This is a genomic window from Akkermansia sp. GGCC_0220 (genome assembly GCF_017566105.1).
Classification (GTDB): domain Bacteria; phylum Verrucomicrobiota; class Verrucomicrobiia; order Verrucomicrobiales; family Akkermansiaceae; genus Akkermansia; species Akkermansia massiliensis.
This window is the reverse complement of record NZ_JABFCI010000002.1, coordinates 172,758-229,892: the sequence shown is the minus strand read 5'-3', so window position 1 is coordinate 229,892 and position 57,135 is coordinate 172,758. Positions and strand designations below refer to the sequence as shown.

The window sequence follows — 57,135 nt, the reverse complement described above, 5'->3', positions numbered from 1 at the left end:
CGCCATCTTGTTGACGTCCCAGAAGTCCGCTTTCAGGGCTCCCTTCATGACTTCCGCCACGCCGGACTGCTTGGAGATTACGGCAGGGATGTTGAATTGGGCGGCTTCCAGAGCCGACAGGCCGAAGGGCTCCGATACGGAGGGCATGCAGTAGATGTCCGTGATGGAGAGGAGGTCATTCACCTTGTCCTTGTTCAGGAAGCCGGTGAAGTGGAATTTGTCGCCCACGCCCTTGAAGGCTCCGGATTCAATCAACTGGCGGAGTTTTTCCCCGGTACCGGCCATGACGAAGCGCACGTCGTCCGTCTGCTCCAGAACCTTGGCGGCAATTTGCAGGAAGAAGCCCGGACCTTTCTGGGCCGTCAGGCGTCCCAGGAAGAGCACGAGCTTTTCCGGAAATTTTTTCTTTCCCTTGAAAACCTTGACGGGGTCCGCCCCGTTGTGGATGGGGAAGATTTTATGGGGGTCTATGGCGTAGTGCCCGCTGGCGATGGTGCCCGTGTATTTGCTGACCGGAATGACGGCGTCCGCCTGTTCCATGCCGAATTTTTCAATATCGTAAATCCATCCGCGGGCGTCCGCTCCGGCGCGGTCAAACTGGGAGGCGTGCAGGTGCACCACCAGGGGCTTGCCCGTGGCTTTTTTCACCTCCACGCCGGCCAGGTAAGTCATCCAGTCATGGGCGTGGATAATGTCGAAGTCCTGCTGCATGGCGACTTTTACCGCGATTTTGGAGAACTGGATGACTTTCAGGGCCAGGTCCCCGGCATAGAGGTCCTCCTTGTTTTTGAATAGCTGGAGGTCCGCTTCATGCGTCTTGGAGAAGGTGATGCGGCCTTCCTTGGTGAACTGCACCACGCCGGATTCCCCCTCCACGGTGGTGTAGGGGTCCAGTTCAATGGGGGCGTGCTCCACCAGGGCGAAGCTGTCATAGGAATACTTCCGGTCCACTTGCTCCACTTCCCGATAGGAGACGTTGTTGAGACCAGTGAGCTGGAACCCGTCAAAAAGAACGGAAGGATCGGCCTTGGGGACGATCACTCTTAAATCCACTTTTTTTGCCAGCGCCTTGGAAAGGCCCAGGCAGGCAATGCCCAGCCCCCCGTTAACCAGGGGTGGGAATTCCCATCCTAATGTAAGAACTCGGATTGTGCTCATTGGTTGATGTGGGTTGTCGGTGTCGGGAAGGATGCGGCCTCATGCCGTGTTGTGCACCAACGCAATAAAACCAGATTTTTCATGTTCGGTCTAGAGTAATATGAGTAATTTTGTCCTAATAATGAAAAGAAAAATGGTGGTTTAGTTCAATCTTGCGTTCGTCATGAAATTAATTTAATCTGAATCGAACGCTTTTGATTCTCTCTTCTGTTTGGCTTCAATGTGCACCTCTCCCAACATCCCTGAAAGACGAAAAACGCCCCCTCTCCGGGGGCGTCTCGTCAAATGGGAATACACCAATGCGGTTTCTAAAATAACTCTCAGCGTGTGCCTTGCGGACGATGGAATTGTCCGCGTGACGTATTTCACCGGACCGGTGCCGGAAGATGAGCCCAGCTATGCCGTCAGCCCCGGGTATTCCGCCCCCGGCGCGGAGGTCCGGGAGTATGACGAAGCCGGAGTGCATGTCATTGAAACGTCCCTGCTGCGGATTCGCATCCGTACGGAGGAGCAAAAGGTGGATTTTTACGATATTGTCACGGACGAACCCCTGCTGGCGGATGAAGGCGGCTTTGGCCGGGAGTCCAAGGACTGGACGGGGGACGCCCGCGTGTGGATACGGAAAAGGCTTCAGGACACGGAGCATTTTTTCGGGCTGGGGGACAAGCCCTGCGCCCTGAACCTGAGGGGCAAGTATTTCTCCATGTGGGGGGCGGACCATTATGATTTTCACGAGGAATCGGATCCTCTCTACAAGAGCGTTCCGTTTTTCCTCAGCCTGCGGGAAGGGAAGGCGTACGGCCTGCTGTTTGACAATACGTGCCGCTCGTACTTCGACTTCGGCGCCTCGGATGAAAAGGTGCTGGCTTTCGGGTCGTTCGGCGGCCTGATGAATTATTATTTCATTTACGACCGCAGCCCTCTGGACATCGTAGCCGCCTACACGCGCCTTACCGGCACGCCCGAACTGCCGCCGCTGTGGGCGCTGGGCTACCACCAGTCCAAATGGAGCTATTATCCGGACAAGGCCGTGTATAACCTGGTGGAGCGGTTCCGGGACCTGGGCATCCCGTGCGACGCCGTCCATCTGGACCACCATTACATGGAGCAGAAGGAGGGGTTTACGTGGGACAGGCACAATTTCCCCGATGCGGCGGGGATGGTCCGCTCTCTGGAGGAGGACGGCGTGAAGACGGTCCTGATCGTGAATCCCGGCGTGAAGATCAACCCCGCCAATCCTGTTTGGGCGGAGGGTTTGGAACGGAATTATTTCTGCCGGCGGTCGGAGGGCAATCTTTTATCGGAGGAAGTCTGGCCGGGACTCTGCAATTTTCCGGATTTCACGGCCCCGGCCGTCCGCAGCTGGTGGGCGGACCTGTTCAGGCATGATCTGGAAGAGGTGGGCGTGCGCGGCCTCTGGAACGACATGAACGAGCCTGTCGTCTTTCCGGACCGCACGTTCCCGATGGATACGCGGCATGAGTACGACGGCATGCCCTGTTCCCATGAAAAGGCCCATAACATTTACGGGCAGTGCATGGCGGAAGCCTCCTGGCTGGGCATGAAGCGCCACGCTCCGGACAGGCGCCCCTTCCTGCTGTCCCGGTCCGGTTTTGCCGGATTGCAGCGCTTTGCCGCCACCTGGACGGGGGACAACCGGTCCAGCTGGGAGCATTTGAAGCTGGCCAATTTCCAGTGCCAGCGGCTTGCCGCCTCGGGCATCTCCTTCGCGGGGGCGGATGCAGGGGGCTTCATGGGGCATCCCACGCCGGAGCTGTTTTGCCGCTGGATGCAGATGGCCGCGTTCCACGGGCTTTTCCGCAATCATTCCTCCGGGGAATTCGGAGGCCAGGAGCCCTGGGTGTTCGGACAGGAGGCCACCGCATATGTGAAAGCCGCCATTGAGGGCCGCTACCGCCTGCTTCCCTACATTTACACGCAGTTCCGCCGTTACGCGGAGACGGGGATGCCCGTGCTGCGCTCCCTGGCCCTTCAATGCTTCAGGAACAGGGACACCTACTGGCGGGGGGCGGAATATTTCTTCGGCGACCATCTGTACGTCATTCCCATCCATGAGCCGCAGGAAGGCGGCCGCTTCCTCTACATCCCGGAAGGCGTCTGGTATTCCTACCACACGGACAGCCTGATGGAGGATACCGGAAAGGACGTCTGGGTGAAATGCCCGCTTTCCTTCCTGCCCGTGTACGTGCGCGGCGGGGCGGTCATTCCCCATTGGCCGGTGCAGCAGCACGCAGGCGAACTGCCGCGGCCCCCGCTGACGCTGGACGTCTGGTGGGCGCCGGATGAGGAAGTGGCCTCCCACCTGTATGAGGATGCGGGGGACGGCTATGCGTACCGGAACGGGGAATGCGCCGTTCATGAGTTCCTTTACCGCGGCACCGGTTCCCATTCCCTGGAACTGGCGTGGAAGTGCGAAGGGGACCCCTGCGCGTTCCATGAGTCCGCGGAGGTTGTTCTGCACGGCCTGCCTGCCGGGATTGCCCTCAGCGCGCACATGGACGGCGTTCCCTGCCGCGGCGTGGCGAGGGATGGCCGGGTATGGAGAATCCCGGTAGAGGGCAAGTTTGAGACGCTTTCCGCCTGCTGGACGGAGGAATAAGGCTTTTTCCCCGGCACGGAGGAATAACAGGCGGGAATGTCAGGGAAGCAGGAAACTGCGCCTGACCGTATCCTGCTTTAATTTCAGCTCCCGCCATTCATGCGTCAGGGTGGAGGAGGCCACCACCCCGCCCCCGGTGCAGAGCGCGAGCCGCCGCCCCTGCCAGTACATGGACCGGATGCCCACCAGGCAGAAGAAGTCTCCGTCTTCCAGAAATCCGAACGGAGCGCCGAAATGGGACGGACAGCGGAGGCGCGAACGCCAGTCGTCCAACTGGGCGAGCGTCTTCTCCGTCCGGGGCTGGGATCCCAGGGCCGGAGTGGGGTGGAGCAGCCGTATCCAGTGGTCCGGCGGCAGCAGTTCGTCCGCTTCCAGGGTGAGGTAGGTGGCAAAGTGGATCAGGGTATCCAGGTTCAGCACGCTGCGGGCCGTTCTGGTGACGCTGCCGTAGGGGGACAGGCGGGAAAGGATGCTGCCGGCCACGATTTCATGTTCGCGGATTTCCTTGTCGTCATTGATGAAGACGCCCTCGTCTTCCGGCCGCGCCGTTCCGGCCAGGGCCATGGTCGTCAGGCGTTGTCCCTGCTGGTGGAACAGGGTTTCCGGGGTGGCTCCGCAGAAGCCTTCCTGCTCCGTCCACCAGGCATAGGGGTAATGAAGCGGGGAACCGTTGACGGCCCGCAGGATGAGTTCACGGGGAACGTGGGGAGGCTGCATCTCTCCAAACTGGGGCGTTGCCGGAACGCTTTTCACCAGATGTCCGGAGGCGATTTGTTCAATCATTTCCGCGAATACCTGGGCATACGCGTCCGGGGACGGTTCCGTCCACAGGATTTCCGGAGCGGGCGGCGTGGGGCTTTCCGGTTCCGGAATGGGATGCAGGGCGGACGGTATTTTCCACGGCTGCGGGTCATCCAGGCGGAACGTGTTGACATAGAAGGCGGGGCCGGAATCCGGGGGGGCGGCCGATTCCCGGAAGGGGCCGGTCCCGAGAAGAAGGCCGCGGGAAGGGTGTCTGATCAGGGCTCCGGAAGTCAGCGTGCTTATGTCCATGCGGGGGCCATGTTAAAATGCTGTGGCAGGGAATTCCAGCTATTTGAATGTTTGTGGAGCTTCTCCCGGGAGCGAAGGCCGGAGGCCTTCGTGCGTGAAACCTCTTCCGCAGCATAGCGCAGGGGATTTTTCCTTTTTCCATTTCCTGTCCGGAGTTTGTAAGGGGCCGGAGCCCCTTACTCCCGGGAATATGCCCCCGGAAAACAGAACCTCGCGTCATGTCACGTGCCTTCCCCTTTTGAATTGACGGGAAAAAGCACTCAAGTAAGCTCTAACGAGCTTCCGCCCCATATGCAGATGATGACCAGACCAGCGCCAGCCCTTTCTTCCTCCGCCGTTCCGGTGAAGACCATGCTGGCGGAGGTGCGGAAGCCTCTCGGCCCCGTATGGTGGAGCGTGTTTCTCGCCAGCGTGCTGCTGGCGGCGTGGGGCGTGGGGTGGAGTTCCTGGCGCATTGCCGCGGAGGGTGTGGGAGTGCTGGGGCTGAACAATAACGTGGTGTGGGGGCTGGACATCGTGCATTTTGTCTTCTGGATAGGCCTGGGACATGCGGGCACCCTGATTTCGGCCGTCCTGCTGCTGACCCGCCAGTCGTGGAGAAGCCCGATTGCCCGCGGGGCGGAACAGATGACCCTGTGCGCGGTGGTCTGCGCCGCCGTCTTTCCCGTGGTGCACGTGGGGCGTGTCTGGATGGCGTGGATGGCCTCCCCCCTGCCGGAGGTGAGCGGCATCTGGCCGGACATGGCCTCCCCCCTGATGTGGGACGTCATGGCCGTCAGCACGTATTTCCTGCTTTCCCTGTTGTACTGGTACATCGGGCTGGTGCCGGATTTCGCCCTGCTGCGGGATTGCTGCGCGGGGCATTTGAGGCGGCGGTACGGATGGCTGGCTCTGGGCTGGCAGGGGACGGGGCGCCAGTGGCGCGCCTATGAAAAGGCCAGCCTGCTTTTTGCGGCCATCCTGACTCCCCTGGTGGTATCCGTCCATTCCGTGGTGAGCTTTGACTTTTCCGTGACGCAGGTGCCGGGGTGGCACCAGAGCATTTTTCCGCCCTATTTCGTGGGGGGCGCCATTTTGAGCGGCATGGCGATGGTCCAGTTGATTCTTCTGGGGGTGCGCCGCCTGATGTCCGGCAGCGGCGTCCGGCAGGCCATTACGCCGGCCATTCTGGATTTGAGCTCCCGCTTCGTGCTGGCCCTGGCCCTGGTGATGGGGGCCATGTATCTGTGGGAGCACCTGGCCGTGGTGCTGAATGGAGGCTCTCCGGCGTTGTTCCCGGGCAGGAATCCCGTGAATGCCGTGTTCCTGGGCGCCATGGTCGCCGGGAACGTGCTGCTCCCCCAGGTGTTCTGGTTCCGCTCCCTGCGCACCAACCGGTGGGTGATTGCGGTCGTGGCCTTGGGCGTGCTTGCCGGCATGTGGATGGAACGCTTCTGGATCGTCGTGAATTCCCTGAAAGCCTCCCTGCTGGCCGCCAATATCGGGGATTATTCCCCCAGCCTGACGGACCTGGCCATGATGGCCGGGAGCGTGGGGCTGTTCACGGCGCTGTACATGGCGCTGGTGCGCGTGACTCCGTTTTTTTCCCTGTGCGACGTGCGGGAACAGCAATCCCTGAACAAGGAGGGCGGGGCATGAAGAAGCGCGTCACTTCCGGCTGGGTGCTTTCCTTTTCTTCGGAAGAGGCGCTCCTTCAGGCCGTCCGGACGCTGGTGAAGGAGGAGGGCGTCTTCTGGGAGGTCTGTGCGCCTTATCCCTGCGCCGCCGTCCGGCTTGCCAGCCGCCATGCCGGGAGGGCCGTAGGCGCAGGCGTGCGGCTGTGGGCCGCGGCTGGCGGAGTGTGCGGATTCCTGGGCGTGGCCCTGTGGCTTTACTGGACGCAGTTCTGTGCGGACCCTCTCATGACCCAGGGCAGGGTGCAGGGCTGGGACAACTGGCCCGCGTACGTTCCCCCCCTGTTTGAAGGGACCTTGCTCGGGGCCGGACTTCTGACTGCCGCCGGGTTCCTGAAAGGGGCCGTTCTCCCCCGGTGGAACGACTGGGCGTTCGAGTGTGATTTCTTCAGGACGGATGAACACGGGGACGGTTATTTCATTCTGCTGGAAGGCGGCCGTGAAGATCGTGCCGCCGCTCTTGCTGCGGCACTGCATCCGGACGCGAGCGAATACATCCATGAGGAAGGGGGCCGTTCATGAGAGGCGGCGTAACGGCGATAGCCGCCCTGGTTCTGCTGGGGGCGCTCTGGTTCATGGTGAGGGATGACGGGGGCAGGAATGCCGCGCCCCATTTGTTTGACAATATGAACGAGCGTCCGCTGGCGGACGCCCAGCAGGTGCGGGAGCCCTTCACTCCCGCAGGCCGGAAGGTCCGCCTGACGCCGCCCCATGCCGTCGCGCAATCCCTGGGAACGGGGGAGGCAGTCCGTGAACGGGGGAATGACCGGGATTCCTTTGCCGCGGAGGGCTCCTATTTTTCCTCCGGCCGCATGCAGGGGGGGGAGGAGGATATCATGCCCCTGGAATTGGGCGGGGTTTCCCGCAGCCGTGACGTGCTGGCGGAGGGGCGCACGCTGTATCTGGCGCATTGCACCGTCTGCCACGGTGCGGATGGAAACGGACGCGGCAGCATGGCCGCTTATGACACCTACCCCCAGATAGGCTCCTTCCGGGATGAAAAGTATGCGGCCTATTCTCCCGGAAAAATGTTCAGGAGCATTCGGCTGGGGCAGGGGAACATGCCCGCTTTCGGAAACATTCTCACGGCCCGGGAAATCTGGTGCCTGGTGGCGTTCGTCCGCCGGCTTCAGGCGCTCCCTGCGCCCCCGCAGGAAGAGCGACCCGTTACTAGACAGGGGGAACACCGTCCATGAACAGCAATATATCATCAACCGGAAGGGAACGCCGGGACAGGCCGGGATTCGGCTGGGCCGGACGTTCCGCCGCCCTTGCCCTGTGGATCATTTCCGTGCTGCTGTGGTGCGTGCTGATGCGCCAGTCTTTTAACGCCATGCCGTGGGATGAGATGACGGTGGCCGGAACCCGGCTGCATGAATGGAGAAAACCGTTTGCCGCCGCCGGAATGGCGGTGGGCGTCATCGGTACGGGCGTTTGCCTGGGGTGCCTGTTCTGGCTCTGCCTGTCTTCCCTGACGGGAGCCGGGTGGGGCATTACGCTGAGGCGGGTGCTGGCGGCGGCCTGCTGGGGCTTTTTACCCGGCGTTCTGGTGCTGGCGGGAACGGTCGGCTGCCTGACTACCGTCATCTTTCCGGAGGCGGCCCGCTACTGGGGCGTGGCGGATATTTCCTCTCCCGCCGTCCAGGCCTTCGGCGTGCTGGACCTGGCTGATCCCGCGTGGTGGAATCCGGCGTGGCTGTATGTGCGCATGGGAATCATCGTAGTGCTGGCCTGGAGCATGGCCCAGGTATGGGAGACGCTGGCGGCGGAAAAAAACGTCTGGCAGCCTTCCTTCCGCCGGGGGGGCGCCGCTTTCTGCATGATCGTGACGGTGATGATGCTGGGCGTGCTGGGGATTGACATGCTGGCAGGGACGGGAAGGGCCGTTCTTTCCATGTTCCCCGTGTACATGGCTGCGTATGCCCTGTTGGCGTCTCTGGCATTAGCGGTGCTGGCCGCGGCGTGCCTGAGGAAGCTGGACGGAGGGAAGGGATTGCCGTGGCCGCGCCTGGGCGGCATGCTGACGGCCATGGTGCTGGTGAAAGCATACATCACGTACTCCCAGTACATGATTACATGGTATGCCTCCCTTCCGGCTGAAATGTCTTTTTATGACGCCGCCTTCTCCTGGTCCGGGCTCCTGTCCGCGGCTCTGGCGCTCCAGCTTCTGGTGCCTTTCCTCGTTTTGCTCTTTCCCGCGTTGAGACGCCGCCCGTCTGCGCTGGGCGCGGTCTGCATCTGCATCCTGCTTGGCTCCCTGCTGGAAGCGTGCTGGATGTTCTGCCCCGGCCTTGGGCTGGAACCGGCTGCGTGGGGCACGTGGCTCCCCCTCGTCCTGCTCCTGGTGTCGATGGGCCTGATCTGCTGTTTTTCCTTCCTGGGGGCCTTGAGCGTCCGCAGGGTATTTCCCGAATCACGATGAATGTTCCCGCCGCCGTTTCTTCCCTGTTCCGCCGCCGTCCGGACGAGTGGCTGCCCCTGTTCTGGCTGGCGGCGGCCTGCGTGCTGGGGCTGGTGTGGTCCCTGGTCCATGCCTCCGGACTGGTGGCGGGTGTTCCGCTGCCGTGGCCGGCTGGGCGCCTCATGTTCTCCTTTTACGGTGCGCTGGTGTACGGCTGGGCCCTCCCCGTCCTGTTTTCTTTCATGGCGGAGAACGGATGCAGGCGGCTGAAACCCGCGGAATGGCTCTGGCACCTCTGCGTTGTGCTGGGGATGGCCACGATTATGGCGGGAGACGGAAGCGGCCTGCTCCTGATGCCCTTTGACTGGTGGGTTTGCCCGGTGTTTGCCATCCTTGCCGCCGGCAAGGCGTGCGCTGCGTGGTTCCGGCCGTTCCCGTGGCCCGTGCGACTGCTGTTCAGTTCCTCCGCAGGATGCACGGCGGCGGCCCTTCTGGCGCTGGGTTATACGCAGGCTTTGTCCATGAACGGCCTGCTGGACGCCTCCTCCCTGGAAGGCAGCCTGTCCTGCGGGCTGATGTTTGCCGCGCTGGGAGCGGCGGCGTTCCGCTTGAACATGGCCAAAGGCCGCGGTTTTGGAATACTAGCCGTCTGGATGGCCGCCGTGCTGGCGGCGGCTCCGGTGGTAGGCGGCCTGGGGGGGCTCCGGGGTTTTCCTGTGCCCTGGGCGCTGGCGGAGGCCGGGGCCGTCTGGTCGTGGTGCGCCGCGGTTCCCGCCGTGCTGATGGCGGTGTATCTTTGGATGAAATCCGGTCCGGAGACCGGGACGTGGCTGAAAGCCGCGGTTTCCCTGCTTGCCTTGCTGGCAGTGTGGGACGTGTTTGCCGGGGCGTGGCCGGAGCTGATGCAGTTTTCCCTGTCCGCGTGGCATGAGGCGGAATTGTGGATCCTGCTGGGAGCCGGAGCGCTGATGATGGCAGGAAGGAAGGGGCCCGTGCGGTTTCCTGCGGCATGGTGGCTGTTGGGCGCCGGCGTTTGCGGCGTGCTTCTGGCTTATGCCGTGGGCGTGGTTGCCGCGGTGGATGTTCAGGCTTTTCCGGAAGCCCGGCGCGCGGAACTGATGAGCGGCTGGGTGGGCCTGGCGGCCTGCGTCCATGCCGTTGCCATGGCCCTGTGCCTGGCGGGAAGCCTTTGCCTGTGGCGTCCGGCGGATGCCGGGAACCCGGAGATGGAAACTCCGGTTCCGCAGCGTCTTTTCTTCATTGCCGCCGTTGCGGCTGTTCTATTGCTGGCTACGGCGGCGGCTGTCCTGCTGCATGCTCCCGCGCCGGACTCACTGGAGGTCAGGCGGCCCGTCCAGGATGCGGCAGGAGCCAGGATTTATGCCGCTGAGGGGTGCGCCCTGTGCCACACCCAGATCATCCGGCGTTCCATGTCCGGGAAGGACTGGCAGACGGCAATCGACCGCGGCACGGACCCGGATTTCCCTTACCGGGTCAGCGAGCCGGAAGACATGGATGCCGAATTCAACGGGGAGGGCGCTCCGCAGGCGGGCGTGGCGGCGGTAGGGCCGGATTTGAGCAATGCGGCGGAATACGCCGCAGGCAGGCTGGAATATGAAGACGCGGTATCCGGCGGCACGCGCCGCGCCGCGCAGGTAAGGGAATGGCTGGCCCTTCATCTTTACAACCCGCGGGAACCGCAGTTTAAAAAGCCCTGGACCGTGTGCCCCTCCATGCCCGGCATGTTTGAAGAACGCCCGGTGGAGGGGAATGCCCCTTCCCTGGATGCCCTGCCTGTCCGGATGGAGCAGGGCCGGGAACTGGTGCCTTCCGGGCGCGGGGAACGGCTGTTGAACTATCTTGCTTCCCTCAGGAGAGTGGAACCCTCCCGGAAACGCGACCGGATTCATTCTTTTCCTGGCCTGTCCCACATTCATCCGGACTATGCCGTCCATCCTCCCACGGTGGACATGGAACGCCTGAAAAGAGCCCGTGCGGCCGCCGTCATGGAAAAAGGAAGGGGCGTGTACCTTTCCAAATGCGCCATTTGCCACGGCAACGACGGCATGGGGGACAAGGTGACCTATCCGCCCCTGGCCGGGTCCGAATGGCTGAAGGAAAAGCCTGATGCGGAAATCGTTAAAATCATCCTCCAGGGGCTGACCGGGCCGATCACGGTGAACGGGAAGGAATGGAATTCCACCATGCTGCCGCCCGGCGTGACGAATTCCCGTGACCTGGCGAACCTGCTCACGTTCCTTCGCCGCCAGTTCGGCGGAGTGGAAAAGGCGGCCTACACGCCGGAACAGATGGACGCCATCCGCCGGGAGCTGTAACGGCACATGTCATTACGGTTGCCGGCCGCTCTCCGCGCGGCATGTTTTTTCTGCACGGTTTCAAGCAATGCAGGAGGGCGGTTGCGGAAAAATTCCACGCTTTACGCTTCTTGAATACGCGGCGGAAACAGAGGCAAATGCCATTCCATGAATTTGGAAAATACGTCCGCCATTGCTTCGGACAAAAATGTGTTGTCGGGACAAATGCCAGCGTCGACAATCGCACGGACAATGTCGTGATAGGTTATCAATCTTCCACCAGGGATGACCGGGGCACCATTGCGGGCTCCATGTCCGTCGGCACCAATTCCGCCGGAGCCGCCCTGGGGATCATATCAAGGTAGGGAACTCCTGTGTTTCCGTAGGCTCCTGGTCCAATACGAACCATGGACATGGTTTCCGTCCTAGTGGAAGAACTTGCCGGAGGCTCCGCGGAACCTTCCCCCGCCGCTTTGCCTTCCCGGAAATCCCGGGAAGCGGCGCCTGAACGGACCGTTCCGCCGGAACCCTGCGAACTGACGGAAAAGGGGTGCGTCTGAATGAAAAGAGTTTCCGTGACGGACTGACGCCGTTTCCCAGGAAACATGACGGGGCTGCCGCACCATATCCAAGTGCGGCAGCCCTTTTATTTAAATAGTTCCGGCTTACAGGACGAGCATGTCCCGGTCGTCAAATTCATCGTTCGGTCCCCAGGCAACTTCCCAGTAATAGCCGTCCGGGTCCGCAAAATAGCCATGGAAGCCGCCCCAGAAAACATCCTGGGGTTCCTTGACGATCCTGGCTCCCGCGTTCCGCGCCAGTTCAATGACTTCAACTACCTCCTCCTTCGTTTTTGCATTATAGGCAAGCGTAATTCCTCCGAACCCGGCGCCGATGGGCGGAGGATTCTCTCCGTTGATGTCCTTTGCCAGCAAATCCAGCGGATACAGCTCCAGTTTGGTGCCGGGAGTGCTGAAAAAGACGACGTCCGGATGGTCGCCCGTCTCATCCGTTTTAAAACCGAGTCCGTCACGGTAAAATTGCAGCGCCTTCTTCATGTCCCTGACTCCAAGGCAGACGATGTTCATTCTGTTCATGTTCTTCTTCATGGGATGGTATTTGAAATGTTTGATGGAGATGGCCCGGATATCGGTTCCCCTGCAAAAAAAGGCTGCCCTCCGCACCGTGTACCGGGAAAAGGCAGCCGGATGAAAGTGGCGGGGGAAAAGGTCAGCTCAGGGCTTCCACCAGTTTGTCGCCATAGGCGGAGCAGGAAAGCTCCGTGGAGCCGGGAATCATTTCCGCGAGGTCAAATGTGACTGTTTTTGCGGCAATCACCCGGTCAATGGCCTGAATCAGCAGGTCTGCCGCTTCCGTCCAGCCCATGTAGCGCAGCATCATTTCCGCGGACAGGATGACGGAGCTGGGGTTGGCCTTGTCCAGTCCGGCCAGTTTGGGCCCGGTGCCGTGCGTGGCTTCAAAAATGGAATGGCCCGTCAGGTAATTGATGTTGCCGCCGGGCGCGATGCCGATGCCGCCTACCTGCGCCGCCAGGGCGTCGGAAATATAGTCCCCGTTCAGGTTCAGCGTGGCAACCACGTCGAAATTCTCTGGATGAAGCAGGATTTCCTGAAGGAAGGCGTCCGCAATGCAATCCTTGATCACGATTCCGTTGGGAAGCTTCAGCCAGGGGCCGTCTCCGATGGGCTGGGCGCCGTATTCCCGGCTCGCGACGTCGTACCCCCAGTCGCGGAAGCCGCCTTCCGTGAACTTCATGATATTGCCCTTGTGAACCAGCGTGACGCTCTTGCGGCCGTTCTCCACGGCGTAATCAATGGCGGCGCGCACCAGGCGCTCCGTGCCTTCACGGGAAACGGGCTTGATGCCGAAGCCGGAACTCTCCGGGAAACGCACCTTCTTCATGCGGTCCGGGAAGATGCGGCTCATGGTGTCGAAAAACAGTTTGGCGTCCTCGGATCCCTCCTTGAATTCGATGCCGGCGTAAATGTCTTCCGTATTCTCGCGGAAAACGACCATGTCCACCTTTTCCGGAGCCTTCACGGGAGTTTCAATGCCGTTGAAATAGCGCACGGGACGCAGGCAGACGAACAGGTCCAGATCCTGACGCAGCGTAACGTTCAGGCTGCGGATGCCGCCGCCCACGGGGGTGGTGAGGGGGCCCTTGATGCCGACCAGGTAGGTCCGGAAGGCTTCCACCGTCTCATTCGGGAGCCAGGTACCCAGGTTGTCAAAGGACTTCTGCCCGGCAAAAACTTCATACCAGGCAATGGAACGCTTGCCCTGGTAAGCTTTCTTCACGGCCGCGTCAATCACCCGGGAAGCCGCCGCCCAGATTTCAGGCCCGGTTCCGTCACCGATGATGAAGGGAATGATGGGCCTGTCCGGAACGCAAAGCCTGCCGTTCTGCATGGTGACGGCTGCGCCGTCCGTGGGAGGGGTGAATGTTAAATTGGCCATGACGTGCGTTCCTTTATAGGAGCCAGCCCGTTTTGGCAAGATAAAAGAACGGAATGGGGAAGTGCGCATCATGGAGCTCTTGATGGCCCCGGGCCTCTCGTACGGGCAGTATCAGAACCAGCGGTCCTTTCCGGGCGGTTCTTCCGGCTGTCCGGCTTCTTCCCGGAGGCGGCGCAGGAAATTTTCTTCCGCCTGGCGTATCAAGCCGCTCTCCATGATGTGCTTCCGGGCGCTTTCGTTCAACTGGTTGACGGCAATGGCGGCGTCTTCGGAAGTCAGCCTGTTCCAGATGCCGGCGTCATCCCTCACGATTCTGAGGGAGCCCTCCACCATCTCGCAGGAAACCAGCTTTCCGTGAAGCCCCTCCGCGGTAATGGGGCCTTTGTTCCCTGCGGGAATGATAACCCGGAGCGGCTCGGGTCCCTCCAGGTCAATGCCTCCGTGGGCGCGGTAGGCCGCTTTCAGGATCAGCGTCTTTTTACTCCACCACCACGTGGTGGAATACCGGTATTCATACTCGAACGTCCGTTCCACGGTCACCAGGTTGGCTACCTTCTCGTCCTTCTGCACGATCAGGGCCACGCCGCCGTGGTCGGAGGAAAACCCCTTGTTGATCAGGGTGAGGCCTACCTCCCTGCCTGCTTCAATCAACTTTTCCGCCACCTCCATCGGTTTTTCCACCGGGGCGGTGATGCAGGACCGCACGCCCCAGAACAGCATGGCCAGGGCCCCGATCAGGACGGCGCCTTTAACCAGAACGACGACAGCAGGGGAATGCAGGAAGGAGGATGGGGGGGTATCACTCATGAAACGTTGTACGGGACGGGAACTCAGGGTTCCGGGTCTTCATGGGAACCGTCCTTCTTGAGGGGAGGCATGAACAGGGCCAGGAATGTGAAGGCGATGACGGTCAGGTCGTCTATCTGGCCTACTCCGGGAATGAAATCCGGAATCAGGTCAATGGGGGAAAAGGCATAAAGAGCCGTCAGCACCAGGAGAACAAGCTTGCGTTTGGTGAAAAGGCGCGGTTCTCCTTCCCGGCTGCGGAAATAATTGATGGCCCTGGTCAGGAATTGCTGCCTGGACCCGTTGGGTGGAATGGGAAGCTTGTTTTTCATGGGGCTGCAAGGGTGAAGTTGCGGGAAATGGAAAAGGAACGCTCCGTTACGGGGAGAAAAGGCATGAATGCAGGCAGGAGAAGATGATACCGCCTATGATAACGAGCGCCACAATCATGGCCTCCCGGCTATTTGTCTGGGAAGCAACATAGAGCAGGGACCGCCTGTAATCGTCTTTGATGGGTGGCTTTTCTTTCATCAGGGAGCTTTTCTGAAATTATCTCATGCGCTTCCGGCTGCGTCCAGAGCAATTCCCGGATGCCGCTGGGAGTATGTGTCCTGCCGTTTAAAAGAGAGTGGAACGTTTACGGCAAATACGTTATATGGGAGAACCTTCTTTCCAGAATATCCCTTCATGACATTCAAACCGGCAGAGGGGAAAGAGAATCAGGCACCAAATAGATGCCGGAAGGAAGAAACGGTATGGCGTGCCGACAAGAGAACGCGGCAGGGAAAGGAAAGGGCTCCATGGGGAATTGCTTCCGTTTCTCCGAATCTTGTTGCACTCCCTTTTGCGATGTGCTGGAATCGTCTGATGAACAAGTGGTTTTTGTTTTCTCTGTGCATGTTGTTCGGTGCAGTGCTTTCGCCTTTGCTGGCAGGTGAAGCCGAGAGTTCTCCCCCTGATAGCGGCAGGGAGCAGGTTGATTCTTCCGTCTGGATCAATGATGAATCACCCCATTTGGCTCCCGTTTATTTTACAGGAGTCATGCACAAGCGGAGCAGGTGGGAAATCGATATTATTTCCCTCAACAGTCATGAACTGCCGGAACCGATGACCGTGGCTTTGGAAAAGAAGCCTGCGGGGTTCACGTCTTCTGCAGGAGGCACGCCCTGCTGCGGGATTATTCCCCTCCTGATCCCCTCCGGAGCGGAAGAAGAACCCCGGCGGTGGCGTGATGCGGGAGCTTCTCCCTCTCTGGTGAAGGAAAACACCCCCCAGGCTCTTTCCCTTTTGCAGGAATCAGTTTTACAAAGCTACCAGCATCAAATTATTAAATCCATAAAAATGACCATCGGCATCCTTGAACGGATGACGGATGAAAAACAGGCGCTGGCGCTGGAAAAGAGCTGGGCTTATGAAATTATGGATTATACTTTCTGGATATTGCTGGAGGGAAGCGTTCCCTTCGATGCAAGAATGGCTTATGTCCAACGTAATCCGGACGTCCTGAAGCAATCGCAGAAGGAGTCGGACGCCTATTGTGAAAGGGTTCGCATTCTCCGGAGCAAGCCGTGGAGCGGCAAATTGCGCCTGTTGCAGGATAAAAATGAGAATCTTCCGGCGGGGGTTCCCAGTTGCCTTAACCCTTAATTATTTTGTTCATGAACCATGGAAACATTGAATTCAGGAAAGTAAGCGGCTTTAAGCGGGGAACATTGTTTGAATTACTGGCGGACTCCTATTCCTTTGACGAGAGGTGGGAGGATTGCTGCGCTTCCGACTGGAAGGAGTTTGATCATTTTTTCTTTGATAACCCGCAGATTGCGGACCAATACGGTTTTATAACTGTCTTGAATGGCAAAGCCGTCGGGCTGGCGTCGTGGGACCCGAGGAAGATGCCCGAATACGTGGAGATAGGGCACAACTGCATTATCTCCTCCCGCAAGGGCCATGGGTATGGCAGGATGCAGCTCCGGGAGGCGCTTCAAAGAATCGTGAAAAGGGGAGCGAAAAGAATCATCGTCACCACGAATGCCCGCTCGGTTCCCGCCCGGCGAATGTATGAAGGCGCAGGTTTTAAGATTTGCGGGAAAAGGAGGAATGAAAGCCGTACCGGGTTTTTCGGGGATTACATTGATTATGAAATGATGCTGTAAGGGAAAGAGCGCAGCACGAAAGGAGAGGGGAGATTTTTCCTTGCCGTTTCCCAAGCCTGTGCGGCGGCGTCAGGAAGCTGAGCGCAGGGTTCATGGAGAGTGGAAGAGGCTGCCTTTCCCGCTTGCCTGCGGTCATTTTCTCCCGGCCTGGGCGAACATGAAGGCGGCATTGACACGGCGGGGGGCAGGGGGTACTCTCCTGCGGCATATAATGATCAGTTTTACGAATATCAGCGGGGCCGAGGAGATTGGGGCCAATTGCTATTTGCTTGAAATGGACGGCACCCGGATCGTGCTTGACAGCGGGATGCACCCCAAGAGGGAGGGGATGGCGGCCATGCCGGATTTTGATTCCATGGAGCCCAATTCCGTGGAAGCCGTTTTTTTAAGCCATTCCCACCTGGACCACCTGGGAACGCTGCCCGTGCTTCAGGAGAAGCAGCCTGCGGCGGAGGTATTCATGACGCCCGCCGCAGCCGCCCTGTCTGAAGTGATGCTGCACAATTCCGTGAATGTGATGAGCGCCAAGAGGCTGGACCTGGGCATTGTGGAGTATCCCTTTTTCACCCATAACGACCTGGACAGGCTGAGCGACGCCTGGCATGCCAAGTCCTGCAACGAGGTGTTCCGCGTGGGCTTCCGCCAGAACGTGCTGGCCACGTTTTACGACGCCGGCCACATTCTGGGGTCCGCGGGCGTGATGCTGGAAGGAGAGAGCGGCCATACGGTGTTTTATACGGGGGACGTGCAGTTTGAGGACCAGAGCATGATTCCCGGAGCGGATTTCCCGGAATCCGGCGTGGATACGCTGATTATGGAGTGCACGCGCGGCGGCTTCCAGCGCAGCGCCCATTATTCCCGCCCGGAGGAGATGGTGCGGTTCGGGAAGGCGATTGCGGAGACGCTGGAACGCGGCGGCGCCGTGCTGATTCCGGTATTCGCCATCGGCAAGAGCCAGGAGATGCTGTTCAATATCCACCGTTTCAAGCAGCAGGGGGTGATCCCCGCCAATACGCCCGTGTACTTCGGCGGGTTGAGCGCGAAGGTTTCCCTGCTTTATGACCGTTTTGCCGGGCTGACCCGCAGGCACGACCATGAGTTCAAGCTGAAGGAGGAAATAAAGACCGTGCCCCTGCCGCGCAAGGGAAAAGCCCCGCTGGTGTGTTCCCCTGGGAATATTTACGTGGTTTCCAGCGGCATGATGACGGAGAACACGCTCTCCAACGTGATGGCGGAGCAGGTTCTTCCGCATGAGAAAAACGCCATTCTTTTTGTGGGGTATGCGGACCCGGATTCCCCCGCGGGCCGGCTGCGGGCCGCGCAGGAGGGGGATCTGGTGAAGATGCGGCCCAACGGGCAGCCCGTGCGCCGCAACTGTACGGTGGACTGTTTTGACTTTTCCGGGCACGCCACCCGTGACGCCCTGGTCAATTATGCCGTGAAGCTGAATCCCAGGCAGGTGGTTCTGGTGCACGGTGATCCGGATGCCGTGGAGTGGATGCATGATACGCTGTCCGCCAGAATGCCGGGTTCCACCATCATCGCTCCCGTTCCGGGCCAGCGTTATACGTTTGAGTCATGAGTTTTACCGGAGAGAGAAAAGGCCGCCTGATCGTCTTTGAAGGCATAGACGGCACGGGCAAGTCCACCCACATCGGCCAGTTGCGGAAGTATCTGGAGGGGAAGGGGCTGGAAGTGGTGCAGAGCTTTGAGCCCACGCGCGGGCCGTGGGGCCGGATGTTGCGGGATTCCGCCGTGACGGGGCGCCTTTCCGTAGAGGATGAGGTAGAGTTATTCCTGAAAGACAGGCGGGAGCATGTGGAGACGCTGATCGCCCCTGCGCTGGCGCGCGGCGCGTGGGTGTTGCTGGACCGCTATTACCTTTCCATGATGGCTTACCAGGGCGCGCGTGGGGTGGATACTTCCGTCATCCGCGCCGCCAATGAAGAGTTTGCCCCGGTGCCGGACGCCGTGGTCTGGCTGGATATTCCCGTTTCCGTGGCTCTGGAACGCATCGGGAGCCGCGGAGAACGCGATGCCTTTGAGACGGAAGCGGGCCTGACGGCCTGCCGCAACGTGTTCGCCTCCATCCATGAACCCTGGATGCTCCGCGTGGACGCGGACGCCGGGAAGGAGGAAGTGGCGGCAAGAGTGCGGAAGGCCCTTTCCGGGAATTTTCCCGAAGTGATTAGTGAATAGGCGTATTCCACTGGTCGGAGGCCGGGAATTTTCCCTTAATATTTAATCCCCGGTATTTGGTCGCTGCGCCGCAGGCGCATAAACCGTCGGGTCCGGGATTCCGGCTTCCCTGAAGGCTTCCCGGCGCTCCACGCAGGTGGAGCAGGCGCCGCAGTGGACGGGACCGCCCTTGTAGCAGGAGTAGGTGCGGGAGAAGTCCACGCCCAGTTCATGGCCCATGGCGGCGATGCCGCCCTTGGACGTGCGGATGAAGGGACGCAGGATGCCCAGCCCGGCATAGGTCCCCAGGCGGACGGCCTCCGTCATGGCGGCCATGAATTCCTCCCGGCAGTCCGGGTAAATGCTGTGGTCCCCGGAATGGGCGGCAATGACAAGCTGCTGCGCTCCGCAGCTTTCCGCCACCCCGGCCGCGATGGACAGGAAGATGCCGTTGCGGAAGGGGACGACGGTCTGCTTCATCAGCTCTTCGTCATAGGAGCCGTCCGGGATGTCGTCCGCGCCGGAGAGGAGGGCGGATTTCAAATGGGCGGAGATGGGGGAGATGTCAATCACGCGGTGCTCTATGCCCAGGCTGGCGGCCTGCCAGGCGGCGCATTCCAGCTCCCGTTCCGCGTGGTTGGAGGCGTAGTCAAAGCTGAGGGCCACCCGCACGCGGTGGTTCCGGTGCGCCCAGTGCAGGGCTACGCTGGAGTCCAGCCCCCCGCTGAGCAGTACGGCGGTTTCCGTCTTATCCATGGCGCGCGTCAGAGGGGGCGGTTTTCCGGGTTGTGCTCCGCCATGGCGGTCAGCTGGATGCCGCCGCGGGGGGAGAAACGGCCTTCTACTTTCAGCCACCGCGGGGAGATGGCGGCTGCCAGGTCATCCGTGATGCGGTTGACGATCTGTTCGTTGAAGGCCGGGTAGTTGCGGTAGGAGGCCAGGTAGTATTTGAGGGATTTGGTTTCCACGCACTTTTCATCCGGAACGTAGGTGATCGTCAGGTGGCAGGAGTCCGGCTGCCCGGTGACGGGGCAGAGGGAGGAGAATTCATGGGTGTCCAGCGTGATGGTGTAGGGACGCGTGCCGCGGTTGGGGAAGGATTCCAGCTTGGCGTCGTCAGGGCTGGTGAAGAAGGAGCTTTGTGAGCCGAGTAGAGTCAGAGGTTCGGACATGGATGGTTGATGTTGTGTTGTAGTGGAAATTCAGTTTTCCTGCGCGGCGGCGTCTTTTTCCTGAACGGGTTCCCTGCCGGGGAATTCTTTCACGTACAGGTCCTGCTGGGGGAAGGGGATGGAGATGCCGTGCTCGTTGAACGCATTATAGATGTGTTCCCGCACGGAGGAAAGGCTGGAGGCCTTCGTCATGACGGGAACCCAGACCCATACGCCCAGATTGACGGAGCTGTCCCCGAAGCTGTCCAGCACCACGCTGGTTTTTTTCACCTTGGAAAGGAAGGGCAGGGAGGACAGCGTTTCCAGAACGATTTGGCGCGCCCGCTCCACGTCCGTTCCGTAGGAGATGCCCACTTCCACCTTGGAGCATTCGAACTTGTGGTTGCGGGTCATGTTGCGGAAGTTCTTGTTGAAGAGCTGGGAGTTCTGGAAGGCGATGATGGAGCCGTCCAGCGTTTCAATCATGGTGGAGCGGTAGCCCAGGGAGGAGACGCGGCCCCGGTAGCCGTCGCATTCGATCATGTCCCCCTGCCGCAGGCGCCCCAGCATCAGGGACAGGCCGCTGATGATGTTTTCAATGGTGTCTTTCAGGGCGAAGCCGATGCCCATGCTCAAGCCGCCCATGACCATCAGCAGCCCGTTGTAGTTGGCGTTCATGATGATGAGGGCCGTGAAGACGAAGAGCCCCCACAGGAACAGGGAGGAAAGCGTCACGAAGGTGGGGATGATGCCCACTTCATAGTCTTCCCCATAGACTTCATGCAGGGTGTTTTTACCGATGAAGATCAGGTAGTTGAGCACAATGGCAATCAGGATGACCGTGATGACGTGGCTCCAGCTGAAGGTGAGCAGGTCCTTGATTTCCGTGGTGGCGAAGATTTTGTTGATGATGAGGTCCCCCATGTCGAAGGTGGCGGCGGGCCAGATGATGCTGAACAGGATGAGGAAGATGGTCAGGCAGGGGAGCACCAGCTTGGAGACGAAGGGGCGGAACCACAGGATCGCCTGCTTGTTCCGTTCCTTCCGGCGGTTTTCATAGTGGTGGAGCAGGTTCCACAGCCCCACCAGGAGCAGGATGCTGGTCATCAGCATGATCCACGTCATCAGCACCAGGAAGGCCATGAAGCTGAACCCGGCCCAGCACAGGCCGCTGCCCAGGATGGTGAGCACCAGGGAGACGGTGGCGAAGAAGCGGTCCAGACGGGGAAGCTTGTGCCGCTGCCGCACCCAGGTCAGCAGGGAGAAGAGGGAAACCAGCGTGAACAGGACGGGCATGGAAATGTCTACGATGATGTTGGGGGCCATGAACATGCGCAGCAGCATGAAGAAGCCGCCCAGGAGCAGGTAGGGCATGTAGATGCGGATGCCGGAGTTAATGGTGCCGTAGGGGAGGCGCGTCACCAGGGAGAACAGGATGGCGCTGACCAGCAGGAGGAATTCCGCGCCCAGGGAGGCCGCGCTTTTCAGCAGGTAGTCCGGCGTGCGCATGGAGGCGATGACGAGGACGATCGCTACGATGAGGATGGTGGTGACGTTGGTGAAGGCGTGGCGCTTGTTGTAGTGGCCCGTCTTTTCCAGCGTTTTCTTGAAGCCCAGGAAGACGATGAGGCGGGAAAGGCAGTAGGAGCACAGGACGATGCCCAGCAGGATGAGCCCGTAGTGCTTGAGCGTTTCCGGGTCCGACGGGAGCTGGAGCTTGCTGTCTGCGGACGTTTCCCAGGCCCCCATGCAAATTTCATACGTCTTGAGCGGCTTGAGGAAGATGTACCGGGCCGCGTTGGACGGCGTGTAGAATACCCGGTTGAAGAGGGAGGTGAACAGCTTGCCGCTTTCATGGTTCAGGGCGTCTATCTTGCCGCCCAGGCTGTTGAAGAGCTCCTTGAGGTAGCTGATCTGCTCCTTTTCCTTGAGCAGGGATTCTTCCAGGGTGCGGCAGGTGTACAGGGCCTCGTCCCTCTGCACCAGGGAGGGTTCCGACAGGTTGTCCGTGTTGACTTCCTCCAGGGATTCCGCCAGTTTTTTGATGCGCCCTATTTCCTTGTCCAGCCGTTCCTCCTGTCCCTGGAAGTCCGGCCTTTGGGCGTAATACGTCTTGACCAGGCTGCTGGCGGCCTTGCAGTAAAAGGCCAGCGTGAAGATTTTCTGATCGTCCAGGGCGTAAAGCACGGCGGACATTTCATACACCCTGGTGTCAAAGTAATTGTAGGTGGCGTCCGCCTCCTTCACCAGCGCCTCCCGGATGGCCATCCTTTTTTCCTCATTCTTTTTCAGGATGGTGATTTCATGGCACAGGGCCATGATGACGGTGTCCATTTCCGAGTGGTCAGGCTCCGCCTGGGGCTGCTCGGGGGCGAGTTCCTGCACCTGTTCCGGAACGGCGGCAGGCGCGCCCTCCTGCTGTGCCGCAGCATGGCCCGCGGCCAGCACACCTGCCAGGAGGAAGGCGGCGCAGCAGCGGAAAAACGTCCGGTAATCAGGGATGCTCATGAACGGTTCCAGTTCTAGGGGCTGGGGGCATTACGGTCAAGGTTATATTCCCCCGCTGCCTGAGACGGCTCTGCGGGGGAAGGCGCGCACTTTCCGGCGCATCATCCGGCCACTTTTTTCAGAAACCGGCATTCCCTGCCCGGCGGGTGGCCCTTATTGATTTCATGATTGATTTTTTAACGGAATATTGGGTAATATATAAATAATTCCATGAATTGTATGAAGGAGCCGGAAATTTTAACCATAGACGCCCACTGCCATTTGTTCAACCACGAGTTCCTTTCCTGGAGGCTGCTGGTGGATTTCATCCTTTCCCGCATGCGTCCCCGTGGACCGCGGGAGTGTCTGGAAGCCGCGGGGGGCATCAGCGGGTTGAAACAGATCATCCGTTTCTTCAAGACCGGATTGATGGATACGGAGAACATTTACGGCAAGCTGCTGGCGGAGGGCGGCTGCAATACCGTCGTGCCGCTGATGTTTGACCTGTATTACTGCATGAAGGGCGCCGGGCGTTCCGACGGGCCCGGACAGCGGAAGGCCTGCAAGAAGAAGGTGAAAAGGGCGGCAAGAAAGGAATGGGCCGTGCTCCGGAAGGAGCTTGATGAGCTGGCGGAACAGGCCGGGAGGGGGGACAGGAGGGAAATCGGGGAGATGAAGCAGGCGCTCCGCCGCCTGTCCAGGCGGACGGAACGGCTTCCCCTGGGGAAACGGGATGCGTTCCGGATGCAGGAAGAAGAACTGCTCAAACTGGCGGCGGCGCATCCCGGCCGCGTGCTTCCGTTTTACGTGGTGGACCCCCGCCGCCCCGGCAACTGGCTGCATGGTCCGGACGGGACGATAGACGTTTCCCCCATGACGGACAGGCTGGTTCCGGAATTGGGAGGGAAGGGCGGTTTTTACGGCTTCAAGCTGTATTGCCCCAACGGCTATTCCCCTACGGACCCGGCGCTGATGGCCCTGTATGAGTATTGCGAACGGCACGGGGTGCCGCTGACGGCCCATTGCTCCGGCGGCGGCTTTGCCAGTTTTTCCCCTTCCATCACGGTGCACGGGCATGTTTACCGGAATGGAGAGGTTGTTCCGCATGACGGCGTTCTGGAGTTCAGGCACTACCGCCTGACGGACAAGCTCCGGGTGAAGGAGAAGGCGGAACTCCTGAACCATCCCCGGCTGTGGGAAAAGGTGATGGAAGCTTTTCCGCGCCTCCGGCTGAACTTGGCCCACTTCGGCTGCCAGGACGAAGGCATGGAATGGACGGAGCTGATTTACGGCATGATGGAGAAGTTTCCCGGACTTCATACGGATTTGTCCTGCATCACGGAGACGGCGAAGCTCAGGGAGATGCGGGAGTACTTTCTCAAGGCCCCGGAACAGGTGCGCCGCAAATTCCTGTTCGGGAGCGATTTTTATCTGAACCTTCTTTTTCTGGACGGGATGAAGGAGTACATGGAGAACTTCCGGAATACGTTTACGGAGCAGGAAAGGCAGGAGCTGATGACGGCCAATCCCTCCGCATTCCTGGGATTGTCCTGACGGAAACGGGAAACGCTCCGGATATTCTCCGGAGCGTTTGAAAGGAAGACTGTGTTCCTGCGGGAATCAGTTCAGGGAGAAGGAACGGATTCTCTTCACGGATTCCTCCCGGCCCAGCAGGGAGAAGACGGAGGAGAGGTCCGGGCCGCCGCTCAGTCCGGTGAGGGCCACGCGGGCGGGGAACATGACGGCTCCCATTTTCACGCCGTTTTCCTTGGCAAAGGCTTTCAGCACGCCGATGAGTTCATGGCCGTCCCATTCCGGCTCCCGCTCCAGCCTGTCCGCCAGTTTGGAAAGCAGTTCCAGGGCTTCCGGCTGGACCTTGGCAACGGCTTCCGGGTCCATGCCCAGGTCAAAGAAGAAGCGGATTTTGTCCGGCACCTCCGCCAGCGTCTGCACCTTCGTCTGTACGGTGGCGATGGCGTCATCCAGAATGGGGGAGTCCGGCAGTCCGGCGTTCAGGCAGAAGGGCCGCGCCTGGGCCGTGAATTCTTCCGCAGGCAGGGCGATGATGTGCTGCTGGTTGACCCAGCGGCACTTGGTGATGTCAAATTTGGCGGCGGAGTGGTTGACGGCTTCCAGGGAGAAGCGCTCAATGAGCTCCTGCGGGGAGAAGATTTCCGTGTCGTCCTTGGGGGACCAGCCCAGCAGGGCCAGGAAGTTCATCACGCCTTCCGGCAGGAAGCCTTCTTCCGGATATGTGCCCAGGGCCGCGCCTACGTCGCGCTTGGACATCTTGGAGCCGTCCTGGTTCAGGATCAGCGGCATGTGGGCGAAGACCGGGGGAGTGACGCCGAAGGCCTCAAACAGCTGGATGTGCTTGGGCGTGTTCATGATGTGGTCTTCCCCGCGGATGACGTGGGTCATCTTCATTTCAATGTCGTCCACCACGTTGACGAAGTGGAAGATGTAGGAGCCGTCCGCCCGGCGGATGGCCATGTCCGGCGTGTTGGAGGCGTCCCGGTAGTCAATGGTGATGTCTCCGCAGATCAGGTCATGGAAGGTGACGGGCTTGGAGCGGTCAAAGCGGAAGCGCCAGGCGCCGTCGTCCTCGTACACGCGTCCGGCGTCCTGGAGCTTCTTGAAATAGGCGTCGTAAATATCGTTGCGCTGGCTTTGGAAGTAGGGACCGCAGTCGCCGCCCTTCATGGGGCCTTCATCCCAGTCCAGGCCCAGCCACTCCATGCCGGTGAAGATTGCGCGGGTGGCTTCCTCCGTGTTGCGGGCGTTGTCCGTATCCTCAATGCGGAGGATGAAGGTGCCGCCCGTCTTGCGGGCGAACAGCCAGTTGAACAGGGCGGTGCGTGCGCCGCCGATGTGGAGGTAGCCCGTGGGGGAAGGTGCGAATCTTGTTCTGACGTGACTCATGATGGGTAAGAGAGTAAGGGCCTGCCTGCCCGCGTCAAGCAGATACAGGGGGTGCGTGCCAAAAAAGGGCGGCGCTGCGGCGGGGTGGGGGACGGGCGTTTTTTACGGGTGTTGTCGGCCTTGCGGCTTGCCTGGAAGGGGTTTTTAGGGTTCATTTAACGCCGTGTTCTTTTTAAAGCACATATTCCGTCTGCGGGAGAAGTGGCAGATTGAGCGGGAGGACGAGGAAAAGCCCTTTCTGGAGCATCTGGACGACCTGCGCACCATGTTGCTGAGGATGGCCCTGTGCCTGACCGTCAGCACGATTCTGTGCGCCGGGTTCGCGTCCAATCTGATGGACATCCTGAGGCGCCCCGTCAACCAGGTGTGGGACATGTTTGAGGAATCCCACCTGCCCGCGGGAATAGGCCTGGAGGCATGGGGGAAGGCCAAGGAAATGGCTACGGCCATGACGAGCCTGGACGACTCCCAGAAGAAATTGCTTCTGCGGCAGGTTTCCCCGTCCCAGGGGGATTTGACGGAGGCCGCCCTGGTGCTCCGCGGCGCGCAGCCTCTGCCGGAGGACAGGAAGAAGATTTTTATCAGGGACGGCAGCCCCACCTCCTCCGTGCGGGAGCTGGCGGAGGCCCTGGATGCCAAGGAAGCCATTCTGACGGACGGCACCGGGCGGGGCGCCCTCAAGATGATGAGCGCGTTCCAGCCGGGGGAGGCGTTCATGCTGACCATCAAGCTTTCCCTGTATGCCGGGGTGGTGATCTCCTTCCCGCTGCTGCTGTACTTCCTGCTGCAATTCATTATTCCCGGACTGCTGGAGCATGAACGCAGGCTGCTGTACAAGTGCATGGCGATCGGCTTCGGGCTGTTCCTGGCGGGTACGCTGTTCTGCTACTTCATCGTGCTTCCCAGGGTGCTGACGTTCTTCTACACGTATTCCCTGGAATTCGGCATTTCCAATGAATGGCGCATCGGCTACTACCTGTCCTTCGCTACGCAGATGATCCTGATGTTCGGCCTGGCGTTTGAACTGCCCGTGGTGGTGATGCCTTTCGTCAAGCTGGGCGTGCTGACCTACGACATGATGAAGGCCACGCGCCGCTACGCCATTGTGGCGATCGCCATCCTGGCCGCGGTCATCACCCCCACGCCGGACGTGGCCACCATGATGCTGATGGCCGTTCCCATGTATGCGCTGTATGAAATATGCATCATCCTGGCCTGGATGCATGAGCGCAAGGAGGCCGCACGCGCACGGGAGGAAGTCGCCCGGTTTGAAGAAGACTTCAACAATGACAATTCTCCCTACAACCACTAAAAACACATCCAACTGACGCCATTATCATGAATCTCCTGGACATCATCATCCTGGGCATTGTGGAAGGCCTGACCGAGTACCTGCCGGTCAGCTCCACGGGGCACCTGCTCCTGACGGAATCCCTGCTGAACATGTCCCAGAGCAAGGAAGCTCTGGACGCCTTGGCCGTCTGCATCCAGGGCGGGGCCATCCTGGCGGTGCTGAGCCTGTATTTTCCCCGGGTGAAGGCCATGGCGCAGGGCGTGCGCGGCAATAATCCCGCCGGGCTGAAACTGCTGGTCAACCTCATTCTGGCCTTCCTCCCCGCCGCCGTGGTGGGCCTGTGCTGCGCCTCCCTGATCAAGGAATACCTGTTCAACACCTACACGGTGGCTTATTCCTGGATTGTGGGCGGCGGCGTGATTCTGGCGTACTGCGCCTGGCGCGCCAGGGAAGGCCGTTCCAATGAAGGGAACTCCGGAGCCTCCATTGAGAGCCTGACCCCGGCCAGGGCGCTGACGGTGGGCGCTCTCCAGTGCGTCGCCATGATTCCCGGCACCAGCCGGAGCCTGATGACCATGCTGGGCGGCATGTTCGTGGGGCTGAGCGTGGAGGCGGCCGTGGAATTCAGCTTCCTGCTGGGGCTGATTACCCTGGGCGCGGCCACCGTCCATGATGCGTACAAGGACGGGGCGCTGATGCTGGAATCCTTCGGGTGGGAAGCCCTGGCCGTGGGAACGGTTGTGAGCTGGCTGTCCGCATGGCTGGCTGTGAAGTGGATGGTTTCCTACCTGCAAAAGCACAGTTTTGCCGTATTCGGCTGGTACCGCATCGCCATAGGCATCGTGACCCTGGTGCTCCTGTCCATGGGGCTGATGCATTAAAAAACGTTCTCCGGCAGTTGAATGCCGGAGGCCGCCTCCCCTCCGGGCAGGCGGCCTTTTTTATTATTTTCCGCGGCAGGGAAAGGTTCTTTGAAAATGTAACCTGATTGTAACACACGGGATTGATTTTTCAGGCATCATGGGGACATGAACATCACGTGGTGCCTGATAGCCGTATGGGCGGGAATAGCCGGACTGGCGCATTCCCAGGAAATCCGCGACGAGCTGGGTGCCCGGAATATCATTCTGCCGCAGAGGCGCGTGATTCTTCCGGCGGACCGGACGGTCCGGCAGCCGGTCACGATGGAAAAGGTGAATGCCCGCATCCTGGTGAATGGACGCTCCGCCGTGACCACCCTGGAGCTGGATGTGCGGAATAACGGTTCTTCCCTCGCGGAGGCTGAGCTGCTGCTGCCCGTTCCGGAGGGCGTGGTGGTGAAAGGTTTTTATTATGGGGACGGAAAAGCGGAGTGGAAGGCCTCCCTGATGCCAGCGGACGAGGCGCGGCGCCTGTATGACCGCATTGTGGCGCGCAGAAAGGATCCGGCCCTGCTGGAATTTGCGGGGTTCGGGGCCATCCGGTCCAGCGTGTTTCCGGTTCCGCCCAGGTCTTCCGTAAAGCTGGGGATTGTTTACGAACAACTGCTGACCCTTGTGGAGGGGCGTCTGGATTACGTGCTCCCCAGAACGGAAGCTCTTTCCGGGGATGCTCCGTGGACGGTGAGGGTGGAGCTCGCTTCCGGAAAGGACGGTCCGGGCAACCTCTTCACTCCCTCCCATCAGATGGAGCGCCATCAGCTGGAGAATGGAACCGTGGTTCTGACCCTGGCGGAGGAAAGGATGAACCCGGGCCCTTTCCGCCTGTCATGGCTGGAGGCGCGCGGGAAGAAAGGGGAAGCTTCTTCCGGGCCGGAGGCCAGCGTTTACGCCTCTCCTGACGCCTCCGGCGGGAAAAACGGCTATTTTCTGGCGATGGTGGGCAAGGATGTCCGCCCCGGTGAACACTCCATTCTCCGGGAAGTCACGCTGGTGCTGGACAGGTCCGGGAGCATGCGCGGGAACAAGCTCGCCAGCGTGAAGGAGGCGGCCAAGCAGATCGTTTCCGGCCTGAATCCCGGAGAACGGTTCAATATCATCACTTATAATGAAGGCGTCAATTTATTTGAAGCGGCCCCGGTGGAAAAAAATGGCGCGTCGGAAAAAGCGGCCCATGCATGGCTGGATGCCGTCGTGGCGCGTGGGGGCACCAACATGCACGAGGCGCTGGCCGCCGCCTTGAGCCAGCCTTCCCACGAGGGGATGCTCCCCGTGGTGCTTTTCCTGACGGACGGCCTTCCCACGATCGGCCGCACTTCGGAAAAATCCATTGCGGCCCTGGCGGGGGAAGGAAACAGGGCGGAAAGGCGCATTTTCACCATCGGGGTGGGGGAGGACGTCAACGCCCCCCTGCTGAGGCGCATGGCGGAGATTTCCGGGGGGCTACCGTGCTACATCCTTTCCGGGGAGAATCTGGAGGTCAAGCTCTCGCAGGTATTCCGGCAGTTATACGGCCCCGTCTTCCGGAAGGTGCGCTATACCGTCTGCTCCCCGGACGGCAGGGAACAGCCGGGAAGGGTGCAGGATGCCATACCCTCCGGGGTTCTTCCGGACATTTATTCCGGCAATCCCGCCGTTCTGGCCGGGAGGTACATAGGTACGGAACCTTTCCTGATTAAGGGTACCTGCCTGGACCGGGATAACAGGGAGCAGGCTTTTGCCATTACCGTGGATCCGCAGCGCATCGCCAGCATGAAGGATGATTTTGTAGCCCGGCTGTGGGCCGCGCGCAAGATAGGCAGTCTGGAAACCGCTCTGATGGATATGGGCGGCAGCTCCTCCGGCACGGAAGCGCTGAGGTCCAATTCCAAAACGGCGGAATTGGTGGAGGAAATCATGCGGCTTTCACGGGACTTCGGGATCATGAGCTCGGCAGCCTCCTTTTTTGCCGATGACGGCAGTTCCGGCCCATGGCGGCGGGATCATGCCTCCATGGGGAGCAGGAGGAACCTGGAGGGGAAGGTGATGGAGGAATTGCGCGAAGGGCTGGGCGCCATTGCCCTGCAGGAAAATGCCGTAGCCAAGAAGCGGGAACTGACCCTCAACAAGTACAACATCCAGATGGACCGGGAGGGCCGTGCCGTGGCCTTTGACAATACGGCCCAGATTGCCCAGAACGGATATTTCAACAGGAACGGAGTCTGGATGGAAAGCACGGTTCTTGCCATGCCGGACGCGGGCCGCGCCGTGAAGACGGTCCAGGTGGGCACGCCGGAATATGCCGACGTGGCGAACAGGCTCATCCAGTCCAACCGCCAGGGGCTGTTGGCACTGGATGGCTCCGTCATGATTCTCCTGGATGGAGAAACCGTACTGATGCAAAACAGTTTTCCATAAACAAACAACTAGTAATCAACAATCATGAACCGTATCATCGCATGTACTGCATTAGGGTTGCTGGGCGCAGGATCATTCTGCGCCCAGGCCGAACCCACTCCCGTTCCAACGGACAGCAAGCCTGTTCCGGAAGGAAAGGCCAGATACTCCGTCACCCCGGGACCGGAGGGGGAAAAACAGGACGCTAAAACCGGAACCGTCCTGGTTACGGTGAAAAGCGTGGACGCGGAAAAATCCGCATCAGCCGTGACCACCACCGGAAACGGGGTTGTCCTGACGAAGGCCGTGAACGCCGGTCCGGAGAAAGCCATGGGAGCGCGGAATGCCGCCTATTCCGTCACTACGGTGAAAGGAACCGCTCCGGGGGAAATGGAAATCCGTGTGACGCCGCGTGCGGAGGGAGCTTCTTCCGGAATTTCAGCCGTTCCGCCGCAGGAAGGGGTGTTCATCACCAGGAAGGCGGCAAGCCTTCCCGGCGGTTCTGGGAAGGAAGGTATTTTCCGTATCAAGCCAAGCGCGGTTGAACCGGTCAGGGAAGCGGCCTATTCCATCAAAACGGAAGGGAGCGGCTCCGAAAAGCTGACCATAAGCGTGGCTCCCGGTCTGGAAAAAACTTCTTCCGGAGGGGCGGCCGTTCCTGCAAAAGGGGATGTGGTCGTTACCCGGGCTGTCGTGACGGGGAATGCCAAAGGGGTGAAAGACGCCGCCTATTCCGTCACTGTTGCGGACGGAACGGCTCCCGGAGAGGCGGAGATCAGCGTAACGCCGGAGCAGGAGGAGGCTTCCTCCGGAACTCCTGCGGCTCCCTTCCAGGGCGCCGCGGAAAAAGATGACCGCGCCGTCGTTCAGATTGCCCTGTTGCTGGATACCTCCAGCAGCATGAACGGCCTCATCGACCAGGCGCGCACTTATTTGTGGAAGATTGTCAATGACATGACGCTGGCGCGCCAGAACGGCAAATTGCCCGATATCCAGCTTGCCCTGTATGAGTATGGAAACGACGGGCTGTCCTCCAGGGACGCCTGGATACGCCAGGTGCTTCCGTTCACGGATGACCTGGACAAGGTCTCCGAGGAATTGTTCAAGCTGAAAACCTACGGCGGCACGGAATGCTGCGGAGCCGTCATTGACCGGGCCGTGAAGGAGTTAAAATGGAATACGGATGATCCCCATGCGCTGAAGCTGGTCTTCATCGCCGGCAATGAACCCTTCAACCAGGGCAGCGTGCCGTATGCGGAAGCGATTGCGCGCGGGCTGGAGAGGGACATTACCGTCAATACCATTCATTGCGGCAATGCCGGAGACTCGGATACGCGCCTGTGGAAGGACGGAGCTAAAAAGGGGGACGGCAGCTTTCTCAACATTGACCACAATGCGGCTCCCCCGGACCCGGAAACGCCCTTTGACGGAGAACTTGCCAAGTTGAGTTCCTCTCTGAATGCGACTTACCTGGCTTACGGTTCACCGGAAGTTCAGGCTGAAAGGCTGAGCAAGCAGGAACGCCAGGATACGCTGGCGCTGAAACTGTCGCCTGCGGCTGCCGTAGGGCGGGCCAGCGCCAAGGCGAACAAGGCGGCGTACTCCAATACTTCATGGGACCTGGTGGATTTTTATGACCGGAACGGAGTCCAGGCGCTGGGAGATTTGGGGACTGCCGGACAGCTCCCCAAGGAACTGGAAGGTAAAACCGCGGAGGAAGTGGAAGCCATCGTGAAAAAGAAGGCGGAGGAGCGCGGAGCCCTGCAGAAGAAGGTAAAGGAGCTGGACGCCCAGCGCAATGAATGGCTGGCCAAATGGAAGCAGCAGAGCGCTTCCAGGGACGCCAAACCGAACACCCTGGAGGACGCCATTATCCAGGCTGTCCGGCAGCAGGCCTCCAAAAAGCAGTTTTCCTTTGTTGAAGAGAACGAAACGGAAGGAAAAGATTCCCCTATGAATGATAGAGTGAAGAAATGAGTGCTCCTGCGGGGCTGTCCGGGAGTGCCGGCGGCCCCGCAGAATTTTTCTTCTGAAAAAACCTGTTTTACCGCAACGTTCCTATTTGATAGATTATTCCGCGCATGCACCGCTACCGCATTCTGGTCGTAGAAGACGATCATGCCATTAGAAACGGCCTGGCGGACGCCCTGGCGGTGTCCGGCTATGACGTTTTGTCCGCCAGGGACGGTTATGAGGCCATGGAGATGATTCATGCAGAGGAGTATGACCTGGCCCTGCTGGATGTAGTCCTGCCCGGAGCGAACGGTTTTGAACTGCTGAAACGCATCAGGGAAGACCGCTCCACCGTTCCGGTGCTGATGCTCACCGCCAAGGGCGCGGAGGCGGACAAGGTGAAGGGGCTGAAGCTGGGGGCGGACGATTATGTGGTGAAGCCCTTCAGCCTGCTGGAAGTGCTGGCCAGGATAGAGGCCGTGCTGAGGCGGTCCCCGGAAAGGCCTAGCGCCGTCAACCGCGTCATGCTGCCGGAGGGGCATCTGGATTTTGCCGCCCGCGCCCTGGTTCTGGGGGAGGAGCGGGTGGTGCTGACCACCAAGGAATTTGACCTGGCGCGCCATCTGGCGGCCAATGCCGGAAGAATCATCACCCGTGAGGAAATCCTGGCGAGGGTCTGGAAGATGGACCCCCGGCTGGTGGAAACGCGGAGCATTGACACCACGATCGCCCGCCTGCGGGAAAAAATGGGGAAAAGGAACTCCGCCGTCATCCGCACCCTGAGAGGGCGGGGATATGTTTGGGAGGACGGAGCATGAGCAGCCGTTTTTCCTTCCATTTGCTGTTGTGGTCCTGCCTGCTGATTCTGCTGGGGGTGATGGGATGGCTCAGCCATTCCATGCTGGATGCGGAGAAGCGCAGGCTGGCGGAAACGCACCAGATCCGCCTGGTGGAGCAGAGCCGCCTGGCCCTGTGGCGCATGGATTCCCTGCTGGCCTCCATGATCGCAGGGGAGAACAACCGTTCTCCCGGAGAATATTTCCAGGGGAACGCGCTGGCGGAAGTCCGCAAGGAGGAAGGTGCGATGCCGGATTTGTCCGGCTTTGCCAAGCTGTATTTCCAGATAGACCCGCGGGGAAACGTTTCCTCTCCCCAGAAGGACAGGGAACGGCTGGAATATGTCCTGCAACTGGGAAGATCCGGCTGGGGCAGCCGTGTGGTGGATGCCATGAAGAATTTGCCGAGGCCTGCCTCCATCTCCGCGGGGAATGCCGTGCAGCCGGAGACCGCCCCCCCTGCGGAAGAAGCGGTACAGGTGACTTCCGTCGCCATCATGGATGGAAGGGAGCAGCAGAAGAACGGCTTGCAGCAGGAGCTGGCAGTGGAAAGCAGGAAGGCTTTCCAGCAGGGAATGGAAGACTACAACATGCGTAAAAACCTTTCCAACAGCCAGCAGGAGTACAATGTCAGCGTCAAGGTGAAAAAGAAAGCCATGGAGCCTCCCCGGCGGGCAAAGAAGGAGATTGCGGATTCGGGACGGCTGGTCGTTTCAGGGGAGGTGAATGGCATGGAAAGTCCGGAAGGGGAGGGGGATTGCCTGGATGTGGCTGGTTCCTTGAAAAAGACCGGGAAAAAATTGGAAAGCGGGCCCGGCGATATTGCGGCTCTCTTGGATATGGGAGCCGCGGCATTGACTCTGGACGGGAAGATGGTCCAGTTTGAGGTTCATGAACAAAAGGCGAATCCGGTTCCGGTAAAGGAAAGCCTGGCGGAAATGTCCGTCACCCGCCGTGACGGGTTCGCCAAAACTCCGGAAAGTTACAGGGAGTTCTCCATTTCCTCCCTCCAGCCCAGATGGCAGCAGGGGAAGGAATGTTTCCTGACGCGCCGCATCTCGGACCACGGCCAGGTATGGGTGCAGGGAATCTGGCTGGACTGGGGCAAGTTATCCGCCTACCTGCTAGAGTCCGTAGCCGATATTTTGCCGGAGGCTACTCTGTCTCCCGCCGACGGGCGGGAGGAAAGCTATCTGACCCTGGCCGGAATTCCCGCCATGCTGAATCCGGGCAATCTTCCCTCCATGCCCGCCAATTCCCTGCGGACGGTCTGGAATTCCATGGCGATGGCGTGGTTTTGCGGGCTTCTGGCCCTGTGCGGGGTCATTGGCTTCATGATCGGCCTCATCCGCCTGAGCGAACGCCGCGCCGTATTCGTTTCCGCCGTGACGCATGAACTAAGGACGCCTCTGACTACGTTCAACATGTACACGGAAATGCTTTCTTCCGGACTGGTTCCCAAGGGCAGGGAAATGGCCTATGTGGATATCCTGAAAAATGAGGCGGGCAGGCTGACGCACCTGGTGGACAACGTATTGAGCTACGCGCGGGTGGAGAAAAATTCGGTCTCCCTCCAGCCGGAAAAAATTCCGGTGACGGACCTCGCCTCCGCCGTCATTGCCCGCATCTCCCCCCGGCTGGCCGCCGCGGGCATGGACTCCCAGCTTTACGTGGCTCCGGAGCTGCAAGCGGAGGCCGTGACTGCGGACATGACCGCCGTGGAGCAGATCGTGTACAATCTGGCGGACAACGCCGCCAAATACGCATGTTTTGACGGCAGCGTCCTGAAGGTGGAACTGGCACGGGAAAAGCGTTTTCTGGTCATCCGTGTGGAGGATGAAGGGAAAGGCATTTCCGATTCCCTGAAAGGGAAGCTGTTCCGTCCCTTTTCCAGATCTGCGGAGGAGGCTGCCGGAAAACAGCCGGGCGTGGGGCTGGGGCTGGCTTTATCCCGGGAACTGGCGAGAAGCATGGGCGGAGACTTGTGCCTGGAAGAAAGTTCCCACGGATGCCGCTTTGCCCTCAGGATTCCCCTTTCCAGGGCATGAGGGCACATGAGGGCCTGTTCCGGAAAAACAAAATTCTTTAAATCAGCCGTCATTCGGGTTTTAATCCTTTCCTCACCCTCTTTATTTTTCAAGAACCATTTCCTTTTATGAATACTCCATTCTGCCAAAGCTGCGGCATGCCTCTGGGAAGCAGGGAAGACTGCGGCACCAACCATGACGGAACCTCCAGTGAGGAATATTGCCGTTATTGCTTTCAGGACGGCGCATTTACGTCAGAATGCACCATGGAGCAGATGATTGAACATTGCGCCCGATTTGTGGAGGAATTCAACAAGGAGAATGGTTCCTCCTATACGAAAGAGGAAGCCATTGCCCAAATGACCCTGTTTTTTCCCACGCTGAAACGCTGGAAAAAACAATAGCACGTCTTTTCGTTCCATCCCTTATTCACAGGGAAGGGCCTGTCCTTTTCTCCCTTGTTCGCTGGCCGCCTTCTCCCTGCGGTACAGGATGTCCTGGAATGTTTAAAACCCCAGGAAGGCGGACGCATATTGTTTAAAGTACCCTTTTTCCTTGTCCGCTTTCGGCTCCCCTGCTGGCCGGAGGCCCGGTTCATAACATGATCCGGGGCTTGTCTTCCTCCGGTTTGCCAGCCTTGCTCAAAACAGCCCCATGGGGAGAACCTTTCAGGGTTTCAGGGGTGGATTATCTCCTCTGCGGTCCATGGGAGCCTCCGGGGCCTGAAGGCCGTGGTGAGGGAGACGGACGGGAGGGCGCAGCCGCAGGAGGCGAAGACGGCCTGCTGGGCGCGCTGGCGGACGGCGGCGGGGAAGAAGGCCTGGAAACGGATGGAGGGCTGCTGGGACGGTTCATGCCCGAATGACCCGGACGGGAGGCGGATGGCCTGGAGGAGGGCGTGGATGGACGGCTGGGACGCCCGAAGTCCGGCCTGGAGGGCCGGTTCCCCTCCGGACGGCTGATGCCCGGACGATGCGTGCTCCCGGAATTGCCGGAGCCGGGGCGGTGGGGATTGTTGACGGACGGGCGGGAGGGCTGTCCCGGCTTTCCGAAGTCCGGCCTGCCGTGGCTGCCGCCGGGCTGGCCTATTCCCGGCCGGTTATGGCTGTCGCCCGGATTACTTACGGGCGGACGGTGGGAATTGCCGGGTTTTCCGAAGTCCGGGCGGTGGTTGGGCCTGCCGGGCTGCGGAACCGGCCTGTTGTTGCCCGGGCGGTGGTCCGGACGGAAATGATCCGGCCTGTACTGGGGCTTCATCGGCGGACGCGCCATGGGGCGGCAGTAATGGGGCTGGATGTAGTGCCCGCGGTAATAGGGGGCCGGTCCCCACGTGGGGATGTAGTAATTCGGGCGGATCAGGCTGATGGAATAAATGGGGCTGCCGAACGTGTCATAGGCATAGATGGGCCTGCCTCCGTAATATCCGTAAATGGGATAGCCGGAGTTGTCATACATGTAGGACATGCCGGAGCCGCCGCTGCTGTAGGAGCCTGATACGCTGAAACTGTCATAATAAGGATCATAGCAACTGGACAGGGCGCATCCGAGGGCGGCTGCCAGCAGCGAGTTTTTTAAAATAACGTATGCTTTCATGATGTTGAAACGGGGTGGGTTGTTTTTTCCCTTTGCTTGAAAAGCGGCGGGATAAAAGTACATTTGTTTAAAATTATTTTGCTTGGAAACGGGCTTCCTATTGTCTTAGACTGCAAAAACGTTCTACGTGATGGGAATTCTCTTTCAAGATAAAAAAATCGGCCTGGCCCTGTTGTGTGATAATGCCCCGTATACGCTGGCCATGACGCTGGCGTCCTATGAGAGGTCCGGGCTGCTGAATTATTTTGACGAGGCCTGCGTCGTTTTTCCGGAAAGCGCTGGCAAAGTATGTGAAACGGCGCTTTCTTACGGACTTTCCGCGGAGTCTTCTCCGGCGGAGGGCGGCTTCATAGGGGCGCTCCATACGGCGGTCAACGCGCTGGATACGGATTACGTGCTGCTGGCTGAGGATGACTGCATGATCTGGGAGCACCTGCGCGGGGAAACTCTGGAAAACCAGTTGAAACGAGCGGTGGAGCTGCTGATTTCCGGCCAGGCGGACATGGTGCGCCTGCGTCATGCCTGGCGCGGCTGCACGCGCTACAAGGCCGCCTATACGTATTCCTACTTTTATCCCGTGGAGCAGCTGGCCACCATGTGGGTGCATGCGGAAGGCCTGTCGGAAGCACCGGACTGGATCAAGAGCATCCGGCGCTTCTTCCATCCTTTCCGCTCCAAGCGTTCCATCGGCCGATGCGTTTATGTGGAACAAAATCCCCATCTGCGCTTTCCCGAATACATTACCAAGATTGATGAAGGCTACATCATTGACAGTGAGGTTTTCCAATGGACCAACCAGCCCACCCTCATCGCCCGCTCCAGAATCAGGCAGATTCTGACCGGGCTGGCGCAGGCTCCCGGCACCATCGGAAAACTGCCGCAGGACTTTGAAACCGCCGTCAACAACCCGCGGTGGAGGGACGCCCACATGAACATAGGCGTCATCAGGGGAATTTTCACTTAAAGGCGCATGGCGGAAAGAGGAAAGGCGGTGCGGTATGAATGCACCAGGTGCGGCGCATGCTGCCGCTGGGCCGGAGACGTGTGCATTGAGGAGGATGAAGTCCGGGAAATCTCCCGTTTCCTCCACATGGACGAACAGGCCTTCATTGACGAATGCTGCCGCCTGAGGGCCAACCGGCGCGGATTGTCAATCCGGGATGCGGAGGACGGCGCCTGCATGATGCTGGCGGAAGGCGGCTGCCGGATCAATCCCGTCAAACCGCGCCAGTGCCGGGACTTCCCCAACAAATGGAACTTCCCCGGCTGGCGGGACTTGTGCCGTGCCAGGGAAGTGGAAAAGGAATAAAAGCCTCCGGCGCTTTTTCAGGATTGTTTACAGGAACTGCGCCAGATCCCATTCAAAGCCGGGATAGGAGGTATTGATGCATTCCGCATCCGCCAGCACGGTATCTCCCTGTGCGCTGAATCCGGCCACCAGGAAGCTCATGGCGATGCGGTGGTCTCCGTAGCTGGGCAATTCCGCGCCTTTCAGGGGAGCGCCTCCGTGAACGACCATGCCGTCGTCAAATTCCTCCACGTCCACCCCCATGAGCCGGAGATTGGCCGCCGTGGTGGCGATGCGGTCCGTTTCCTTGACGCGCAGTTCGCGGGCGTTGCGGACGATGAAGTCTCCCTGGCCCAGGGCTCCGGCCACGGCCAGGATGGGGATTTCATCAATCAGGTTGGGGATTTCTTCCGGAAGCAGGCTGGTGCCGTGCAGGGAATCCGAACCGTACACGGTAATATCCCCGTACGGTTCGCCCGCATCCTCCGGAGAAGTGGTCACAATGTCCATCCGCACCCCCATCCGTTTCAGTGCGCTGATGACGGCGTTCCGCGTGTTGTTCAGGCCCACCTGGCGCAGCGTCAGGCGGGAGCCGGGACGGCTGGCGGCGGCCACCATCCAGAAGGCGGCGGAAGAGATGTCTGCGGGAACCGTCAGGTCATGGGCGGCGGGGAGCGCCGGACCCTGGGTACTGACGGTGAGGCCGTCTACCGTGCAGGGCACGCTGAAATGGCGGAACAGGCGCTCCGTGTGGTCGCGGGTGACGGCGGGCTGATGCACGGTGGTGGCCCCGTCGGCAAACATGGCGGCCAGCAGGATGGCGCTCTTCACCTGGGCGCTCGCCATGGGAAGCGTGTAGGAAATGGGGCGCACCCGGCCGCCGTGGATAAACAGCGGAGCGCAGCCCGGCTTGGCGCCGCGGGCTTCAATCCGCGCGCCCATCTGTTCCAGAGGCTGCATGATGCGGCCCATGGGGCGGGAACTCAGGGAGGCGTCCCCGAACATTTCCGAATCAAAGGGGCAGGCAGCCAGCATGCCGGCCAGCAGCCTCATGCCCGTGCCGGAATTGCCGCAGTCGATGGTCCGTTCCGGAGCCGCGGGCTTCATGGCGACGCCCGTTATGCGGAAGCGGACGGGGCCATATCCCTCCCGTTCTTCCAGCACTTCCACCTTGGCCCCCAACTGCTCCATGGCGCGCAGGGTATTCAGGCAGTCTTCACTGCACAGGAAATTATCCACTTCCGTCACTCCCTTCGCCAAGCCGCCCAGGATGGCGGCGCGGTGGGAAATGCTTTTGTCTCCGGGTACGGTCAGTACCCCTTGCAGGGAAGAAATGGAATGGGAGCGAAGGTTCATGGACGTCCGGAAGAACTACCCTGTATTGGCCGCTGAATCAAGCCAATTACGAGACGGGCGGGAGGGGAGAGGATAGCGCCGGGACTCCGGGAAGGCGCTGGGCGGCGGTCCAGAATGGGGTTGATTTTCCGGAACGGTGACGTATATTAAGGCGCGTTATCGGCTGCATCCGCCTGAAAGGAAGGAGAGAGCTTTTCAGGATCAATGGATCAAGCTGGTTTTCATAGGTAGTAAGTTGGAGCGGCCACGGGAGTGATCCTGTGGCCGCTTTACTTTGTTTCAAAGGATTATTCGATATTGACATTCAATGCAGTATGGAATAAAAAAGGTTGATGAGTTTTATTGTCCGGACTGTCTTTCTCTGTACCGCGCTGAACGTCGTGGCCGCCTGTTCCCAGCGCCAATCCGTGCAGCCCGTTGCGGAAGCGGCCGTACATGTCAGCATCGGTGCCCTTGTGTACGACGTCACGTTGAAAGATGACGGAGTGGAGGTGGAGAGAAGGCCGTTCGCCTTATATGCGAATGCGCTGGGGAAGCAGTACCCTGTTAAAAAGGTATTTCTGAAAGGCGACGCCTACAAGGTGGAATCCCTGGCCAAAATCCTCTTAAAGGAAGGATGGACTAAAGTCGCCTCTCTTCAGCCGGAAGAGGCGGCCGTTTTTCTGCATGCCCCAGGAGAAAAGAAATTTCATCCGGTACCTGCCGCAAGCGGCAATACCGCCGTCTGCAAGGCACTTAACAAAGCGTGCTATGAGGCGTGCCTGAAGGAGCCCGGGATCTCCTAAGCCCGGATGAGAACAGGCAAGGGAACAAAAATGCCCTCCGTCCTGCTTTGGGCTTTACCGCGCGCCGCTGAAAGCGTATGTAGTCCGTGCCGATCAGGTTCGGGTGGTCGCTGTTCCGGTCTTCGGACCGGGGTAGAGGAAAGTCCGGACATCACAAGGCAGCGTGTCCCGTGAAAGCGGGAGACGGGAACCTCCCAAGGGTTCCCGGACGGAAAGTGCCACAGAAAACAAACCGCCCGGACGGGGTTCATCCCCGTTCAGGCAAGGGTGAAAAGGGGAGGTAAGAGCTCACCGCTCCGAGGGCGACCAAGGAGGCATGGTAAACCCCGCGCGATGCAAGACAAACAGGGGAAGGGTTGCCTGCCCGCCGGATCCCCGGGTATTAGTCGCACCCGTTCCGTAAGACGAACGGGCGCGCGGAATGCTTCACCGCAGTCCGCGTGAGAAAAATGGCCACACAGCCGGCCCTGCGCCGGCGGACAAAATCTGGCTTACAGAACCTGATCGGCATCTGTCTTTTTTGCCCTGTGGCTTTCCGCCGCCTTTTCCGGGAAGGGAAACCTCCGGGAAATTGTCCGGTTCCGGGGGCTCTTTGGGGTTGCATGGACGTCTCAAATGTGTAGAATCCGTCACCTAATTGCCACCCACTATGGAGAAGCTTGTTGTACACGGAGGTTTTACGCTGAGGGGAGCCGTCAATATCAGCGGGTCCAAAAATGCGTCCCTGCCCATTCTGGCCGCATCCCTGCTGACGGATGAGCCTGTGGTGGTGCGCCGTGTGCCGGATGTCTCCGATACCAATTTCATGGTTCAGATCATGGGCCAGCTGGGCGCCTCCGTGGAGAGGTCCAGCGGCAACGTGCGCGTGGAGGCCAGGAACCTGCATTCCGAAGCCGCTTATGAACAGGTGCGCAAGATGCGCGCCTCCATCTGCCTGATGGGCCCCCTGATGGCCCGCATGCAGCGGTGCGTGATTCCGCTGCCGGGCGGCTGCGTCATCGGTGACCGTCCCGTGGACCTGCACATCCGGGCCATTCAGGCTCTGGGCGCCCAGGTGCAGATTGAACGCGGCAACCTGGTTATCGAAGCGCCCCGGGGGTTGAAGGGAGCCACCATAGATTTGAGGGGCGATCACGGCCCCACCGTTCTGGGAACGGACAACCTGATGATGGCCGCCGTGCTGGCGGAAGGAACCACCGTCATTGAATCCGCCGCCTCCGAGCCGGAAGTGGTGGACCTGGCGAACTTCCTGATCAAGATGGGCGCCCATATCCAGGGCGCCGGAACGCGCCGGATCGTCATTGAAGGGGTTGAAAAACTCCGCGGCTGCAACCATACCGTCATTCCGGACCGCATTGAGGCCGGCACCTTCATGGTGGCCGCGGCCATGATGGGGGACGGCGTAACCCTGCGGCGCGTCTGTGAGGAGCACATGACCGTGGTGACGGACCTGCTCCGGAAATGCGGCCACCATGTGGAATTCAACGAACGGGGGGACACGGTCACCATCATTGCCGGGAATACGCCCAAATGCGGGGAAATCAAGACGGCCCCCTATCCCGGCTATCCCACGGACATGCAGGCCCAGATGACGGCCCTCTTTGCCACCACGCCGGGCATCTCCGTGGTGAAGGATACCATTTTTCCGCAGCGCTTCATGCACTGCTCCGAGCTCAAGCGCATGGGCGCGGATATCAAGGTGGACAACGGCACCGCCGTCATCTCCGGCGTGGAAAGCCTGAGCGGCGCGCCCGTCATGGCGTCTGATCTGCGCGCATCCGCCGCGCTGGTGCTGGCCGCCCTGAAGGCGGAAGGCACCACGGAAATCCACCGCCTGTACCACATTGACCGGGGCTATGAAATGATTGACGAAAAGCTCCTGGCGATCGGAGCCGCGGTGGAAAGACAGCCGGATGACGACAATTAACGCCGTTTTTGGGTCCTGATTTGCCGGTGTACCGCATTTTTTCTTTACTGTCAGGGCTCCATATGCTATTCACCGAAGTCCTATGAACAAGGCTCAACTGATCGAATTGATTCAAAACAAGCTGGGTGCCGATACGACCAAGAAGCACGCTGAAGAAGCTCTGGCCGCTGTGCTGGAATCCATCAAGGAAGGCGTGCAGGAATCCGGCAAGGTGCAGATCATCGGCTTTGGTACGTTTGCTACCAAGACCCGTGAAGCCCGTACCGGCCGCAACCCGAAGACCGGCAAGGCGATCAACATTCCCGCCTCCAAGACGGTTGCTTTCAAGGCCTCTTCCGCCCTGAAGGACTAAGACGGCAGCTGCTTCCCAAAAGAGCACTTTTCTTTCAGCACCCCGTCCTCTGCGGACTGGGGTGTTTTTTTATGTCCCGCTGCGGAAGTCCACGGCTTGACCGGATGGACGCCGCCGTCTAGAATGCCGCCATGTCCAGCAGTTTTGGTCAGGTGTTCAGAATCTCCACCTGGGGTGAATCCCATGGAGCCGGGGTAGGCGTGGTGATTGACGGCTGTCCGTCCCTCGTCCCGGTGACGGAAGAAGCCATTCAGCGGGAGCTGGACCGGCGCAGGCCGGGGCAGAGCGACATCGTGACGCCCCGCAAGGAGGAAGACCGCGCGGAAATACTCTCCGGCGTGCTGGACGGCAAAACCCTGGGAACGCCCATCGCCGTCAGCGTGCGGAACAAGGACCACCGTTCCTCCGCCTATGATGAAATGGCCCATACGTACCGCCCCTCCCATGCAGACTACACGTACGACGCCAAATATGGCATCCGCGCCTGGGCGGGCGGGGGCAGGGCCTCCGCGCGGGAAACCATCGGCCGCGTGGCCGCCGGGGCCGTGGCCAGGGCCGTGCTGAAGCAGGCCTTTCCCGGCATGGAGATCATAGCCTGGGTGGACCAGGTGCATCATGTGAAAGCCTCCGTGGACTGGGAGGCCGTCACGGCCTCCGTCATTGAAAGCAACATCGTCCGCACGGCGGATCCCTCCGCGGCGGAAGCCATGATCGCCGCCATCAAGGAGGCGCGGGACGCCGGCAACTCCCTGGGCGGCGTGGTCAAATGCGTGGTGCGCGGCTGCCCTCCCGGACTGGGGGACCCTGTTTTTGACAAGCTGGACGCCACGCTTGCCCACGCCATGATGAGCATTCCCGCCACCAAGGCCTTTGCCGTGGGCTCCGGCTTTGAAGCGGCGGACATGACCGGACTGGAACACAACGACCCTTTTTACATGCGGGACGGCCATGTGCACACCGTCACCAACCACTCCGGCGGCATCCAGGGCGGCATCTCCAACGGAGAAGACATCCTGATGCGCATCGGCTTCAAGCCCACCGCCACCCTGATGATTGACCAGCAGACGGTCAACCAGGCAGGGGAGGACGCCCGGCTCAAGGGCAGGGGACGGCATGACGCCTGCGTGCTGCCGCGCGCCGTGCCCATTGTGGAAGCCATGGCCTGGCTCTGCCTGTGCGACCACTATCTGCGCCAGCGCTGCCAGCGGGCGTTGTAACGCGGCTTCTTTCCCGTCATTCATGGACTCCTCCCTCACATTCTACCTGGTTCTGGGCGCGCTGCTGGTCGGCTTCATCGTGCTCGGCATGCTGAAGGGGATGATCAAGATGCTCCTGTTCGGCGCGGCGGTGCTCTCCGCCGTGGCGGCTTACTTCTGGCTGTCCAAATACGGCTTTACCTACCTCTCCTTCATCACCAGCGACCCGCGGGAATGGATGGTCACCGTGCTGTCCGTCGGGGGGGCGGCGGCGGTCTTCTTCATCTTCATGCACGGCCTCTTCTGGTTCAGTGACGTCTTCTCCTGGGGGAGGCGCATGGGCTTCGGCGGGGCCAAGGGCATCGTCACCACCATCCTGATGGCGGCGGTTGTCTGCTGGGTGGGCGTCATGTGCATCTTCTACTACGGCTCCATGGCGGAAATGACCCGCGCCCGCGAACTGGCCCTGTACCACATGGATCCCAGCCGCACCATCTCCCTGCCCGCCATTTACTCCGTCAAGAAGTCCATCACGGACAATCCCCACCTGAACTGGCTGGTGAAAATCTCCCCGGAACACGACCCGGAACGCCTCTCCCTGGCAAAAATGATTGCCTACCTGGTGACGCTCAGCCCTGAGCTCTCCGACCAGCGCCGCACCCAGCTGGATTGCTACATGCCCCGCTCCCGCATCACCAGCCGCGTGCTGAGCCTGAAAAGCCTGAGCGAAGACCCCGCCATCCGCCTGCTGGTGGAGAAGGGGGACATGCAGGGCCTTTATAACGACGTCAAGCTCACCCGCTTCCTGGAAGACCAGGACGTGCGCACCGTGCTGTCCCAGCTGGATGTGGACCGCGTCCTTGGCTTTGTCACGGAAATCCGCCAGACGGCCCCCTCCGGGAATGAATACATTCCCGAAGCCACGCCGATTGAGGAATAAAGCGGGGATTCTTTTCTTCCCTGAATTGTTTTCATTCCTATTATCCTCTTTCCAAAGGTTTTCCCGCTGGGTAGTATTGGATATATTCAAGATTGATTTGGCATGGACAAAGAAAAATTGAAGGGGGAATTGGAAAAATGGGAACGAGAGATCGCTCTTGATCCTGAAAATTTCACGGCTTATGTGAAGAAAGGGAATGTCCTGGATGACCTGGGACGCAGCGAGGAAGCGCTGGACAGCTACAACAGGGCTCTGGAAATCAACCCTGCTTACGATAAAGCCTATTGCAACAGGGGCATTGTATTGAAAAAATTAGAAAGGAAGGAGGAAGCTTTATCCAGTTACGATAAAGCGTTGGAAATCAACCCAGGAAATGATGCAACCCATTACAACAGAGGACATATTCTGGACGATCTCGGGAGGAAGGAGGAGGCGTTGCAGAGCTATGACAAAGCGCTGGAAATTAATCCTGGGGACCATGCGGCCTACTACAATAAAGGAAATATCCTGAACGATCTCGGCCGGAAGAAGGAAGCGTTGGACAGCTATAACAAGGCTCTGGAAATCAGACCTGATTATGATAAGGCTTATTGCAACAGGGGCATTATCCTGAAAAGTTTAGGACAAAAGGAAGAGGCCCTTGCCAGCTACAACAAGGCGCTGGAGATCAATCCCGGTTACGATGCGGCCCATTATAACAAGGGAAATGTCCTGGATGACCTGGGAAGAAAGGAGGAAGCTCTGGCCAGCTATAGTAAGGCATTGGAAATCAATCCTGGTTATGGGGCGGCCTGTTACAACATGGGAAATGTCATGGATGACCTGGGACGGAAGGAGGAAGCTCTGGCCTGTTATAACAAGGCGCTGGAAATCAACCCTCATCATGATGCAGCCCTGAACAATAAAGGGCTTTTATTATCCAATCTCGGCAAAAAGGAAGAGGCATTGGCTTGTTATATTCAAGCCATTCAAATCAATGCCGGTAATGAAATAGCCAAACGAAACCGGAGGTCGTTAGTGGGAAGCAAGGAATTCTGGGATGGCCTGTCAGAAAATAGTCAGGTGGATTTATGGAGTGGAGACGAAGATTTCAATGTCCTGGCAAGCAGGGAAAAACTGGGTGGATGCTCCGGCAAAGATTTATCCTGTATTCACCGTCTGTGGGTGGAACAATATAGGCTTCTTTATTTGCTTAGCGCTGACCTTGAGCAGGTAGGGCATTACACTTCCTCTATGGTTTTTGAAACCTTGCTCCAAAAGCAGACGGAAACGGACGGTCACGCAAATCCCCTGTCGTTATGCAGCCTGGCTGCGGCTAATGATCCTACGGAAGGCACCGTTTTTCAGGCATTTCTGAAACAGGATTGTCTGCCTTCCCAGAGAATTCAGAGCCATCTTGCCGTATTGCAGGCTTCCTTTTCTTCTGCCATTGATTCCTTGAACCAGTTCCGCCTTTACGGAAAAAACAAGGGAGAGGAAGGAACCGGGCTGTGCTTGGTATTTAACCGATCCTTTTTTGCCAAGCCGGGAGAAACGTCCATGATTGCCGTCCAGAAAGAAGAGGACGACTCCTCCTCCGGAAAAGAGACTGACATGCGCCGCAAGCTCCCTCTTTACTGGGTATTGTATTATGATTGCTCTTCCGGTCGGGTGCATTATACCCCTGCATGTTCTGAATACTCGTTAAACAGGGATTTTAATGTTTGCGAAGACGCATTGAAAGAGTCTGAAAGAAAGAAATTGCAGGAGATAGGCAAATCATTGAAGAATATTCGGATGCTTTTTGAGTGTATCAGCGAAAAGGCTCAAAAAGCTGCCCTGGAGATGCTCATTTACCTGAGGCATCTGGTGAAGGATGCCGCCTTCAAGGATGAAAAGGAATTGAGGATTCTTTCTTTGCATCCTTATAATGACCAGAGTTCCCCTCTCAAGGTACTGGAGGGAAAAAACTGCCTGTCGGTCGGCTATTTACCGGTTATTCATGAGGGGGAGGAATATCTGGAGAAGGTGATTGCCGGGCCCAAATTGAAGGATTTTGCCAACCTGGTGGATGTGGCCAAATTCAGGCTTCATCGGTTGGGCGGAAAGAAGAAAGTGGAGTTTTGCCAGTCGCGGGCGCCTTTGAGTTGATTCGGAAGGGGAGGGATAGGAATTTGTAACTTTTTATCTGAGGCGGTAAGATAATGAGGAAAGAAGGGTATTTTAATTTTGAAAGCCTTCGCCTTGCTTCGGAGGGAGCAAGTTGATAAGGGGGCCGGAGTCCCTTATTCCCAGGAGCGGCAAATGGTTTTACTGGGGACCTGTTTTTCAGGAAAAAAGAGCGCCTCTCCCAGCCCTGATGCCGGAAGAAGCGTTTTTTAAAGGAGTGTCCGATTTGAAGATGAGGCGTTTTACACACCTTAAAAATAAAAAAGGAAGAAACGTCAGGAAAGTTTTTCCGCGAGGGCATCTACCCATTCCGGGAAGGTGTCGTCATAATCCCCACCGGACAGGGCTACCGGCAGCAGCCTTTGCGCCTTCAAACGTTCCAGGAAGGCATCGAAGTCCTTGCCTGCCTGGCAGAAGTTTTCATAAAATTCATCCCCAAGGGCGAAGACGGCATAGTTGACTGTGGAAAGGTCTTCCGAGGAGTCCTTCAATGCCTGGTACAGCGCCTCTGCATTGGAGGGAGGTTCTCCGTCTCCCCACGTGCTGGTGACGACCAGCAGCGTTCCCGCATTTTTCAACTGTTCCACCGTCATATCCTCCATATCAACCACTGTTGCCTGATGGCCGAGCTTTGTCAGTTTTTCCCGGGCCTCCCGGGCCAGGCTTTCTGAATTTCCTGTTTCCGTTCCGTAGATAATGGTGATTTCCATGTGTGCTGGTTGTTGTTACGACACCAGAAGTTAGATCAAACTAACTAATCAGGCAAGCCAAAACAGGATGCGTCTGGTCAAATTTTCCCTCCTTCTGCGGGCTTTCCGGACGTCAGTTTTTTCAGTCCGTTCATGTTCCATGGATTAAATCCTTCCAGAGAAAGGAAAGTAATCATGAGAAAAGATCTGAAGCCGGAGACGAGCAAGCCGCAGGGCAGCAAACGGAGCGGCATGCTTGCAGGGAAATTATTCTACCCCGGATTCCTCCCGGCGGATCGTCAATGTGTGCGGGTGCTGGGGAAGGGTAAAGCACCAGCCGAAGAGGCGCACAAAGCGGTAGTAAAGCCCCTTGCGGCTGGCGTGCTGGCTGGTCATGAGGTCATAGAAGGCCAGGTCAATCTGGTTTCTGGCGATGGGCGCGCCATTCATTTTAGCGTGCAGCATGGCGTCGTGAAACAGGGAAGGGAGCAGCATGTCCGGCGGGGTGGTTCCCCAGGTGACGCCGTCCCAGCCGTAGCCGGGAGAGATGGTGAATGTACCGCCCTCCGCTTTCAGGCGGATGGTGGGGTCATACACGCTGACGGCGGTCCAGTGGCCGAAGTCCGCCTTTTTCCTACCGCTGGTCCAGCTGATGGCGTTTTTAGTGATGTAGAAGGGTTTGTCTTCGTAGAGGGTTCCTTCATACCATCCGGCCACGGCTTCCGGAGCCTTGACGGGGACGGAGCACGATTCCAGCGCCACGGCCATGCACGCCACTGTTAATAACAGGTAAATATCATGTGAATAAAAAGGAGAGGGCATAGGAGGGCAGGGAGTGTTGCGAACGATTGTTTTTATTGGATTTCCAGCACGATGATTTCCGGAGGGCAGCAGAAGCGGAGAGGAAGAACGCTGCATCCCAGCCCGCGGGTGATGAGGAAGGGAGTGCCGTTCAACTGGGACCAGGGATAGGAGAATTTGGCCTTCTCCCGGGAGATGTTCGCCAGAGGCTTGCCGCCGGGCAGGCAGATCTGTCCGCCGTGGGTATGGGCGCTGATGACGGCGTCCGCCGTGCCGGGAGCCAGCAGGGGAAAGATGTCCGGCACGTGGGAGAGCAGGATGTGGGGGATGTCCGGGGAGAAGCGCAGCGGCAGTTCCTCCGGCCTGATTCTCAGGTGGTAGTCGTCCCGAACGGAGGAAAGCTGGAGATCCCTGCCGCCGGGGAGGTGCAGCAGCAGGGAGTCGTTCCACATGGGCAGGATGCCCAGCTCTGAAAACATGTTACGCCACAGGTCCCAGCCGTAGTACTGGTCATGGTTGCCCTGCACGGCGAAGACGCCCAGGGGGGCCTTCAGCATCTTGAAGTATTCCCGGGCCGTTTCCGGACTCATGCTGCTCTCCCGGGTGTGGCCGTTGGCGTAGTCCCCCAGCAGAAAGATCATGTCCGGCTGCGCCTCCATGATTTTTTCCATGTACCGGCGCGCCTGGTCGCCGCCGTTCGGGCGCAGGTGGAAGTCTCCGGCGATCACGATCCGGAGCGGGGAGCCGCCTTTTTCCTTCCACTGCGGCACTTCCAGCGCGGTCGTGACGGTTTCCACGCGCCTGGGTTCCACCTGCCACGCCCACATGAATAAGGAAAAGCCGATCATCAGTATTGAGACAGAGATGATTGCAAGTTTGTTGAGAAGGGGATGACGCGGGAGTGACTTCATGCGGGGCGGGCTCCGGACTGATGATGAAGCATTTCGCCCGGTTTTCAATCATTCGTGTTTGCCAATCGGGATTTTGCTGGTATGATCCGTCCCGCTCAAGGTGGGGCTGTCCGATGACTGCAGGCCCATCTTCATATTAACATCCTAATACCATGCAGTTTACACACGAAATCGAACAAATGTGTTGCGTCAAGAAAGGCTGCAACCATGGTCCGGCCCCCATCCCGCAGGAAGGCAACTGGACGCAATCCAAGGAGATCACGGATATTTCCGGTCTGACCCACGGCGTGGGCTGGTGCGCTCCCCAGCAGGGCACCTGCAAGCTGACGCTGAACGTCAAGAACGGCATCGTTGAGGAAGCCCTTGTAGAAACCAGCGGCTGCTCCGGCATGACCCACTCCGCCGCCATGGCCGCGGAAATCCTGCCCGGCAAGACCGTGCTGGAAGCGATGAACACGGACCTCGTGTGCGACGCCATCAACACCGCCATGCGCGAACTGTTCCTGCAGATCGTTTACGGCCGCACTCAGAGCGCTTTCTCCGAAGGCGGCCTGCCCATCGGCGCCGGTCTTGAAGACCTCGGCAAGGGCCTCCGCTCCCAGATCGGCACCCTGTACGGCACCCGCGCCAAGGGCCCCCGCTATCTGGAAATGGCCGAAGGCTACATCACCAAGCTGGCTCTGGACGAAGACGGCGAAATCATCGGCTATGAGTTTGTGCGCATGGGCCCGATGATGGAAATGATCAAGAAGGGCGTGGACGCCAACGAAGCCGTCGCCAAGTGCACGGGCAACTACGGTCGTTTCGACGAGGCCGCCAAGTACATCGATCCTCGTCACGAATGAGATTGAATTAAAAAGAGTATATCAACTTCAAGCACTATTACCATCATGCCTCTTTTCGAATCCTACGACCGCCGCATCAAGCAGATCAATGAAGCCCTGGCCAAATACGGCATCGGCTCCATTGAAGAAGCGGAACAACTCTGCCTTTCCAAGGGCATCAACGTTCGCGAAATCGTGAACGGCATCCAGCCCATCGCGTTTGAAAACGCCGGCTGGGCCTATGTGGTGGGCGCCGCCATCGCCATCAAGAAGGGCTGCACGAAGGCTGCGGACGCCGCTGAAGCCATTGGTGAAGGCCTCCAGTCCTTCTGCATTCCCGGTTCCGTTGCGGACGACCGCAAGGTGGGCCTGGGCCACGGCAACCTGGCCGCCATGCTCCTGCGCGATGAAACGGAATGCTTCTGCTTCCTGGCCGGCCATGAATCCTTTGCCGCTGCTGAAGGCGCCATCGGCATTGCCAAATCCGCCAACCGCGTCCGCAAGCAGGACCTGCGCGTCTGCCTGAACGGCCTCGGCAAGGATGCCGCGTACATCATCTCCCGCATCAACGGCTTCACGTACGTGCAGACCAAGTTCGACTATGCCACGGGCAAGCTGAACATCGTCCAGGAGAAGGCTTTCTCCAAGGGCCCGAAGGCCGCCGTGCGCGTGTACGGCTGTGACGACGTGCGCGAAGGCGTGGCCGTCATGTGGAATGAAGGCGTGGACGTCTCCATCACCGGGAACTCTACCAACCCCACCCGCTTCCAGCACCCGGTAGCCGGTACTTACAAGAAGGAATGCAACGAGAAGGGCAAGAAGTACTTCTCCGTGGCTTCCGGCGGCGGTACGGGCCGCACCCTGCACCCGGACAACATGGCTGCCGGTCCCGCCTCCTACGGCATGACCGATACCATGGGCCGCATGCACTCGGACGCCCAGTTCGCCGGCTCCTCCTCCGTGCCCGCCCACGTGGAAATGATGGGCCTTATCGGCATGGGCAACAACCCGATGGTCGGCGCTTCCGTAGCGGTGGCCGTGGCTGTTGAAGAAGCCGCCAGGCAGAACGCCTGAGAACGCTGTTAAAATTCACAGAGCCGCTTTCCCGATGAATGGGGAAGCGGCTCTTTTTTATGGTTGAAAGGAAAAGGCGAAAAGCAAAACCGGAACTGTTCCGGAAGCTTCCGCTTTTGTTCATATCAGCTCCCGATGCGGAACCTTCCGTCCCGGTCCGTGCGGGGAGGCAGGCCGCGAGAAGGCGCGGATCTTCTGGAAACAACCGTCGGTCTGGCCGCGGCCGGCGTGACAACGCGGATTTCCGTGCGGCCGGAAGCTGCGGGAGCGGCAGATTTCCCGGGTTCCGCACCGTGAACGGGGGCGGGAGCAGGAACGGCGCCGACAATCAGTTTTTGCTGTTCATGGGCCTTGTAGGCGCGTTGCAGGGTAAAGTCCCTCCGTTCTCCGGGTTTCAGGGAATAATCCGCCTTCTTGCTCTCCCCGGCCTTTTGGGCCAAAGGCTCCACACGCTGCTGCAACTGCGCGGCGACGTCCAGCTTCCCGGCCACCCACTCCGGATTCCATTCCGGAGTTGAACTTTTCAGGGACTGAAGCAGCTCCGCGGCTTTTTTGCCGCTTTCCAGGGCTGCCTTGTAATCGCCTTCCTTCTCAAGGCGCGCGGCGCGCGTCAGGGAAAGGTTGGCTTCGTAAAATGCGTCTCCGGGACCGCCCAGGGCCGTTGTAGCCGCCAGGAGCATGCAGAGCAGGGAGCAGGGTAGAAGATGCCTTTTCATGATTGTTGGCACTATAACATGCACGGCTGTTTTGGAAAGGCCTTTCTTCCGGCATGTCCGCATGGAGCAGGGGAGGGACGCTACATAGAGGTTCCGGAAAGGAAGCGGGCGGCCTTCTTCTTTTTTTACGAAGGAAGTCCATCAAATTTGCGGCTAGGCATTTGAAAAACCTCCTGCGAGGTACGGATACAGTGCTCTTTAATAACGTGCCCGCAAATGCATGTACCTTCTTCCTCCTGCAAAAATGTTTCCACGTGTTCCCATTCCTGCAACGCGGACGAGAACCGCTTGGATTCGGACTTAGCTACCAGCTCTGAGCAGAATTGATCCATAGATGAATTATTCATGATTTTATTTTCTGTTCATGAGGCGTGCGTGAAATGCACCCTCACTATTCAGGGAAATTTTCAAAATGTATTTCCCCTTCCATATATTTCCCTCCCGTCTCTTTCAGCAGGCACGGGTTTCTTCCTTATTCCAAGAGCATATCTTCCATTTCCGTATCCGGCACAACTTGACGGAAAGGCCGGAGTGCCGTATGCTGGTTGAGACCTGTATATGACCCGGAACGAGCCATCATCCCTCCCAGCGCCGCAGATGGAGGAAGATCCCAGATACCTGACGGAACAGATTGTGACGTATCTGGGCAACAAGCGTTCCCTGCTGCACTTCCTGGGGATGGGGCTGGAACAGGTGAAAAGCCGCCTGGGGAAGGACAGGCTGAAGGCCGGGGACCTGTTTTCCGGCAGCGGCATTGTAGCCCGTTTCCTGAAAAAGCATTCGGAAGAGTTGATTGTCAATGATCTGGAAGAGTATAGCCGCATCGTCAACACCTGCTACCTGAGCAATCCGGAGGAAGTGGAGAATCTGGAGCTGGAGAGGCATTACCGGCGTCTGCTACGGTATATGGAGACGCATGAGTCCCCGGGGTTCATCACGGAGTTGTACGCGCCCAAAAATCCGGACAGCATCACGCCGGATGACCGCGTTTTCTATACGCGCCGCAATGCCGTGTACCTGGATACGGCCCGGCAGACCATCGATTTGCTTCCGGAAGAGGTAAGGCCCTATTTCATCGCCCCCCTTCTGGCGGAGGCTTCCGTGCATACGAACACATCCGGCGTGTTCAAGGGATTTTACAAGGACAGGCACGGCGTCGGCAAGTTCGGCGGAACGGCCGGCAACGCTCTTTCCCGCATCCTGGGGGATATTTCTCTGCCGTTTCCCGTGTTTTCCAGATTTGGATGCCAATACTCCATCCACTGCCGTGACGCCAATGAACTGGCCGCAGAATTGCCGGAGATGGATGTGGTGTACCTGGACCCTCCCTACAATCAGCATCCGTACGGTTCCAACTATTTCATGCTGAACCTGCTGTCCTCCTATGAGAAGCCGGCGGAAACCAGCCGTGTTTCCGGCATTCCCGCGGATTGGAAACGCTCCACGTACAACAGCCGCCAGCATGCCCCGGCGGCCCTGTTCCGGCTGCTGGAGGACTGCCCGGCCAAGTTCATTCTCCTTTCATACAGTTCGGAGGGCTTCATCAGTTATGAGGAGATGACGAATTTCCTTGGCCGTCTGGGACATATCGTCACGCTGGAAACGCCATACGCCACATTCCGCGGCAGCCGGAATTTGAGGAACCGTCCGCAGAACGTGACGGAGTTCCTGTTCCTGGTGGAACGGTTTTAACGGGCAGGGGAGGTAACACCATGAAAACCCATCTGGAACGCTTCATCCGTTTTCTGGCCGCAGAGAAAGGCTTGAGCGCCGCCTACCAGCTTTCCGTGAGGCAGACGCTGGAGGAATTCGCCCGGTTTCTGGGTACGGAAGACGCTGATCTTTCCCGTGTGGACATCGGCACGCTTACGGAGTTCCTCCGGCATTTGCAGGCCCGCGGCATGGCCCGCAGCTCCATGCGGGTGGAAATGGTGCATTTGCGCATCTTTTTCCGCTGGCTGGCCGGGATGGGGATGCTGGAAAAAGACCCCTCCGCCTTTCTGGAAATGCCCCGGCAGGGGCTGTCGCTCCCCCATGTGCTGGATCAGCAAACCGTTTCAACACTGCTTGAAAGTGTTGACGTTCAGGATATTCCTCTCGGCTGTAGAGACAGGGCCCTGCTGGAGATGATTTACGCTTGCGGCATGCGCGTAAGTGAGGTAATCAGTTGCAAATTAGAGAGTTTGGATATGAATGATGCCTTTGTCCGCGTGCTGGGGAAGGGAGAGAAAACGCGGCTGGTGCCTGTGGGTAGGTCCGCCTTGGAGGCGTTGAGGACGTATCTGGAGAAAGGGAGGCCCAGACTGGTCAAGCCGGGGACGAAAAGCCATATTTTCCTGACGGTGCGCGGACGGCCGCTGACCAGGGAACGGGTACGCCAGATTCTCCGGGAACGCGCCAGGGCCGCGGGAATAGAACAGCATGTCTTCCCGCATATCCTCCGGCATTCCTTCGCCACGCATCTGCTGGAGAACGGCGCCGACCTCCGCATCATTCAGGAAATGCTGGGGCATGCCGATATTTCCACCACCCAGATTTATACGCATCTGGAACAGCAGCGGCTGAATGCCATTCATCACCGCTTCCATCCCAGGGGATAAAGCTATTCTCATCCATGTGCCTTCTGCGGGCATATATCTTTTAAAGTCAAAGTCCAGTGCGTTTATTTCACTAGTTCCATATTTTGCATTACATATATTATGCGAAGTATTAAATCAGGGTGAATCTCCGCCCGTTTTTCCTTCTTCTTCGAGTTTTTACACTCCCCCGTCAGCCAGAAGGGGTTTGCGGCAACTGGACAAATATTGGACTGAGCGTTTGCGAAGAGTTATAGAATGAATAGAGAGTACGGCTTTTAGCCGAGTATTGATTCAGAAGCCTGCAACGCTCCAGATTGCTTTTTCACTTTCCTCCCCATTTCCCGATAGCTGCTCTCTTCCGGCAATAAGAGCATTGCTGGGATTTTCATACGTCGCTTCCTGCTGTCCGTCCACGCGGCTGTACGAAGGACGGGAAACCGCTTTGCAGTTGGACGGAAAGCGGAAGGCTTGAAGCCTGAAGTCTGAAAGAGGCACGAATCAAACCTCCGTTCCCCAGGGGGACTGTTTCCTGTCAAAAACATGGGAACATTCCCTGCACCCTGTATTTTCCAGTGGGCTTCACTTCTGGGAACCAGAGCCTCCCGTCCTGATTAAATATTCTCCATTCAAAGGGGTTTTCAGTATTGCCAACCTTTCTTCCATCCCCATCCGTCGCTGAAAACCCCCATTAGCCTGCCTCTCCATTCCCATAAAAATAAAAAGTCTTTCACTGACTAACCTATTATAACGCGGCAGAAACGGGAAAATTCCTTTTCCCTCCTTAAAAGTTCATCCGGATACCCCTTCCCCTCGCTTCTCTCTTGCCAGACCGTCATTCATCCGTCATAATGAAAAAAGCATGAATACTTTCGTCTCTCTTTGCGTGATCGGAGGCCTCAGCCTGGGCTCCCTCTGTTATGCGCAGCACATGGATAACGATGCCAAGAAGAAGGTGATCAAGGATTTGGATAACCTGCTCGCCCTGAACAGGTCTGCGGAAACCAAGGTGATCAATGCCGCCATCAGCAAGCTGAATTCCGCCGGCAGGGATCCCAGCGCCGCGTACGACCTGCTGATCCAGTCCAAAAAGTTCCTGATGGAAGCGGAAAAGGAGAAGGACAAGAGCCAGGGCAAGAGCGCCAAGATTGCCTCCAATTCCCTGAAGGACTGGATGGACCGCGAGGCCAAGAAATACCAGGACAAGAATGCCCGTAAGGGATTGATGCTTCAATACCAGTGGGGCGTGCTCGTCCTCAAGGCCCGCCTCAAGGAAAACCTGATGAACGCCACGTCAAGCTCCACCGGCGGAACGGAGGAGGAGACTCTGGACGTTACGGAGTTCCAGAAGCCGGCCATGGATTTGCTGAACGCCTACCTGGCCGCCTGCTCCGACCCTGATTTTGTCGATCCCTCTTCCACTTCTTCCAAAAATAACAATGGAGGGGGAGCCGGGAAAGCCGGAGCCCGCATTGCGGAACAATCCGTTTTGAATACGGAGGTCGGGGAGGCCCTGGGCATCGGCAGCATGTCTTCCAAGGCCTTTCCGGATTCCATGAAAAACCGGGACGAGATTTTCGACAAGCTTTTCTTCACGGGATACCGGAAGACGCGCAATCTTCCCGCCCTCCGGCAGGCATGGGGCAAGAGAATTTCCATGGAAGTGGCTCTCGGCAAGGTAAGCCATGCCATTTCCACCGGCAAGAAGTCCGGCATGCAGGGACGCATTGCCAATGCGTCCGAAGACGAGTTTGATGAACAGGATTCCTCCGTCCTGGACCGCCTGCGCTGGCGCTGCGAACTGGATTGCTTTGACCTGGGCGACCAGGCGAACGCCACGCGGAACATGATGACGCTGATCCGGACGACGGTGGATCCCGTGCGCCGGGAACAGGGAATCCGGACGCTCCGGGACAAGCTGGTCCAGAGCATGAAGAGCATGATCGCTTCCTCGGAAGATGAAACCATGGCGGACGGTTCTTCCTCCTCCTCTTCAGCCTCCCCTCGTCCCACGGTGCGGCCTCCCAGAAGGAAGACGCCGCCCACCACGATCACGACCAGCCGTGAAATGGACGATCCCGGAGCCATCGGCACGGACGTGCCGAAGCCGCCCAAGCCGGACCCCACCCGGAGCGACGATTTTTTTGAAGACGCATAACGCTTTTCAGTAAAGGCTGTTGCCTGCACGGCGGCTCCGGAGTTGATGGAATGCACAGAGCATCCTTGACGTCCGGAGCCGCTGTTTTATACAGTAGGGCCATGTATCAGCCATTTCAATTTTTCATGCCCGCGCAAATTTTCTTTGGCGCGGGTTCTTTGGACAATCTTGGTTCCGCTCCCCTGCCCGGCGCCAAGGCCCTGATTGTCATCGGCGGCACGTCCGTCAGGCGGCTCGGGTATCTGGACCGGGTGCAGGCTTTGTTGAAGAACCAGGGAGTGGAGAGCGTCGTTTTCGACAAGGTGCAGCCCAACCCCGTGGTGGAGCACGTGATGGAGGCCGCCGCGCTTGCCAGGGAGACAGGTTGTGATTTCGTCGTCGGCCTGGGCGGAGGCAGCAGCATGGATTCCGCCAAGAGCATCGCCGTGATGGCTGCCAATCCGGGAACCTACTGGGATTACATCCAGGGCGGTTCCGGCAAGGGCCTTCCCATTCCCAACAAGCCCCTTCCCATCGTTTGCATCACCACCACGGCAGGGACTGGAACGGAAGCGGATCCGTGGACCGTCATCACGAAGGAGGATACGCAGGAGAAGATCGGCTTCGGCTTCAAGGGCACCTTCCCCACCATGTCCATCGTGGATCCGGAGCTGATGCTTTCCGTACCGCCCAAATTGACGGCCTACCAGGGCTTTGACGCCCTGTTCCACGCCGTGGAGGGGTACATGGCCACGATTGCCTCTCCCATGGGGGACATGTTCGCGCTACAGGCCATTGAATACATCGCCAAATACCTTCCCCGCGCCGTGAGCAACGGGGACGATCTGGAAGCGCGCGCCTACGTCGCCCTGGCCAATACCTATTCCGGCTTTGTGGAGACCATTTCCTGCTGTACGTCGGAACACTCCATTGAACACGCCCTCAGCGCGTTCCATCCCGCTCTCCCGCACGGCGCGGGCCTGATCATGATTTCCTGGGCCTATCATGAAGCCTATGCCCCCGCCTGCCCGGAACGTTACGCCA

At 59.0% G+C, this 57,135-nt stretch carries 50 protein-coding genes and 1 other RNA gene (2 of these 51 running past the window's edge); 34 read left to right on the top strand and 17 right to left on the bottom strand.

The window, feature by feature from the left end:
• Nucleotides 1–1,158 carry the 5' portion of a glycosyltransferase gene (locus HJW02_RS02555; RefSeq protein WP_022398345.1) on the bottom strand. The gene continues 141 nt to the left of window position 1, outside the view, so 1,158 of the gene's 1,299 nt are visible here — the first part of the coding sequence; its start codon is at nt 1,156–1,158; the stop codon falls past the left edge of the window.
• A 325-nt stretch (nt 1,159–1,483) separates the two neighbouring features.
• Here HJW02_RS02555 and HJW02_RS02550 point away from each other — a divergent pair, with 325 nt between their 5' ends.
• Complete coding sequence (locus HJW02_RS02550; RefSeq protein WP_208050595.1) at nt 1,484–3,778, top strand: TIM-barrel domain-containing protein; 2,295 nt, start codon at nt 1,484–1,486, stop codon at nt 3,776–3,778.
• A 39-nt stretch (nt 3,779–3,817) separates the two neighbouring features.
• Here HJW02_RS02550 and HJW02_RS02545 read toward each other — a convergent pair whose 3' ends face one another.
• A complete protein-coding gene (locus HJW02_RS02545; RefSeq protein ID WP_102722027.1) occupies nt 3,818–4,831 on the bottom strand; it encodes a chorismate-binding protein in 1,014 nt (337 codons plus the stop codon).
• Between the two features lie 297 nt (nt 4,832–5,128).
• Here HJW02_RS02545 and nrfD point away from each other — a divergent pair, with 297 nt between their 5' ends.
• The 6 genes from nrfD (at nt 5,129) to HJW02_RS02515 (ending at nt 11,780) form a co-directional block, all read left to right on the top strand.
• Entirely contained in the window at nt 5,129–6,469 is a 1,341-nt protein-coding gene (gene nrfD / locus HJW02_RS02540; RefSeq protein ID WP_180971019.1) for an NrfD/PsrC family molybdoenzyme membrane anchor subunit, read from the top strand.
• Nucleotides 6,466–7,026 (top strand): quinol:electron acceptor oxidoreductase subunit ActD, encoded by a 561-nt coding sequence (locus tag HJW02_RS02535; protein ID WP_102722029.1) that lies wholly within the window; start codon nt 6,466–6,468, stop codon nt 7,024–7,026. The genes nrfD and HJW02_RS02535 overlap by 4 nt, the downstream gene beginning before the upstream one ends.
• Nucleotides 7,023–7,700, top strand: coding sequence for a cytochrome c (locus tag HJW02_RS02530; protein WP_102722030.1), 678 nt, complete (start codon nt 7,023–7,025; stop codon nt 7,698–7,700). Before HJW02_RS02535 ends, HJW02_RS02530 begins: the two co-directional genes overlap by 4 nt.
• Nucleotides 7,697–8,926 carry a hypothetical protein gene (locus tag HJW02_RS02525; protein WP_102722031.1) on the top strand — a complete coding sequence of 410 codons (1,230 nt, stop codon included), beginning with the start codon at nt 7,697–7,699 and terminating at the stop codon, nt 8,924–8,926. Before HJW02_RS02530 ends, HJW02_RS02525 begins: the two co-directional genes overlap by 4 nt.
• Nucleotides 8,923–11,241, top strand: a complete 2,319-nt coding sequence (locus HJW02_RS02520; RefSeq protein WP_102722032.1) for a cytochrome c — start codon at nt 8,923–8,925, stop codon at nt 11,239–11,241. The genes HJW02_RS02525 and HJW02_RS02520 overlap by 4 nt, the downstream gene beginning before the upstream one ends.
• A 386-nt stretch (nt 11,242–11,627) precedes the next feature.
• Nucleotides 11,628–11,780, top strand: coding sequence for a hypothetical protein (locus tag HJW02_RS02515; RefSeq protein ID WP_022398336.1), 153 nt, complete (start codon nt 11,628–11,630; stop codon nt 11,778–11,780).
• A gap of 105 nt (nt 11,781–11,885) precedes the next feature.
• Here the strand turns inward: HJW02_RS02515 and HJW02_RS02510 are convergent, their stop codons facing one another.
• The 4 genes from HJW02_RS02510 to HJW02_RS02495 form a co-directional block, all read right to left on the bottom strand.
• Nucleotides 11,886–12,317 (bottom strand): VOC family protein, encoded by a 432-nt coding sequence (locus tag HJW02_RS02510; protein ID WP_102722034.1) that lies wholly within the window; start codon nt 12,315–12,317, stop codon nt 11,886–11,888.
• Between the two features lie 133 nt (nt 12,318–12,450).
• On the bottom strand, nt 12,451–13,698 hold the full coding sequence (icd, locus tag HJW02_RS02505; protein ID WP_102722035.1) for an NADP-dependent isocitrate dehydrogenase: 1,248 nt from the start codon (nt 13,696–13,698) through the stop codon (nt 12,451–12,453).
• A 111-nt stretch (nt 13,699–13,809) separates the two neighbouring features.
• The gene (locus HJW02_RS02500; protein ID WP_102722036.1) at nt 13,810–14,505 is read right to left on the bottom strand and encodes a DUF4230 domain-containing protein; all 696 of its coding nucleotides are present in this window, start codon (nt 14,503–14,505) and stop codon (nt 13,810–13,812) included.
• 23 nt (nt 14,506–14,528) lie between these two features.
• Nucleotides 14,529–14,816, bottom strand: a complete 288-nt coding sequence (locus HJW02_RS02495; protein WP_022398332.1) for a YkvA family protein — start codon at nt 14,814–14,816, stop codon at nt 14,529–14,531.
• 67 nt (nt 14,817–14,883) lie between these two features.
• Between HJW02_RS02495 and HJW02_RS02490 the strand changes: the two genes are divergently transcribed.
• The 4 genes from HJW02_RS02490 to tmk all read left to right on the top strand — a co-directional run bounded on the left by HJW02_RS02490 (nt 14,884) and on the right by tmk (nt 18,836).
• Nucleotides 14,884–16,131, top strand: coding sequence for a hypothetical protein (locus HJW02_RS02490; protein WP_146018193.1), 1,248 nt, complete (start codon nt 14,884–14,886; stop codon nt 16,129–16,131).
• Nucleotides 16,132–16,142: 11 nt separating this feature from the next.
• Nucleotides 16,143–16,637, top strand: coding sequence for a GNAT family N-acetyltransferase (locus tag HJW02_RS02485; RefSeq protein WP_102722092.1), 495 nt, complete (start codon nt 16,143–16,145; stop codon nt 16,635–16,637).
• A gap of 211 nt (nt 16,638–16,848) precedes the next feature.
• Nucleotides 16,849–18,219 (top strand): MBL fold metallo-hydrolase, encoded by a 1,371-nt coding sequence (locus HJW02_RS02480; RefSeq protein WP_180971021.1) that lies wholly within the window; start codon nt 16,849–16,851, stop codon nt 18,217–18,219.
• Nucleotides 18,216–18,836: a dTMP kinase gene (gene tmk, locus HJW02_RS02475; protein WP_022398327.1), complete on the top strand. Its 621-nt coding sequence runs from the start codon at nt 18,216–18,218 to the stop codon at nt 18,834–18,836. The genes HJW02_RS02480 and tmk overlap by 4 nt, the downstream gene beginning before the upstream one ends.
• Nucleotides 18,837–18,878: 42 nt before the next feature.
• On the opposite strand, the gene queC is transcribed toward tmk, so the two are convergent.
• Genes queC through HJW02_RS02460 form a run of 3 tightly spaced genes read right to left on the bottom strand, consistent with a single transcriptional unit; the run spans nt 18,879 to nt 22,474 of the window.
• On the bottom strand, nt 18,879–19,571 hold the full coding sequence (gene queC, locus HJW02_RS02470) for a 7-cyano-7-deazaguanine synthase QueC (protein ID WP_102722039.1): 693 nt from the start codon (nt 19,569–19,571) through the stop codon (nt 18,879–18,881).
• Between the two features lie 8 nt (nt 19,572–19,579).
• Nucleotides 19,580–19,987: a preQ(1) synthase gene (gene queF / locus HJW02_RS02465; RefSeq protein WP_022398325.1), complete on the bottom strand. Its 408-nt coding sequence runs from the start codon at nt 19,985–19,987 to the stop codon at nt 19,580–19,582.
• 30 nt (nt 19,988–20,017) lie between these two features.
• Nucleotides 20,018–22,474: a mechanosensitive ion channel family protein gene (locus tag HJW02_RS02460; RefSeq protein WP_102722040.1), complete on the bottom strand. Its 2,457-nt coding sequence runs from the start codon at nt 22,472–22,474 to the stop codon at nt 20,018–20,020.
• A 210-nt stretch (nt 22,475–22,684) separates the two neighbouring features.
• On the opposite strand from HJW02_RS02460, the gene HJW02_RS02455 reads away from it, so the two are divergent.
• Nucleotides 22,685–24,007: an amidohydrolase family protein gene (locus HJW02_RS02455; protein ID WP_102722041.1), complete on the top strand. Its 1,323-nt coding sequence runs from the start codon at nt 22,685–22,687 to the stop codon at nt 24,005–24,007.
• Between the two features lie 66 nt (nt 24,008–24,073).
• Here the strand turns inward: HJW02_RS02455 and gltX are convergent, their stop codons facing one another.
• On the bottom strand, nt 24,074–25,375 hold the full coding sequence (gltX, locus tag HJW02_RS02450) for a glutamate--tRNA ligase (RefSeq protein ID WP_102722042.1): 1,302 nt from the start codon (nt 25,373–25,375) through the stop codon (nt 24,074–24,076).
• A gap of 163 nt (nt 25,376–25,538) precedes the next feature.
• On the opposite strand from gltX, the gene tatC reads away from it, so the two are divergent.
• From tatC to HJW02_RS02415, 7 genes are all read left to right on the top strand, one after another.
• Nucleotides 25,539–26,687: a twin-arginine translocase subunit TatC gene (gene tatC / locus HJW02_RS02445; RefSeq protein WP_102722043.1), complete on the top strand. Its 1,149-nt coding sequence runs from the start codon at nt 25,539–25,541 to the stop codon at nt 26,685–26,687.
• A gap of 26 nt (nt 26,688–26,713) precedes the next feature.
• Complete coding sequence (locus tag HJW02_RS02440; RefSeq protein ID WP_102722044.1) at nt 26,714–27,550, top strand: undecaprenyl-diphosphate phosphatase; 837 nt, start codon at nt 26,714–26,716, stop codon at nt 27,548–27,550.
• A 147-nt stretch (nt 27,551–27,697) separates the two neighbouring features.
• A complete protein-coding gene (locus tag HJW02_RS02435) occupies nt 27,698–29,983 on the top strand; it encodes a VWA domain-containing protein (RefSeq protein ID WP_102722045.1) in 2,286 nt (761 codons plus the stop codon).
• 24 nt (nt 29,984–30,007) lie between these two features.
• On the top strand, nt 30,008–31,939 hold the full coding sequence (locus HJW02_RS02430; RefSeq protein ID WP_146018194.1) for a vWA domain-containing protein: 1,932 nt from the start codon (nt 30,008–30,010) through the stop codon (nt 31,937–31,939).
• Nucleotides 31,940–32,043: 104 nt separating this feature from the next.
• Nucleotides 32,044–32,733: a response regulator transcription factor gene (locus HJW02_RS02425; protein ID WP_022398317.1), complete on the top strand. Its 690-nt coding sequence runs from the start codon at nt 32,044–32,046 to the stop codon at nt 32,731–32,733.
• A complete protein-coding gene (locus tag HJW02_RS02420; RefSeq protein ID WP_102722047.1) occupies nt 32,730–34,799 on the top strand; it encodes a HAMP domain-containing sensor histidine kinase in 2,070 nt (689 codons plus the stop codon). Before HJW02_RS02425 ends, HJW02_RS02420 begins: the two co-directional genes overlap by 4 nt.
• Before the next feature lie 107 nt (nt 34,800–34,906).
• On the top strand, nt 34,907–35,182 hold the full coding sequence (locus tag HJW02_RS02415) for a zinc ribbon domain-containing protein (protein WP_102722048.1): 276 nt from the start codon (nt 34,907–34,909) through the stop codon (nt 35,180–35,182).
• Between the two features lie 283 nt (nt 35,183–35,465).
• Here HJW02_RS02415 and HJW02_RS02410 read toward each other — a convergent pair whose 3' ends face one another.
• The gene (locus HJW02_RS02410) at nt 35,466–36,371 is read right to left on the bottom strand and encodes a hypothetical protein (RefSeq protein ID WP_146018195.1); all 906 of its coding nucleotides are present in this window, start codon (nt 36,369–36,371) and stop codon (nt 35,466–35,468) included.
• 127 nt (nt 36,372–36,498) lie between these two features.
• On the opposite strand from HJW02_RS02410, the gene HJW02_RS02405 reads away from it, so the two are divergent.
• Together HJW02_RS02405 and HJW02_RS02400 are read left to right on the top strand one after the other, a co-directional pair.
• The gene (locus HJW02_RS02405; RefSeq protein WP_146017785.1) at nt 36,499–37,335 is read left to right on the top strand and encodes a hypothetical protein; all 837 of its coding nucleotides are present in this window, start codon (nt 36,499–36,501) and stop codon (nt 37,333–37,335) included.
• 6 nt (nt 37,336–37,341) lie between these two features.
• Nucleotides 37,342–37,680 carry a YkgJ family cysteine cluster protein gene (locus HJW02_RS02400; protein ID WP_102722050.1) on the top strand — a complete coding sequence of 113 codons (339 nt, stop codon included), beginning with the start codon at nt 37,342–37,344 and terminating at the stop codon, nt 37,678–37,680.
• Between the two features lie 27 nt (nt 37,681–37,707).
• Here the strand turns inward: HJW02_RS02400 and aroA are convergent, their stop codons facing one another.
• A complete protein-coding gene (aroA, locus tag HJW02_RS02395; RefSeq protein ID WP_102722051.1) occupies nt 37,708–39,015 on the bottom strand; it encodes a 3-phosphoshikimate 1-carboxyvinyltransferase in 1,308 nt (435 codons plus the stop codon).
• 332 nt (nt 39,016–39,347) lie between these two features.
• Between aroA and HJW02_RS02390 the strand changes: the two genes are divergently transcribed.
• The 7 genes from HJW02_RS02390 (at nt 39,348) to HJW02_RS02360 (ending at nt 46,345) form a co-directional block, all read left to right on the top strand.
• Nucleotides 39,348–39,800, top strand: a complete 453-nt coding sequence (locus HJW02_RS02390; RefSeq protein WP_102722052.1) for a hypothetical protein — start codon at nt 39,348–39,350, stop codon at nt 39,798–39,800.
• 91 nt (nt 39,801–39,891) lie between these two features.
• An RNA gene (rnpB, locus tag HJW02_RS02385) (RNase P RNA component class A) lies at nt 39,892–40,310 on the top strand.
• A gap of 139 nt (nt 40,311–40,449) precedes the next feature.
• Nucleotides 40,450–41,727 carry a UDP-N-acetylglucosamine 1-carboxyvinyltransferase gene (murA, locus tag HJW02_RS02380; protein WP_102722053.1) on the top strand — a complete coding sequence of 426 codons (1,278 nt, stop codon included), beginning with the start codon at nt 40,450–40,452 and terminating at the stop codon, nt 41,725–41,727.
• Nucleotides 41,728–41,809: 82 nt separating this feature from the next.
• A complete protein-coding gene (locus HJW02_RS02375) occupies nt 41,810–42,079 on the top strand; it encodes an HU family DNA-binding protein (RefSeq protein ID WP_022398307.1) in 270 nt (89 codons plus the stop codon).
• Between the two features lie 131 nt (nt 42,080–42,210).
• On the top strand, nt 42,211–43,296 hold the full coding sequence (gene aroC, locus HJW02_RS02370; RefSeq protein WP_102722054.1) for a chorismate synthase: 1,086 nt from the start codon (nt 42,211–42,213) through the stop codon (nt 43,294–43,296).
• Nucleotides 43,297–43,318: 22 nt separating this feature from the next.
• Nucleotides 43,319–44,215, top strand: a complete 897-nt coding sequence (locus HJW02_RS02365; RefSeq protein WP_102722055.1) for a hypothetical protein — start codon at nt 43,319–43,321, stop codon at nt 44,213–44,215.
• A gap of 102 nt (nt 44,216–44,317) precedes the next feature.
• Nucleotides 44,318–46,345, top strand: a complete 2,028-nt coding sequence (locus HJW02_RS02360; RefSeq protein WP_102722056.1) for a tetratricopeptide repeat protein — start codon at nt 44,318–44,320, stop codon at nt 46,343–46,345.
• A gap of 293 nt (nt 46,346–46,638) precedes the next feature.
• Here the strand turns inward: HJW02_RS02360 and HJW02_RS02355 are convergent, their stop codons facing one another.
• From HJW02_RS02355 to HJW02_RS02345, 3 genes are all read right to left on the bottom strand, one after another.
• Nucleotides 46,639–47,073, bottom strand: coding sequence for a flavodoxin domain-containing protein (locus HJW02_RS02355; protein WP_102722057.1), 435 nt, complete (start codon nt 47,071–47,073; stop codon nt 46,639–46,641).
• Between the two features lie 246 nt (nt 47,074–47,319).
• On the bottom strand, nt 47,320–47,874 hold the full coding sequence (locus tag HJW02_RS02350; protein ID WP_146018196.1) for a hypothetical protein: 555 nt from the start codon (nt 47,872–47,874) through the stop codon (nt 47,320–47,322).
• Nucleotides 47,875–47,906: 32 nt separating this feature from the next.
• Complete coding sequence (locus tag HJW02_RS02345) at nt 47,907–48,701, bottom strand: metallophosphoesterase (protein WP_180971023.1); 795 nt, start codon at nt 48,699–48,701, stop codon at nt 47,907–47,909.
• Nucleotides 48,702–48,916: 215 nt separating this feature from the next.
• Here HJW02_RS02345 and HJW02_RS02340 point away from each other — a divergent pair, with 215 nt between their 5' ends.
• Nucleotides 48,917–49,609, top strand: a complete 693-nt coding sequence (locus tag HJW02_RS02340) for a hypothetical protein (RefSeq protein ID WP_022398299.1) — start codon at nt 48,917–48,919, stop codon at nt 49,607–49,609.
• A gap of 45 nt (nt 49,610–49,654) precedes the next feature.
• Nucleotides 49,655–50,662: a GGGtGRT protein gene (locus HJW02_RS02335; RefSeq protein ID WP_022398298.1), complete on the top strand. Its 1,008-nt coding sequence runs from the start codon at nt 49,655–49,657 to the stop codon at nt 50,660–50,662.
• Between the two features lie 125 nt (nt 50,663–50,787).
• Here the strand turns inward: HJW02_RS02335 and HJW02_RS02330 are convergent, their stop codons facing one another.
• Together HJW02_RS02330 and HJW02_RS02325 are read right to left on the bottom strand one after the other, a co-directional pair.
• On the bottom strand, nt 50,788–51,378 hold the full coding sequence (locus HJW02_RS02330; RefSeq protein WP_102733153.1) for a hypothetical protein: 591 nt from the start codon (nt 51,376–51,378) through the stop codon (nt 50,788–50,790).
• Between the two features lie 125 nt (nt 51,379–51,503).
• A complete protein-coding gene (locus tag HJW02_RS02325) occupies nt 51,504–51,725 on the bottom strand; it encodes a hypothetical protein (RefSeq protein WP_102733154.1) in 222 nt (73 codons plus the stop codon).
• 250 nt (nt 51,726–51,975) lie between these two features.
• On the opposite strand from HJW02_RS02325, the gene HJW02_RS02320 reads away from it, so the two are divergent.
• From HJW02_RS02320 to HJW02_RS02305, 4 genes are all read left to right on the top strand, one after another.
• Nucleotides 51,976–53,070 carry a DNA adenine methylase gene (locus HJW02_RS02320; protein WP_102722062.1) on the top strand — a complete coding sequence of 365 codons (1,095 nt, stop codon included), beginning with the start codon at nt 51,976–51,978 and terminating at the stop codon, nt 53,068–53,070.
• 20 nt (nt 53,071–53,090) lie between these two features.
• Nucleotides 53,091–53,978: a tyrosine recombinase gene (locus tag HJW02_RS02315; protein WP_102722063.1), complete on the top strand. Its 888-nt coding sequence runs from the start codon at nt 53,091–53,093 to the stop codon at nt 53,976–53,978.
• Between the two features lie 838 nt (nt 53,979–54,816).
• Nucleotides 54,817–56,112, top strand: a complete 1,296-nt coding sequence (locus tag HJW02_RS02310) for a hypothetical protein (protein WP_102722065.1) — start codon at nt 54,817–54,819, stop codon at nt 56,110–56,112.
• 101 nt (nt 56,113–56,213) lie between these two features.
• Nucleotides 56,214–57,135 carry the 5' portion of an iron-containing alcohol dehydrogenase gene (locus tag HJW02_RS02305; RefSeq protein WP_102722066.1) on the top strand. 239 nt of this gene lie beyond the right edge of the window, so only the first 922 of its 1,161 coding nucleotides appear in the window; the start codon lies at nt 56,214–56,216; its stop codon lies beyond the right edge, outside the window.

Bases quoted from the DNA above. Each gene is read 5' to 3' on its own strand.
- HJW02_RS02545 (WP_102722027.1), bottom strand. From the start codon at position 4,831: ATGGACATAAGCACGCTGACTTCCGGAGCCCTGATCAGACACCCTTCC.
- nrfD (WP_180971019.1), top strand. From the start codon at position 5,129: ATGATGACCAGACCAGCGCCAGCCCTTTCTTCCTCCGCCGTTCCGGTG.
- HJW02_RS02535 (WP_102722029.1), top strand. From the start codon at position 6,466: ATGAAGAAGCGCGTCACTTCCGGCTGGGTGCTTTCCTTTTCTTCGGAA.
- HJW02_RS02530 (WP_102722030.1), top strand. From the start codon at position 7,023: ATGAGAGGCGGCGTAACGGCGATAGCCGCCCTGGTTCTGCTGGGGGCG.
- HJW02_RS02525 (WP_102722031.1), top strand. From the start codon at position 7,697: ATGAACAGCAATATATCATCAACCGGAAGGGAACGCCGGGACAGGCCG.
- HJW02_RS02520 (WP_102722032.1), top strand. From the start codon at position 8,923: ATGAATGTTCCCGCCGCCGTTTCTTCCCTGTTCCGCCGCCGTCCGGAC.
- HJW02_RS02515 (WP_022398336.1), top strand. From the start codon at position 11,628: ATGGACATGGTTTCCGTCCTAGTGGAAGAACTTGCCGGAGGCTCCGCG.
- HJW02_RS02510 (WP_102722034.1), bottom strand. From the start codon at position 12,317: ATGAACAGAATGAACATCGTCTGCCTTGGAGTCAGGGACATGAAGAAG.
- icd (WP_102722035.1), bottom strand. From the start codon at position 13,698: ATGGCCAATTTAACATTCACCCCTCCCACGGACGGCGCAGCCGTCACC.
- HJW02_RS02500 (WP_102722036.1), bottom strand. From the start codon at position 14,505: ATGAGTGATACCCCCCCATCCTCCTTCCTGCATTCCCCTGCTGTCGTC.
- HJW02_RS02495 (WP_022398332.1), bottom strand. From the start codon at position 14,816: ATGAAAAACAAGCTTCCCATTCCACCCAACGGGTCCAGGCAGCAATTC.
- HJW02_RS02490 (WP_146018193.1), top strand. From the start codon at position 14,884: ATGCAGGCAGGAGAAGATGATACCGCCTATGATAACGAGCGCCACAAT.
- HJW02_RS02485 (WP_102722092.1), top strand. From the start codon at position 16,143: ATGAACCATGGAAACATTGAATTCAGGAAAGTAAGCGGCTTTAAGCGG.
- HJW02_RS02480 (WP_180971021.1), top strand. From the start codon at position 16,849: ATGATCAGTTTTACGAATATCAGCGGGGCCGAGGAGATTGGGGCCAAT.
- tmk (WP_022398327.1), top strand. From the start codon at position 18,216: ATGAGTTTTACCGGAGAGAGAAAAGGCCGCCTGATCGTCTTTGAAGGC.
- queC (WP_102722039.1), bottom strand. From the start codon at position 19,571: ATGGATAAGACGGAAACCGCCGTACTGCTCAGCGGGGGGCTGGACTCC.
- queF (WP_022398325.1), bottom strand. From the start codon at position 19,987: ATGTCCGAACCTCTGACTCTACTCGGCTCACAAAGCTCCTTCTTCACC.
- HJW02_RS02460 (WP_102722040.1), bottom strand. From the start codon at position 22,474: ATGAGCATCCCTGATTACCGGACGTTTTTCCGCTGCTGCGCCGCCTTC.
- HJW02_RS02455 (WP_102722041.1), top strand. From the start codon at position 22,685: ATGAATTGTATGAAGGAGCCGGAAATTTTAACCATAGACGCCCACTGC.
- gltX (WP_102722042.1), bottom strand. From the start codon at position 25,375: ATGAGTCACGTCAGAACAAGATTCGCACCTTCCCCCACGGGCTACCTC.
- HJW02_RS02440 (WP_102722044.1), top strand. From the start codon at position 26,714: ATGAATCTCCTGGACATCATCATCCTGGGCATTGTGGAAGGCCTGACC.
- HJW02_RS02435 (WP_102722045.1), top strand. From the start codon at position 27,698: ATGAACATCACGTGGTGCCTGATAGCCGTATGGGCGGGAATAGCCGGA.
- HJW02_RS02430 (WP_146018194.1), top strand. From the start codon at position 30,008: ATGAACCGTATCATCGCATGTACTGCATTAGGGTTGCTGGGCGCAGGA.
- HJW02_RS02425 (WP_022398317.1), top strand. From the start codon at position 32,044: ATGCACCGCTACCGCATTCTGGTCGTAGAAGACGATCATGCCATTAGA.
- HJW02_RS02420 (WP_102722047.1), top strand. From the start codon at position 32,730: ATGAGCAGCCGTTTTTCCTTCCATTTGCTGTTGTGGTCCTGCCTGCTG.
- HJW02_RS02415 (WP_102722048.1), top strand. From the start codon at position 34,907: ATGAATACTCCATTCTGCCAAAGCTGCGGCATGCCTCTGGGAAGCAGG.
- HJW02_RS02410 (WP_146018195.1), bottom strand. From the start codon at position 36,371: ATGAAAGCATACGTTATTTTAAAAAACTCGCTGCTGGCAGCCGCCCTC.
- HJW02_RS02400 (WP_102722050.1), top strand. From the start codon at position 37,342: ATGGCGGAAAGAGGAAAGGCGGTGCGGTATGAATGCACCAGGTGCGGC.
- aroA (WP_102722051.1), bottom strand. From the start codon at position 39,015: ATGAACCTTCGCTCCCATTCCATTTCTTCCCTGCAAGGGGTACTGACC.
- HJW02_RS02390 (WP_102722052.1), top strand. From the start codon at position 39,348: ATGAGTTTTATTGTCCGGACTGTCTTTCTCTGTACCGCGCTGAACGTC.
- murA (WP_102722053.1), top strand. From the start codon at position 40,450: ATGGAGAAGCTTGTTGTACACGGAGGTTTTACGCTGAGGGGAGCCGTC.
- HJW02_RS02375 (WP_022398307.1), top strand. From the start codon at position 41,810: ATGAACAAGGCTCAACTGATCGAATTGATTCAAAACAAGCTGGGTGCC.
- aroC (WP_102722054.1), top strand. From the start codon at position 42,211: ATGTCCAGCAGTTTTGGTCAGGTGTTCAGAATCTCCACCTGGGGTGAA.
- HJW02_RS02365 (WP_102722055.1), top strand. From the start codon at position 43,319: ATGGACTCCTCCCTCACATTCTACCTGGTTCTGGGCGCGCTGCTGGTC.
- HJW02_RS02360 (WP_102722056.1), top strand. From the start codon at position 44,318: ATGGACAAAGAAAAATTGAAGGGGGAATTGGAAAAATGGGAACGAGAG.
- HJW02_RS02355 (WP_102722057.1), bottom strand. From the start codon at position 47,073: ATGGAAATCACCATTATCTACGGAACGGAAACAGGAAATTCAGAAAGC.
- HJW02_RS02350 (WP_146018196.1), bottom strand. From the start codon at position 47,874: ATGCCCTCTCCTTTTTATTCACATGATATTTACCTGTTATTAACAGTG.
- HJW02_RS02345 (WP_180971023.1), bottom strand. From the start codon at position 48,701: ATGATCGGCTTTTCCTTATTCATGTGGGCGTGGCAGGTGGAACCCAGG.
- HJW02_RS02340 (WP_022398299.1), top strand. From the start codon at position 48,917: ATGCAGTTTACACACGAAATCGAACAAATGTGTTGCGTCAAGAAAGGC.
- HJW02_RS02335 (WP_022398298.1), top strand. From the start codon at position 49,655: ATGCCTCTTTTCGAATCCTACGACCGCCGCATCAAGCAGATCAATGAA.
- HJW02_RS02330 (WP_102733153.1), bottom strand. From the start codon at position 51,378: ATGAAAAGGCATCTTCTACCCTGCTCCCTGCTCTGCATGCTCCTGGCG.
- HJW02_RS02325 (WP_102733154.1), bottom strand. From the start codon at position 51,725: ATGAATAATTCATCTATGGATCAATTCTGCTCAGAGCTGGTAGCTAAG.
- HJW02_RS02320 (WP_102722062.1), top strand. From the start codon at position 51,976: ATGGAGGAAGATCCCAGATACCTGACGGAACAGATTGTGACGTATCTG.
- HJW02_RS02315 (WP_102722063.1), top strand. From the start codon at position 53,091: ATGAAAACCCATCTGGAACGCTTCATCCGTTTTCTGGCCGCAGAGAAA.
- HJW02_RS02310 (WP_102722065.1), top strand. From the start codon at position 54,817: ATGAATACTTTCGTCTCTCTTTGCGTGATCGGAGGCCTCAGCCTGGGC.